Below are 55,692 nucleotides of genomic sequence, written 5' to 3' on the forward strand. Positions count from 1 at the left end.
TCGTGATCCCCGGCCCGACGGTGCTGTTCACGATCGGACGCGCGATGGCCCTCGGCCGGCTCGGCGGCTTCCTCAGCATTCTCGGCACCGCGCTCGGCTCGCTGGTGCTCGTGGTCGGCGTCGCTCTCGGCGTCGGCACGGTGATCGCCCAGTCCGTCGTGCTGTTCACGATCGTGAAGGTGCTCGGCGCCGGGTACCTCGTGTTCCTCGGCATCCAGGCGATACGTCATCGCAAGGATGCCGCGGCGGTCGCGACCGGGCCACAGCCGCGGCGCTCGGGGGCTCGCCTGCTCGGAGAGGGTGTCGTCGTCGGCGTGACGAACCCGAAGTCGATCGCGTTCTTCCTCGCGATCCTTCCGCAGTTCGTCGACCTGCACGCCGGGTCGGTGCCGATGCAGCTGCTCGTGCTGGGCGGGATCGTGGTGGCGATCGGCGTCTCGTGCGACGCGATCTGGGTGCTGCTCGCGAGTGCGGCACGCCAGTGGTTCGGCCGCTCACCGCGCCGGATCGAGGCCATGGGGGCGACCGGCGGCGGACTCATGATCGCCCTCGGCGCATTCCTGCTCGTGTGGAGCGAGAAGCCCGCGACGACCTGAACTCACATGCGGGCGTAGCGGGCGCGCACGATCGAGAAGACCCCGTAGAACGCGAGCCCCGCTCCGACGAGCCAGAGGATCACCCGGCCGAACGGCAGGTCGGCGAGGCTGCGCAGCGCAGCGTCCAGACCGCCGGATTTGTCAGGGTCGCCCGTCCACGCCGCGATCACGAACAGGATGCCGGTGACCGCCACCGCGATGCCCTTGGCGACGTACCCGACGACCCCGAGGACGACGATCGGCGGACGCCCTGCACCCGAAGGAAGGTCGAGCATCTTGCGGAACCCGGTCGTCACGCCGCTGACGAGGAAGCCGATGCCCACGCCGACGACCGTGAGACCGATCACGATCAGGAGAAACACCCCGCCCGGGGTGGAGAGCAGCGCCGCGCTCAGCGTCTTCGACGATGTCTCCGACTCGGCGTGGCCGCCGAACGCGTAGATCAGCGCGAGACCCGCGATCACGAGGTAGGCGATCGCGATGCCGAGCAGCTTGATGCGCTGCCCCCACTTCTTCACCTCGCCGCCGGACGCGACGAAGGCGCTGACGATGTTCCACACCGCGAGCGCGATGAGCGCGGCCGCGATGACCGCCAGTACGAGACCACCGACGGGCGTGGAGCGGATCTGCTCCATCGCGCCGTCCTGGTCGGCATCGCCACCCGCGCCCGAAGCGATCGAGACGGCGAGGGCGCCGATGATGATGTGCACCAGGCCGACCACCACGAATCCCGCGCGGGCGACCCGGCGGAAGGCATCGGACCCGCGAGCCTCGTGCGCGGCGGACTTCGCTGTCGTCATCCGAGAAGGATATCTCGGGCGGTCCGCATCCGATCAGTCGACCGTGTCCCGATCTGCTGACGAACCGTGGGTACCCGTCAGCGGATCGGGCCCGAATCAGCGGATCGGGTCAGACGCGCTCCACCGGCTGTCGCAGGATCGTGCGCAGCTTCTCGGGCGCTGAGCGACGCGGGTCGCCGAGGTAGATCTCGTGGTGCCGCCCGGTCATCCGCAGGCCGTTGTCGGGGATGAACTTCTCATGCATCTCCGCGAGCACCGGCGCCTCGTCGTCGTACGAGCCGATGTGCAGCGTCTGCACGCACAGCCCCTCATCGAGGGGCTCGAGCCGCACCGAGCGAAGAGCCGCGGGAGGCTGCTCCTTTCTCTTCGCCGACTTCGCCTCGACCGCATCCACGGCATCCGCGAACATCCGCGGCGTGATGTGATCCGGAACGTGGATCATCATGGTCCACAGCCACGCCGACTTGTCGCGCCGTGAGGTGAACGACGCCATGTCCGGCGCATGCCACAGCCCCTCAAGCGGCATCACGACCGTGTCGATGCCGAGCTGCGCGCGCGCCGCGAACTTCAGCGTGTACGCGAGCGGGAACAGCGCCGACACGGCCTCCGCGTACTCGGGCGCGGTGTTCGGATCGCCCGCGCCGTCGACCATGAGGTACTGCAGCGGCGGCACTTCGACGATACGGAACTCGCCGCGCTTCGCCCGGTACGCGTCAAGCGTCTTCTTCGGATCGATCGGCATGGCTGGACCTCACTGCTGGCTGGGATCGTTGCCTCATGGTGCCACGCGGCTCGGGTGCCGGGCGGACGGATGCGCGTCCGCGCCGTCCGGCGATCACGCGACGCAGACGTATTCAGAATCTTGCTGACACGCGGCTTACGGAGGTCGGCACTCCGGCATGCCGAAAACGGTACTTCAGTGTTTCGGCCGTATTCAGGTTTCGGCGGGGGGGGTTTCGGTGGAGTGTCGCGTGTCTGCAGATCAACGACGATCAGGCCGCCGGAAACGATCGTTTTCGGCGGACGCCCTTCTCATCACGGGCCATGCGGCTCTCTACGCGCAGGACAGAGTCGAGTACACCTCGATCACTCGTTCGGTGTCGGGATAGCCGGCGTCGTCGAGAGCCGATCGCACGTCCTCTCGGACGGCCTCGAGGTAGGCGGACCCGTGAAGTCGAATGACAGGCACGGAGTCGAGGTCGGGGTCGTCGTCCAACAAACGGAACCAGCTCGCCCGCTGCGCATCGCTGACCGTGGCCTCGTCGAGCGCCTCGGCTGCGATGCGGCCCGCCTCCGCCGGCGGGTCGTCGACGGCGGGGCTGAGCCACCAGCTGATCTCACACGCGCCACCGGGTACCGACACGATCTCCGAGCGATCTGGCTCGCTCAAAGGCGGCATCGATCGGCATCCCGCCATCAGGACCGATGCCGCCAGCAGTGACGCGATCAGTGCTGCCCGTCTTCTCATCCCGCGATCCTACGTGCCGCATGCTCGCTCCCGCCCGCCATCCGAGATCACGTCGGTTCGACCGCCAGCCACAGCTCACAGGAGGCGCTCGTACCGGTGAACTCGAGGTAGCGGACGATCGACGGCCCCGGCCGCAGCCGCCACGGGTTCGACGGAAACCACTCGGTCGCCGTCGACGCCCAGAGGTTCTGCAGCGTCTCGGGGAACGGGCCGCTCGCGGTGAAGACCGCCCACGCGCCAGCGTCGACGCGCATGACATCCAGGTCGGTCGGCACGTCGGCATCCGCCGGGATGGAGACTCCGTGCAGATAGGTGAGCATCGTTCCTTCCGGCGCGTCTGGCGGTGTGTCGCCCGTGACGGCGAGGATGCCGCCCGGCTCGGCGGCGCTGAGCGCCTTGAGCCGCGCATGCTCCTCGGCGGGGATGCCCGCGATGTGCTGCTGGATGTGCGGGTTGACGCCCTCGTGGATGAGCGGCACCTCGACGGCGTGACCGACAAGGACGAGCTCGGGTGCGGTGGTGATGGTGACGTCCATCGGACTTCTCCCTTCGACGCTCAGGCGGAACCGGAGCATCGCTTGTGTGCGGAGAGGACCCCCGTCTCGGCGTGCCTCCGCCGGTGCGATCCCGTGCACGGCACGGAAAGCGCGACCGAACGCCTCGACGGACCCGTAGCCGTGTCGGACGGCGACGTCGATCAGATTCGCCGCTCCGGCCGCGAGCTCGGCTCCCGCGAGCGTCATACGCCGCCGACGGATGTATTCCGACAGCGGCATGCCCGCGAGTGCCGAGAACATCCGGCGCAGGTGGTACTCGGTCGTACCGTGCGATCGAGCGAAGTCGGCGAGGTCTGATTCCTCGCCGCCCGCCGCCTCGACCTGGTCGACCAGGGCGTTGAGCGTTCCGATCATGAGGTCCTCCTTTCCTCACCATCGTGCGGCTCGAGCGTATCCCCGCGCCCGATCATCCGTGCCCGATTCGATCAGGTCGACGAAGACGACCGCGAGCCCGATGTCGGGATCGACGGTGACTCCGCATCGAGCCGGTCGGCTCCACCCGGTGAGGGCCAGGCGACCAGATCTGCCAGCCGACGGAGCGATGGGACGAGCATCGCCACTCGCAGGAGGAGATAACCCACCACCGTTCCGAGAACGTTCGTGATGAGGTCATCGATGTCCGCAACGCGGCCGGGGCTGATGGTGATGTCGCCGATGAACTGGACGACCTCGATCGTGCCGCTCACCACAAGCCCGACGAGTGCTGTCCGCAGCCAGGTCGATGTGCGCAGGAGAAGTGGCGCAAGGACGCCGAGTGGCACGAAGAGCGCCACGTTGAGAGTCAGTCCGATCGGGTCGTCGACGAGGTCCTGGAACGGCACGATGCTGATCCAGATCCACCACGGCTTCTCATACTCGGACGGACCGAGGCTGAGGGGAAGGAAGGTGAGGGAGACCAGCGCTGCGAAGTAGACGGTCGCGGTGACGCCGCTGAACAGCCGCAACGGGGTGAATCTCCCACCGATGCGGAGTCGCCATGCGGTGAGCGCGATGCCGCCGGATACGAGCGCGGCGATGATGACGAGGTCGACGGGGCTCACCACGCAATCCTTTCATCCGCTCACCACCGGCATGACGATAGGCGACCGCCCCCGCACCGGACGTCGCTGTCGTGATCGGATCAGGATGTCGTCCCGGAAGGCTCGACGATCACCTCGCCGTGGTCGAGGGCGTACGCGCGCGTGCGGTGCAGCTGCACGATCCCGAGCGGCACGCCGACGACCAGGAAGAGGCCGAAGAGCACCACGGCCACGAGGGAGAGGACGGACTGCACCACATCGGACGGACGGGAGAGAAGCACCCCGATCTGGGGTATGCCGACCGCCATGACCACGCAGACGAGCTGCCCCAGGGTGTACGTCTGCAGGACCGACGAGACGGCGGCGAAGTGCGGAGCGACCGCCTCATTCTCCGCCGAGAGCGAGATCTTCTTCCCCCTCGAGATCACTTTGCCGAGCTCCTTCAACCGGTCCGCATCACCATCGACGAGGTCGCGGAGCTGCCTCGACAGTCGCAGCACCACGACAACGCACACGATTCCCACGGACAGCCCCCCGAACATCAGCCCGAAGACCAGCGGTTCCCACGTCGGCTGCTCGCCGTCGTCGAGGAGCACGAACAGCGCGAGAACCGCCGCGGCGCCGACCGCCGATCCGATGACCGCTGCGATGACGATGTGTCGCACGTCTCGCCGCAGGTCGGCCCGGGGATACGCGGCCGCCTCGGAGGCGGTCGCGGAGCGGTCTGACTGCTTCTCCGTGCGTCGCAGAATCGGCCCGAGCCAGACCGCTCCGGCAGTGAGGGCGATCCCGCCGACCACCAAGACCGGAACGACCCACCACGCAGTGCCGGTGAGGGCGACGTAGACGCTCAGTGCGACCGTGGCGAGCACCTGAAAGGTGACTGTCACGATCAGGGTTCGCCGGTACGCCCGTCGCGAGCTGGCCGTCCGCGCCGGATCCCAGAAGGCCAACGAGCTGCCGAGGATGAGCGGGGCGATCGTGTACATGGTCGTCGGAATGGCCGACAGAGCGGACCATTCGCTCGGCCCCCCGGATTGCGTTCCCAACAGGACACCACCGCCGACCGCGAACACCAAGATCACGATGAAGGCGCCGACCACCACGAGCACACGCATACTGTCTCCCCAGATTCAGCCCCTCCGCCGTCAGGCTCCCACACGGCGCTTCGCTGCGCACGTGATTCGTCGGGGGTTGACACCGGGCGGACTTCTGCGCCCGCCGTGAACAGGAGCCCGTCAGCCGCGCGCGCCTGGATCGGCGAGCAGATCGGCGAAAGCGAGCTCGGCGGCGCCGATCAGCAGGCGATCCTGGCCGAGGGCCGCGGGACGGATCTCGAGCCCTTCCGCGCTCTCCGTCATCGCCAGCGCGGCGACGTCATCCACGAGCCTCTCGCCCTGCAGGGCGGAGAGCGTCGCGAGGAATCCTCCCAGCACGACCACCGACGGATTCAGCACGTTCACCGCGTTGGCCAGCGCGCTCGCGAGGACGCGAGCCTGGCGGGCCACCTCGGCTTCCACCGCGACGGACTCGGATGCCGTGAGCGCGGCGTCGAGTGTGTCGTCGTCGGCCTGATCGAGATCGGCGACGTCCAGCAGCATCCGACGGCTCACCTCGGCCTCCAGCGTGCCGTCGCCCGTGCGACGGTCGGCGTCGTCGGAGATGCGCGGACGATTCTGACCGAACTCCCCCGCGTAGCCGCCCGCCCCGGTGACGGGGATGCTGTGGATGATGAGCCCGCCGCCGATACCGGAGGCACCGCCGTTGAGGTACACGACGTCGTCGAAGCCGTGCCCTGCGCCGTAGCGGTGCTCGGCGATGGCACCCAGCGTCGCGTCGTTGTCGACGGAGACAGGGAGTCCGGTCGCCTCGCGCACGAGGTCGGCGAACGGCACATCGCTCCAGTGCAGATGCGGAGCGTTGCGGATGACGCCGTCGCCGGAGCGGACCAGACCCGGCACGGCGATCCCCACGGACTCGATGCGGGCCCCCGCGAGCACGTCGTCCTTCCAGGTGGAGATGCGATCGGCGACGACGGCCGCCACCTCCTCGGGCGTCGGCACCGTCGCGTGCTCGATGCGATCCCGCACGAGGATGCTGCGATCCAAGCCGACCGCAGCGATCTCGGTCGCGTCGATCTCGGGGTTGACCGCGATCGCGACGACCCCGGCCGAGGGCCTCACGACGGGCGAGGGACGGCCGACGCGACCGGCGACGTCGGGGACGCTCTCCTCCACGAGCCCGCGACGCACGAGTTCGGCGACGAGGTCCGCGATGGTGGAGCGGTTCAGCCCGGTCGTCTCGGTGAGCTCCGCCCGTGACTGCGCTCCGAGTTCGTGGACGAGTCTCAGGAGGCGCGCGAGGTTGTGCGGGCGGGTGCCCGTGGCGGGACTCGTCGGGGGCGGCATCCCTTCACTGTAAAGGGTGGACGACGCCGTTGTCATGAGATATGTTGTCACACGCAACTTATTCGATGACCTGCGCAGGAGCGGCCATGACCACCCCCACCCGTGACGACAAGTTCTCCTTCGGTCTCTGGACCATCGGCTACAACGGCGCCGACCCGTTCGGCGGGCCGACCCGACCCGCGCTCGACGTCGTGCACGCGGTGGAGAAGCTCGCCGAGCTCGGCGCCTACGGCCTGACCTTCCACGACGACGACCTGTTCGCGTTCGGCTCTACCGAGACCGAGCGTCAGACGCAGATCGACCGGCTCAAGGGGGCCCTCGCCGACACCGGCATCGTCGTGCCCATGGTCACCACGAACCTCTTCAGCGCCCCGGTCTTCAAGGACGGCGGCTTCACCTCCAACGACCGCGCCGTGCGGCGCTACGCGCTGCGCAAGGTCTTCCGTCAGCTCGACCTCGGCGCCGAGCTGGGAGCGAAGACCTTCGTGATGTGGGGCGGCCGCGAGGGCGCGGAGTACGACTCCGCGAAGGACGTCCGCGCCGCACTCGAGCGCTACCGTGAGGGCGTCAACCTGCTCGGCGACTACGTGACCGACAAGGGCTACGACATCCGCTTCGCGATCGAGCCCAAGCCCAACGAGCCGCGCGGCGACATCCTGCTCCCGACCCTCGGTCACGCGATCGCGTTCATCGACTCGCTCGAGCGGCCCGAGCTGGTGGGCGTCAACCCCGAGGTCGGGCACGAACAGATGGCCGGGCTCAACTTCACCGCCGGCATCGCGCAGGCGCTGTTCCACGGCAAGCTCTTCCATATCGACCTCAACGGCCAGCGCGGCATCAAGTACGACCAGGACCTCGTGTTCGGTCACGGCGACCTGCACAACGCGTTCTCGCTCGTCGACCTGCTCGAGAACGGCGGCCCCGGCGGTGTCCCCGCCTACGACGGCCCCCGCCACTTCGACTACAAGCCCAGCCGCACCGAGGACGAGACCGGCGTGTGGGAGTCGGCCGCGGCCAACATGCGCACCTACCTGCTGCTCAAGGAGCGGGCGGCGGCGTTCCGCGCCGACCCCGAGGTGCAGGAGGCGCTGGCCGCCGCGCGCGTCGACGAGCTCTCCACGCCGACGTTCGGGCCGGGCGAGACCTACGACGACTTCCTCGCCGACCGCTCCGCCTTCGAGGACTTCGACCCGAGCGCCTACTTCGGCGGCAAGGGCTCGGGCTTCGTCCGTCTGCAGCAGCTTGCGACCGAGCACCTCCTCGGGGCACGCTGAGCGTCATGCCCCTGGTTCTCGGGGTCGACTCGTCGACCCAGTCCTGCAAGGCGGTCGTCGTCGACACCGCGACCGGCGCGGTCGTGCGCTCCGGTCGTGGCATGCACCCTGACGGCACCTCGGTCGACCCCGAGGCCTGGTGGCGTGCGCTGGAGACCGCGATCGCCGAGGCAGGATCGCTCGACGACATCGCCGCCTGGGCGATCGGCGGTCAGCAGCACGGCATGGTCGCGCTCGACTCCGCCGGCCGGGTGATCCGCGACGCGCTCCTGTGGAACGACACGCGCTCGGCGGGTGCGGCCTCCGACCTGATCGCGGAGTTCGGCGCGGAGGAGCTGTCGACGCGCACCGGCGTCGTCCCCGTGGCCTCGTTCACGATCACGAAGCTGCGCTGGCTGCGCGACCACGAGCCCGAGCACGCCGCCCGCGTCGCCGCCGTCGCCCTGCCGCACGATTGGCTGACCTGGCGTCTGCGAGGCTTCGGCCCCGAGAACCCCGTCCTCGACGAGCTCGTGACCGACCGGTCGGATGCCTCGGGCACCGGCTACTGGGATCCTGCGACCGGCGAATACGACCGGGAGCTCCTCGTCGCGGCGCTCGGCCATGACGCGGTCCTGCCGCGCGTGCTCGGGCCCGACGAATGGGTGATGGATGCCGCGGGTCGTCGTGTCGGTGCGGGCGCCGGCGACAACGCGGGCGCGGCGCTCGGTCTGGGTGCCGAACCGGGCGACGTCGTCGTGTCGATCGGCACCTCCGGCACGGTGTTCGCCGTGAGCCGGGATGCCGTGCACGACGCCTCCGGCACGGTCGCGGGCTTCGCCGACGCCTCCGGGCACTTCCTGCCGCTCATCGCGACGCTCAACGCCGCGCGCGTCGTCGACATCACGGCAGCACTGCTCGGCGTCACGCACGAGGAGTTCAGCGCACTCGCGCTCACCGCAGAGCCGGGAGCCGCGGGGCTCACGCTGCTGCCCTACTTCGAGGGCGAGCGCACCCCGAACCTCCCTGACGCGACCGCGACGCTCTCCGGCATGACCCTGGCGTCCACGACTCGCGAGAACCTGGCGAGGGCGGCCGTCGAGGGGATGCTGCGCGGACTCGGCGCCGGACTCGACGCCTTCCGCGAGCTGGGGATCCCGCTGGATCGCGCCCTGCTCATCGGCGGCGGTGCGCAGTCAGAGGCGGTGCGGCGCATCGCCCCCGAGGTGCTGGGCCTCCCCGTCGAGGTGCCCGAGCCCGGTGAGTACGTCGCGCTCGGCGCTGCGCGCCAGGCATCCGCGATCCTCGACTGACGTTCTGCGAAGAGTCGGCGCGTTTCGACTCGCTCCGCTCGCTCAACGACCGGGATCCATCCCTCACGGTCGTTGAGCGAGGAGCGCAGCGACGAGACGAAACGCGCCGATCCGCCCGGGGCGTCAAGTTCCGGCATCCGCTCGCTCGACGACCGCGACGCGGACGCCGTCAGCCGGCGAGCACCCGCGCGTCGCGCTGCGCGACGATGCTGAGCTCCGCCGCCATGAAGGCGTGCTCCTGGGTCATGGCGTTCTCGGTGCGGTCGAGGCAGTCGCGGATCAGCTGACCGAAGAACGGGAACCCCGTCTTGCCCCTGGCGTCGAACCGGTACTGGCCCTCCTGATTGACGAGCAGCACCTGTCCGCCGCCGTTGTCGGTGGTGATGTCGATGTACTTGCGCAGCTCGATGTAGCCGTCGGTGCCGAGCAGCACGGTGCGCCCGTCGCCGAAGACGTCGATGCCGGCCGGCGTGAACCAGTCGACGCGCACATAGCCGGTCTTCCCGTTGTCGAGCACGACGTGGGCGTCGCCGAAGTCCTGCAGCCCGGGCGTCTCGGGATGGGCGTAGTTCGCCACGGTCGCGCTCACGATCTCGCCGGAGCGCGCGCCGGCGTAGAACAGCATCTGCTCGAAGTTGTGGCTGCCGATGTCGCACAGGATGCCGCCGTACTGCGCGGGATCCCAGAACCAGTCCGGACGGTTCTCCCCGATGCGGTGCGGGCCGAACGACACGACCTGCAGCACCTCGCCGATCGCGCCCTGTGCCACGAGTTGCCCCGCGAGGATCGCGGCCTCGGAGTGCACGCGCTCGCCGTAGTAGACCGCGAACTTCCGCCCGGTGCGCGCCACTGCATCGCGTGCCGCGGCGAGGTCGTCGAGGGATGTGATGGCGGGTTTGTCGGCGAAGAAGTCCTTGCCGGCCTCCAGCACCCGTACCCCGAGAGGCGCACGGAGGCTGGCGATCGACGCGCTCGCGACCAGACGCACCTCAGAGTCCTCGAGCACCTCGCGCTCGCTCGATGCCGCCCGCGCGCCGGGATGTGTCGCCACGAAGTCCGCGAGCCGCTGCGGATCCTCGTCCCACACGAGGGACAGCGTCGCGCCGGCGGCGATGAGCTGATCGACCATGCCGTGGATGTGGCCGTGGTCGAGCCCGACGGCGGCGAACACGAACTCGCCGGGGCCGACCACGGGCTCGGGCAGCGGGTCGAAGGCGAATCCGGCGCTCATCGGCCGCTCCTCTCGGTCGCGTCGCGATCCGCGACGTCGTAGGCGCGCAGCCGTCCGCACATCCCGAAAGCCCGCTCCCCCGACGACGGCAGGGCTTCGTGCACCCGCGCCTCCGCGAGATGCGCGACCGATCCCCGCGCCACGTCTTCGGTGAGAGCGAGAGACTGTTCCGCCTGGGCCAGCGGGCGCTCGCGCACGAGGTCGCCCCAGGCCCGCGCACGATCGCGCACGAGCACACCCGCTGCCGCGTGGAACGCATCGAGCGGGGCGCGGTCGCCGCGCTGCACGGCATCCCGCAGTGTCTCGAACCCTGCGACCGCGAGGTCGCGACGCCGGGTCGCGCGCGCCGCATGCCCCTCCTCGGCACCGAGCGACGCCGCCTCGGCGTACGCCGCGGGATCGGCGACCACGTCGGCGGGGAAGGTCATCACGGCATCCCCCGCCTCCGGTAGCCCAGCGTTGCTCATGAGCACGACGACCTTGAGGTCGCCGTGGTTCACGGCACGGTGGATCGTGCCGGGGGTGAACCACACGACCGATCCCGCCGACAGAGCAGTCTCGCGGAAGCCTTCGGCGTCGATCGTCTGCAGAGCACCCTCACCGGACACCACGACGTAGGCCTCGGTCGACACCAGATGCATGTGGGGGCTTCCTCCGCAGATGCCGTCGGACGCGGCATCCGCATAGATGTCGAGATGCGAGAGCGAGGTGCCGCCCGGGAACGACGATGCGCTCACGACGCCGCCTCCATCACGGTCGCCGTCTTCTCGAAGAAGTGCGGGGCGTTCGCTACGAGCTGGCCCGCCCGATAGTAAGGATCGGACGCCGGGATCGGCAACGCGACGAACTCGCGTTCGAACCCGGCCTTGTAGATCGCCGTGACGACCTCGACCGCGTTGCGTCCGTCCTGTCCCGTGGACGACGGCTCGCGGCCGTCGCGGACCGCGGCGAGCAAGTCGCCGATCTGGCCCTCATGACCCAGATGCGCGAGCGGAACGCGGTCCTCGACGAGCGCCGTGATGCGCTCGACGAGCTCGGGGTCACCGCCTTCCGCGGGGAAGCCGCTGGGCGCGGATCGCTCGGCGGAGACGCTGAACGGCTGCGACACCCGTGCGTTCGCCCCCTGGATCACGATCGCCTGTTCCTCGCCGTGGTGCACGACCGAGCTGGTCAGCTGCGCGAGACCGCGCTCGTAGCGGAGGATCGCGACCGAGAGATCCTCGACCTCGGCGTTGTCGTGCTGCGCGTTCGCGAGCATCGCGGTGATCTCGCTCGGGCTGCCGAGCAGCCACAGCAGCAGGTCGATGTGATGGATGGCGTGGTTGAGCGTGCAGCCGCCGCCCTCCTTCTCCCACGTCCCGCGCCACCACAGGTCGTAGTAGGGCAGCCCGCGCCACCAGGCGGAGTCGACGCGCACGTGCGAGATCGAGCCGAGGAGCCCGGAGTCGACGATGTCCTTCAGGGTCGCGAGGTCGTCGCGGAAGCGGTTCTGCGCCACGACCGAGAGCATCCGGCCGGACCGCTCCTGCGCCGCGAGCATCGCGTCGCACTCCTCGAGCGAGGGCGCCATGGGCTTCTCGACGAGCACGTGGATGCCGGCATCCAGTGCCGCGATCGCCAGCGGGGCGTGCGTCGAGGGCGGGGTCGCGATGCTGACGATGTCCAGGCCGCCGGCGGCGATCATGGTGAGCGGGTCGTCGAACGCCTGCACCGCGTCGAGCGCGAACGCCTCGGCCTTCTGCGCTGCTTTGGCGGGGATCACGTCCGCGAGGGCGACGATCTCGCAATCCTCGGGGAACGCGAGGTACCCCCGGATGTGCGCGTCGGCGATGCCGCCCGTGCCGATGATTCCGATCCTGAGCATCCCGCTGCCTCCTCGATGAGGGAATTACTACGTATTACTAAGACGTAGTAGCTACTATCGGGGAGAACGCCTCGTGCGTCAACCCCGACCACCGGCCATCGAGAGGATGCCATGGACAAGCGCCCCACGAGCCACGACGTCGCGCACCTCGCCGGGGTGTCGCAGTCGACCGTGTCCTTCGTGCTCACCGGGCGCCCCGGCATCTCGGAGGCCACCCGGGACAGGGTGCTGCAGGCCGCGGCCGAGCTGAACTACCGCCCCAACCTCGCGGCCCGCTCCATGCGCACGCAGCGCAGTGGACGTCTCGCCGTGGTCGTGCCGATCGCGACCATGCATCCGCTCACCCTGCTGTCGGGCGCGATCGCCGCCGCCCGCGACGAGGGGTACGCGGTCGAGGTCGTCAGCCTCCCCGAGGACCCCGCCGAACGCGACGGGCGATTGGCCGAACTCGTCGATGCCGGGGCATTCGAGGGCATCCTATCGTTCAGCCCCCTGCCGCTGGTGTCCGACGACAGGGCGACCGTCGTGCTCGCCGCGGGCGAGATGGACGACGAGATGCACATGAGCGGCGAGTTCGCCGACGCCAGGCCCCTCGTCGACCTGATCGAGCATCTCGCCTCTCGTGGGCGTCGGCGCTTCCTGCACGTCGCAGGGCCGCAGGACTTCCCCTCGGCGCGCGCCCGTCACGCGGCCTATCAGCAGACCGTGGATCGTCTGAAACTCGAGTCCTTGGGCGTCGTCGGCGGCGAATGGAGCGGTGAGGCGGGAGAGGATGCCGTCGCGGCCCTGCCCGACGATGCGCTGCCGCTCGCCGTGATCGCTGCGAACGACGTGATCGCCGCCGGGGTCATCCGCGCCGCGACGCTGCGCGGCTGGCGGATGCCGGAAGACCTCGTCGTGACCGGTTGGGACGACCTGCACCAGAGCGCCTTCCTGGTGCCATCGCTCACGACCGTCTCGCAGGATCGCGAGCGCCTCGGCGCGTACGCGATGCATCGTCTCATCGCAGCGGTGCGCGGCACCGATGCTCCCCCGCGGCCGACCGACCTGTTCACGATCCGCTGGCGCGAGTCGACGGGCTGATCGGAGATCGGCGCGTTTCGTCTCGTCGCTCCGCTCCTCGCTCAACGACCGGTCACAGTGACGAACGCCGCGCTGCCGCGCACTCCCTCGGTCGTTGAGCGAGCGCAGCGAGACGAAACGCCCGCGCCGCATACTCGATACGGTGGGGATCGGAGGCGAAATGAAGATCCTGATCCCCGACACCATCGACCTGTCGCTCTCGAGCGATGCGGACGTGGTCGTCTACGACGTCCGCGCCGAGATCCCCGTGGAGCACCGAGACGCCGAGGTGCTCGTCGTCTGGCACAACTCGGGCGCCCAGCTCGAACAGGCGGCACGCGACCTGCCCGACCTCCGTCTCGTGCAGGCGCTCGCCTCCGGCGCCGACGTCGTGCTGCGCTCGGGCTTCCCCGACGACGTCCGGATCTGCTCGGGACGCTCGCTGCACGACGGCCCGGTCGCCGAGCACGCGCTCGCGCTGATCCTCGCGGCCGTTCGCCGCCTCGACGCGCTGCGCGACGCCCAGGGCGAGCACAGCTGGGACGAGGAGTTCAACGTCGCGCAGAGCGCCTCGGCGACGCGCTCCGACTACACGCTCGCCGGCGCCCGAGTCACGATCTGGGGGTTCGGGTCGATTGCGGCGACGCTCGCACCCGTACTGCAGCTGCTCGGCGCCGAGGTGCAGGGCATCGCCCGGAGCGCCGGCACTCGAGCGGGCTTCCCCGTGCACGCGGATGCCGACGCGACGGCCGTGCTCGCCGAGACCGACGTGCTCGTGTCGCTGCTTCCCGCGACTCCTGAGACGACCGACCTCTTCGACTCCGGCGTGTTCGAGTCCCTGAAGCCCGGTGCCGCGTTCGTCAACGTGGGTCGCGGGGCTACCGTCGACGAGTCGGCGCTGATCGCCGCTCTCCGATCGGGGCGCCTGCGCTCTGCGGCGATCGACGTCGCGAAGGCCGAGCCGCTCCCCTCGGATGATCCGCTGTGGGATGCTCCGAATCTCCTCATCACGCCGCATGTCGCGGGCAACCGTCCGGTCGGCGCGAGCGCGCTGATCGACGACAACGTCGCACGGTTCCTCGCGGGCGATGAGCTCGTCAACCAGGTGCGCCCCTGAGCCCAGGTCGCGGTCGCATCACAGAACCTCCGAACGGAGGTTTTCGACGCGGATCCTCGCTATCATCGGAGCATGACCACTCCCTCCGCCGACGAGCCCCGCAGTCCGGGGCGCTACGCGAAGGGCATCGCCCGCCGTCAGGAGATCCTCGACAAGGCGATCGAGGTCTTCGCGACGCGCGGGTCGAAGCGCACCAGTCTGCGGTCCATCGCGCAGGAGGTCGGAGTCACCCACGCGGCCCTCACGCACTACTTCGGCTCTCTCGAAGAGCTGCTCGTCGCGGTGTACCGCGAGTCCGAGCGTCGCAACGACACCGAGCACCCGGAGCCCTCGGGACTGAGCCCGGCTCGGATGATGCGGGTGTCCGCCGAGGAGAACCGGAACATCCCCGGGCTCGTGCAGCTCTATTCGACGCTCGTCGCCTCAGCGCTCGAGGAAGGGCATTCGGCAGCCCACGAGTTCGCGACGCAGCGCTTCTCGCGCCTCCGTGTGCAGATGGCCGACCGGGTGCGCGAACTCCAGGCCACGGGCGATCTGCGCGCCGACCTCGACGCCGACCTCGTGTCGGCACTCGTCATCGCGGCCTCCGACGGCCTCCAGACCCAGTGGCTCCTCGACCCCTCCGTCGACCACGGCGCCGCGCTCGAGCTCCTCGACGATCTGCTCGCGGGCGGTCGCGACTCCGCCTGAGCGCCCCACCGACGGCATCCGGGGCGTGCGCCCGCCCAGACGGGGCGCACGCAGACCGCGGGCCCGCCGACTCGACGTCGACGGGCCCGCGGACCTGAGAGATGCGCTCGTCAGAGCGTCGCGGCGAAGGGGTCGAACCCCTCGGGCAGCAGCGGCACCGGAGCGACCGTGCTCTCCACGGTCACCGCGGCGCCGGTCGCGGCCGACTCCTGCGCCGAGAGCAGGATGTCGAGCACGTGGAAGCCGAGCTCGCCGGAGGCCACGTGCGGGCGTCCTTCGGCGATCGAGCGCACCATGTCGAGGGCGCCGAGACCACGGCCCACCTCGAGATCGGCGTGCTCGATCTCGATCCACTCCTGCTCGAACGACATGCCGTCGCGGATGACCCCGAGCGGCTTGACGTACGCGATCCGGCCGGCGAACGCGTTCGGGTCGGGCAGGACGATCGTGCCTTCGGTGCCGTGGATCTCGACGATGCCATGGCGCTCGAGCGCGGAGTCGAAGCTCAGCAGGCTCTGCGCCTGCGCGCCGGCCTCGAACGCCGTGACGATCTGGATCGTCGAGGGGACCTCGACCGGGAACGTCGTCCCCGCGTTCGGACCCGTGTGGATCTCCCGTTCCTCACGCGCCTTCGAGCCGACGGCCGCGACGTGGTCGACGGGTCCGAGCAGGCTCACGAGAGCCGAGAAGTAGTACGGGCCCATGTCGAGCAGCGGACCCGCGCCCTCGGCGAAGAGGAACGCCGGGCTCGGGTGCCACAGGTCGGGGCCCTGCGTCTGGAACATGGTCTGCGCGAACAGCGGGCGGCCGATGACGCCGCTCTCGATCGCGCGACGTGCAGCCTGGAAGCCCGGGCCGAGCAGCGTGTCCGGAGCGGATCCGACGCGCAGACCAGCGGCCTCCGCCTCGCGGAGGAGTTCCGCCGCGCCGGCGCGGTCGAGTCCGAGGGGCTTCTCGGTCCACACGTGCTTGCCTGCGGCGATCGCGGCACGGGAGACCTCGATGTGCACGGCCGGGATCGTGAGGTTCACGATCAGGTCGACGCCCGGGTGGGCGAGGACGTCCTCTGCCGAGCCGAACGCGGGAACACCGTACTTCTCGGCCTGAGCCTGGGCGCGGTCGAGCAGCAGGTCGCCCACGATGAGGACCTCGGTGTCGGGGAACGACGAGAGGTTCTGCAGATAGGTGTCACTGATGACGCCGACGCCGATGATTCCGATGCCGACCGCGCTCATCGGGCGAAACCGCCCTCGACGAGGAACGAGTAGCTCGCGGCGATGTCCGCGAAGACGTCGCCGGGAGCGTTGTCGTACTCGATGATGGCGTACTTCAGGGCGGATGCCGCGCGCAGGGCGTCCGCAAGGGGCACGTCGCCCGTGCCGGCGTGACGCTGGTCGAGGCTGTCCGAGCCGAATTCCGGCGCGCCGGGCGCGAACGGGTTGCTCGCGGGGGCGACGCCGTCCTTGACGTGCGCGGCCACGAGGCGGTTGCCGAGGCGCGAGACGAGCGCCGTCACGTCCTGGCCGCCGACCAGAGCCCAGTACAGGTCGAGCTCGACGACGACGCGCTCGTCGGTCAGCGCCACGAAGCGCTCGAACGCGGTCTCGCCGTCGAAGCTCTCGACGAACTCCTGCGCGTGGTTGTGGTAGCCGACCTCGAGGCCGAAGCCCGCTGCGGTCTCGACGAGCGCGTTGAGGCGGTCGGCGATGTCGGTGACGCCCTCGAGCGTGAACCAGCGCTCCGGGGCGACGAACGGGTCGATGACCGTCTTCAGGCCGACCTTCGCGGCGGCCTCGAACACGACCTCGGGGGCGGGGGTGGGGATGGAGCCGTCCGGGGTCCACAGCTCGTCCGACAGCAGGGGCGCGTGGCCCGTGGGCGAGGCGAGACCCGAGGCGTCGAGCGCCGCGCGGATCTCGTCGGGACGGCGGACGAAGTCGAACGCCTCCACGTTGCGCAGGCCGATGGCGGCGAGCTTGTCGAGCGAGCCTCCCATGTCGGCGGAGAACTCCGCCGCGAGCGTGTACAGCTGGACCGATGCTTCTGGCAGGGCCACGGTGACCTTCCTTCGTCTTCCTTCGAGGGGACGGGCAGTGCATTCTGCCCGCGGTCAGACTAGCAGAAACCTCCACGCGGAAGTAATGACTTCCCTGGACTTTCCCGGTGCATTCCCCCGCGCCCTGAGAACGGGTGGACAGCCGAAGGCCACAGGCGCATGCTGAACCCATGACGGCATTCCAGAGCACACACGCATTCAGTGGATTCAGCGTCGACGACATCGATGCGGCCCGGGCCTTCTACGGCGACGTCCTCGGCATGGACGTCACCACCAACGCCATGGGCTTCCTCGACATCCGACTGAACGACGGCGGGTCCATCCTCGTCTACGCCAAGCCGAATCACACGCCCGCGAGCTTCACGATCCTCAACTTCCCCGTCGACGACGTCGAGGCCGCGGTCGACGAGCTCAACGCACGCGGCGTCGTCACGAAGATCTACGACGACCCTCAGCTCGGCACCGACGCCAAAGGCATCTCACACGGCGAGCCGGGTCGGGGGCCGGACATCGCCTGGTTCAGGGACCCTGCGGGCAACGTCCTCGCGGTGCTCGCCGCCGTATAGGCGGCGAGCCCCGCTACGCGGTCAGCCCGTCGAACAGCGCGTTCATCGCGGGATCGACGCGCTGCAGTTCGGGGTGCGTGTCGTGCCAGTCGATGATCTCGCGCGCGGCGGTGTGCAGCCCGACCGTCGGCGCGAAGTCGGGGACGAGTCGGCGGATCTTGGAGTTGTCGAAGACCACCGAGTGCGCCATGTCGCCCGTCAGCTGCCCCGCACGCTCGGGCGCCGCCGCCTCGATCGCCGCGCTCGTGGCGTAGCGGATCCGCGGCTCGGCGCCGGCGGCGCGCCCCAGCATCCCGTAGATCTCGTTCCAGGTGTAGACGAAGTCGCTCGTGATCTGGAACGTGTCGCCGAAGGCCAGCGGATTGCCGAGGAGCCCGACGAACCCGACGGCGAAGTCGCTCGAGTGCGTCAGCGTCCACAGCGAGGTGCCGTCGCCGTGGACGACGATCTCCTCGCCGCGGCGGATGCGGTCGATCGCCGTCCACCCGCCGAAAGCGGGGATGGTCCACTTGTCGTAGGTGTGCGACGGCCTCAGCACGGTCACCGGGAATCCGCGGTCACGGTATGCGGCGGTGAGGAGGTCCTCGCATGCGATCTTGTCGCGCGAGTACTGCCAGAACGGGTTGCGCAGCGGCGTGGACTCCGTGATCGGCAGGTGCGCGACGGGCTTCTGATAGGCCGAGGCCGAACTGATGAACACGTACTGCCCCGTGCGCCCCTCGAACCGGTGCATGTCGCGCTGCACCTGCTCGGGGGTGAAGGCGATCATGTCGACCACGACGTCGAACTCGCGGCCGGCCAGCGCAGCGTCGACCGCGTCCGCATCCGACGCATCCGCCGTGAGCACCTCGATGCCGTCCACGGGCTCACGACGTGAGCGCCCGCGGTTGAGCATCGTCACCTCCATGCCGCGTCGCGCGGCGAGCTCGCTCGCCGCCGAGGAGATGATCCCCGTCCCTCCGATGAACAGAACACTGGTCGCAGACATACTGCGACCCTATCGACGGGCCGCACGTCGGCCGAGTCAGGGGCGGATGTCGAAGTCGTCGATCCCCTCGACATCCCAGTCGATGTCCGACGGTGTGATCCCCGTGGACTCGTCGCGAGGGAACCGCGGGTGCGACCGCATCTTCGCAGCCTGTTCGCTGAAGTCCGGGTCCAGGCTCTCCGAGGCGCTCGGTCCGACCAGCACGTCGTTGCCGAGGCCCACCACCAGCTCGGCCGTGTCTGCCCGGCCGTCGACGACGATGGGGATCTGCAGCGCCTCCGACTCCCCCTCGTTGGCGATCGCCGCAGCGAGCACCACGAGGGCGTCGGCGACATCGTCGGTGGTGACCAGCTGCTGACCTGCGTACGACACGAGCTTCATGAGGCCAGCATCGCATCGCCTCACATGGTGACGGGACGGCCTTGCGCCGACACGGGTCGGTGTGTGAGCGACCTCAGAGCCGCACGTCCGAGGCGCCCACGTGTCAGCGCGGATCGAGCAGCGCGGCCCCCACGGCACCGCCGAGCTCTCCGGCGTCGGAGTAGGCGATCTCGGGCTGCGAGCGGTACGACTCGAGACGACGGAACTCACGGCGCGCGGGCTCCCCGATGAGGTCGGCGAACTGGGATGCACTCCCGCCCACCACGATCGCGTCGACGCGGAACACGGTCTGGAGATCGGCGAGCCCTGCGCCGAGCAGCCGCCCGAACTCCTCGAAGACCGACAGTGCTCGCCCCTCTCCCCCTCGTGCTCTCGCCGCGAGATCGGCGAGCGCCGTCGACGGATCGGAGGCCCCGGGCTGCATCGCCTGGGCCGCGCTCTGCAGCGCCGTGCGCGACACCGCCTGCTCCCAGCACGACGACCGTCCGCAGTAGCACGGTGCGGTCGACGCATCGACGAGCCTATGACCGGCCTCGGGATGCTCCCCGTCGGCGCCCCGGATAGGCCGTCCTCCCGAGAGCGCGGCCACACCCACGCCGGTGCCGAGCGTGACCATCAGCAGCGACTCCTCTCCGGTCCCCGCCCCCACGATCGACTCGTACACCGCGGCCGCGACCGCATCGTTGTCGATCGCCACCGGCACGTCGAACTCCGCCCGCAGCACCGCCCGCAGGTCGACCCCGGTGAAGGCCGGGAGCGTCGCCGGATTGCGGATGATGCCGGCGCGGTCGACCGGCCCGCTCGCGCCGATCCCGATCGACACCGCCCGCCTGGTGCCGATCACGCCGCGGACGGCGTCGATCAGACCGCGCACGGCGAACGCCCGCCCCGTAGCCGTCGCGTAGGACACCCTGTCGACGACGGTCCCGTCCGGTGCCACGAGCGCCACCCTGGTGCCGGTACCGCCGAGATCGATCCCGATCCGGAGATCGTCGGTCATGATCGCCTCACAGTGTCGCCGTGACCTTGCTGCCGTAGGCGAACGCTCCCGGGACGACTCCGTTCTCGCGCGCGATCGCCACCGCGATCCTCTGAGCGACCACGGACTGCTCCAGGAGAGCGGCCAGGGATCCGTCTGCGCGCACGTCGACCGTCGTCGCCCCGTCGAGGCGCAGGTCGCCGACCAGCACGACGGAGGCACCCGAAGCAAGGAGGTCGCTGGCGATGCGGCCGAGCGGGCCGTCGGCGTCGTCGCGGGACGCTCCGAAGAACACGCCGGTGAAGCCGGGGCCGGCCAATTCGTAGGGTCCGTGCCGAAACTCGCCGCCGACGAAGCCCTCGATCGCGACCTTCGACGACTCCTTGCCGATCAGCGCGGCGAAGAGCGCTGTCGCCGCGGCGTCCCCCCACCCGATCGTCGCGAGACGCGGACGATCGACGGCCAGCGCATTCTGCGCGATCCGCATCAGGTCGAGATCGATCAGTGTCTCGATCCGGTCGGCGGAGGTCGGAATCTGCTCTTCGACGGCGGCACTGTCGATCGCGCCGAACGCGGCGGCGATCCGGTGGTGCACGACCAACGAATTGAGGTAGCTCTTGGTGCTCACCGTGGCCTCGTCACCGCTGCGCAGCGGCAGGTAGAGGTCGGCGGACCGGGCGAGCGGACTCTCGTCGTTCGCGGCGACGCCGATGAGCGCACCGGCACGGATTCCGCGATCGAGCAGCTCGACGATCTCCGCGCTCGCCCCGGACTGCGATGTCGCGATCACGAGCGTGTCCGGGGTGACGAGCTCCGGTGTGTCGAGGAGCTGTCCGGCGTCGACGTTCCAGGTGGCCCGCCCGTGTCGCGCGAGCGCCCGCCACGCGGGAAGCCCGACCGTGTGCGAGCTGCCCATGCCGGTGAAGACGATCCGCTCCCACGAGCGTACGCCGAGCTCGGCGAGACGCTCGTCGGACCTGTCGTCCGCGAGGCGGCGCAGAGCGTCGGGCTGCTCGCTGATGTTCCTCTCGAACGGTGAGGTGCTGGTCATCGGTTCGTGTCCTCTCGAAGCAGGAGTCGGGCGACGTTCGCGCCGATCATCGCGGTCGGCAGATTGATGTTCCCGCGCGTGATCGACGGCATGATCGAGGCGTCGGCGACGTAGAGTCCGTCGATGTCGCGCACCTTCCCGGTGCTGTCGACGACGGCGAGCGGGTCGGAGTGCGGGCCCATCTTGCAGGTGCCCGCCGGGTGGCAGTAGTTCACGATGTCGTCGAGCGGATCGGAATCGCCGACGCGCGGGCCGAGCACCTCGGCGAGCACGGGCTGCTGGACCATGCGCTCGAGCAGAGCGAGCGCCTCACCGAGAACCGTGCGATCGTGTCCGTCGGGATCGCTGCCGTAGCGGTGATCGATCACGGGGTTCACGACATCGAGATCCGGCGCCAGAGTGACCGTGCCTTCCGACCGGGCGCGCATGGCGCCTCCGTAAAGGGAGATCGGCGGCAGGCCCGGGTGTCCGCTGTTCGCTCCGGCGACCATGAACACGTGGATGTCGTAGGGTCCGCCGTCGCACACACTGGATCGGGCACGGCCGATGGTCTGCTCGTCGGGGCTCCACCCGCGAGCGGCGAGTTCATCGACGAGACCAGGGCGGCCCGCGAAGTCCAGCTGCACGCATTCGTGGTCGAGGAGGTGTTTGCCGACGCCCGGCACGTCGGCGACCACGTCGATGCCGAGGGCGGTGAGCTCGTCGGCAGGTCCGATGCCCGACCGCAGCAGGATCGCCGGCGAGTGATACGCCCCGGCGGCGACGACGACGCGTGCCGCGCGGACGGTCACGACCTGTCCGTCGACCTCGATCTCGGCGCCCTGCACCCGACGCCCCTCGAACAGGAGCCGGCGAGCGCGCGCGCCTCCGCGGACGGTCAGGTTCCCGCGACCGCGTACCTCGTCGAGGAAGGCGAACGCACTGTTCCATCTCACCCCGTCGACGACGTTCACCGGCATCGGGCCGATGCCCTCAGCCGCCTCGATGTCATCGAGGTCGTCGGCGAACGGCAACCCTGCGGCGAGTCCCGCCTCGACGAAGGCGCGCTGCGGCGGAGTCAGCTCCTCCATCGTGTAGCGACGCACCCGGAAAGCATCCCGGACCTCATCGAGCAGCGGTTCGACCTCGCGGGCCGCCCACCCCGGGTTACCCTCAGCCGCCCACTCGTCGTAGTCGTAACGGGCGCTCACGGATGCCGTGCACCCGTTGTGCGCGGAGCAGCCGCCGACGATCGCCGCGCGGGGGAGGTCGAGAGTGCCGGCGCCGGAGGTTCGGGTGGTGCGCAGGTCGTAATCGTGCGACAGAGGGATGGTGCGCGCATCGAGCATGTCGGCCGGCCACCTGCCCTCGTCGAACGGACCGTAATCCGGCCCTGCGTCGATGAGGAGGATCGTTTCGTCCGTGGCGGCGGCGAGCGCAGCGGTGAAGGCTGACCCGCCGGGTCCGGCCCCGATCACGAGGGTGCCGACGGATGTGGGAAGAACGGAAGAAGCGTGAGAAGTGTCCATGTCGTTCCTGCGGGGCTAGGCGATGAGCAGCTCGGCCCCCGCGGCCGAGAGCTCGTTCTTGTGAGTGGTGGCGATGGAAGAGTCCGTGACGACGAGGTCGATCTCGTCGAGACCGCAGATCAGGGCGAACGCCTCGCGGCCGAACTTGGAGGAGTCCACTGCCACGAGGGTGCGGCGCGAGACCTCCTTCGCTGCGCGTTTGACTGCGGCATCCTCGACGTTCCATTCGGTCAGTCCCGCACCGACATCGACCGCGGACGCCGTCATGACGTACGTGTCGAAGCGATAGCGCCGCAGCGACGCCTCCGCGTCCGAGCCGATCACACTCGACTCGCCGGTGCGCACCATGCCGCCGGGGATCATCAGCCGCGTGGCGTGGTCGACCGACAGGATGTCCGCCACGCGGATGTTCAGCGCGCAGACCGTGAGGTTTCGTCCGACGAGGGCCTCCGCGATGGCGACTCCCGTCGACCCGCCGTCGAGCACGATGGTCTGGCCGTCGATGACCTCGCGGGCGACGGCCTGCCCGATCAGCCGCTTCGCATCCGCATTGGTCCGGCTGCGCAGTGCGAACAGCGGCTCGAAGCTGCGGCTCGCCGCCGAGACCGCTCCGCCGTGCGTTCGGACCAGCAGACCCGCGGCGGCGAGCTGGATGATGTCGCGGCGCGCCGTCATCTCCGAGACGCCGAAGCGCGCACTGAGGTCTGCGACGTTCACTTCGCCCTGGTCCGCGAGCTGGGCCAGGATCTCCTGTTGTCTCTGCTCGGCGTTCATGTCGATGGTCCTCTCGATGGTCGGTGACACTTCTCGAGATCAGTCAACATCAGGCAGCTCGCCCGCCTGCGCCATCCACGCCCGCTTCCCAGGTCGGAGATTGCGTCCGAAGAGCACGGCGAGCCCGATCACGACGTACAGGAGCGCGATGAATGGGGCGAGCACGATCGGGAAGGCGGGCAGCGGCACCAGGCTGTAGAAGGCGATCAGCCCGAGCGCTGCCGTGGACACGATGGGGGCGACGATATAGGCCCAGGGGCTGAACTCCTCGGGCCGCGTGCGACGGAAGTAGCGGTACGCCGCGATGTTCATGAGGACGAAGATCGGGATGTACACGAACGTCCCCGTGGTGCCGAACACGTTGAAGAGGTTGTACGGACCGATCGGGATGCCGATCGCGAGGCAGACGAGGAGGGCGAGCGCCGACTGCACATAGACCGCGACGACCGGTGTGCGGTGCCTCGGCTGCACCGTGGCGAGCACGGTCGGGAGCGCGCCGGTCCTGGCCATCCCGTACACGGTGCGGGTCGCGCTGGTGGTGCACGCGATGCACACCCCCAGGCCGGAGTTCACGAGCGCGATGAGCACGATCAGGGACCCGCCGTCGATGACGCGGTCGGCGAGCACGAAGGCCGGGGCCGTCGGCGACCCGGCGAGGGCCTCGAGGTCGTCCACTCCCCAGCCGATCTGCAGCCCCCACGCCGTCACGACGTAGAAGACGCCGATGAGGATGAGCGAGCCGATGATCGCCTTGGGGATGATCCTCTTGGGGTCGCGGGACTCCTCTCCGACCGCGGCAGCGCTCTCGAATCCCGTGAAGGCGAAGATGGACAGCACGACGGCGAGGAAGAAGCCGGAGCCGTTCTCGATGCCTGCCGGGTTGAATCCCTCGAAGCTCACCCCGCCCGGCCCCGGGTTCACGACGCCCCACGCGGCGAGCGCGAGTCCTACGAGCATCTCGAAGATCGTCATGACGACGAGGAACTTGATGGAGATCACGATGCCGCGGTAGGCGCAGGCGAAGCAGACAGCCAGGATGACGACCGCATAGACCCACCAGGGGACGCCGATGCCGTACTTCGCGCTGAGAGCATCCTGCAGGATGGCCCCGGTGAACGAGGCGAGAGCTGCCGGGACGATCGTGACCATGACCGCGTAGAGCCATCCCGTCATGAAGCCGGCCCGCGGCCCGATGCCGTTGGAGACGTAGGTGTAGAACCCACCGGCAGAGGGCAGATGACGCGCGAGACCGCGGAGAGGGATCGCGAGCATCAGGCACAGCGCGAATGCGGCGAGGTAGGTGAGCGGAGCGCTGCCGCCGGCTTGCGAGGTCGTGAAGGCGATCGTGTAGAAGATGCCGAGGGTGGGCGAGATCTGCGCGATCGACTGCATCAAAGTTCCGCCGAGACCGATCGATCCGGTCCGCAGCGTGGACGTCATCGGCGATGCGGCTCGTGCGGTCGCGTCGGCGTGGAGGTCGGACATCGGGTTCTCCTTCGAACTGCCTGGATGGGTGCGAACAGGTGACGTTCGTTAACGTACACACAATATGTTCGTACGCACAAGCAAAATGTTCACTACGAACACGGGATGGACGGCACACCCGCGCGCCTGCATGACGGATTGAACGAAGGTGCAGTCAGCGCATAGACCTTTGGTTAGTAGACTTGGACACAAGTCATCACGTTGACGCGCTCGGAACTTGGCGACCGGATACAAAGTCTCGGCAACCACATGCGAACGCATGCGAAGGTGAGACGTCTCCAACGACGGAGCGAATGCTTCCGGCCGCTCTGGGGATCGGCGATGCGGGATGGGGATCCGGCATCAGGACAGCGTCCGCTCGCCCCCCATACAGTGAAGCGAGATATCGCATCCCCCTCACGGCCCGAACCGTGAGGGGGATCGCTGCGTCCAGAGCCGAAGACGCAGAAAGCCCCCGCCTAGGCGGGGGCTTTCGCTGCGGAGACGAGGGGATTTGAACCCCTGGTCCCCGTGAGGGGACTCCACCTTAGCAGGGTGGTGCACTCGGCCGGACTATGCGACGTCTCCAGGCATCTGACCTCGAGGATCGGATGCACCTAGCCATCGTAACGGATTCCACGCGGACGCACGAACCGGGGTCATGCCCCCTGCGTCGAGGTGCGTGGGCTCGTCGCGGAGTCTCACGCGCCGGTGCGCTTCGACCCGCGCTGCCTCTCTCGACCACTCGGGCTGGTAAGCGCTTACCCGATATGCTGGATCCATGATCCATGACGCGCTGCTCGTCGGAGCCCGCGGGTACGGCGCGGTGCATCTGCGAAACCTCGAGCGGCTCCGCGCTCGCGTCCGCCTCGTCGGCCTGGTCGACCCCTCCGGCGGCCCGCTCGACGGTTACGGTGCGAACGTCCCCGTGTTCCAGGATCTCGTCGGCGCGCTCTCCTCCGGCCTCCGCCCCGACGTCGTGGTGATCGCCACTCCCACAGGGACGCATCTGGATCTCGCGCTGCGCGCGCTGGAAGTCGGAGCCGACGTCTACCTCGAGAAGCCGCCGGTCGCGTCCATGGCGCAGTTCACGACACTGCTCGACGCGCAGGCGAGCACCGGCCGTGCGATCCAGGTCGGCTTCCAGAGCCTCGGCTCGCACGCACTCGCCGAGATCTCCGCGCTGGGCGCGGTGGAGTCCGTCGCCGCCTGGGGCGCCTGGCGCAGGGATGCCGCCTACTGGCACCGATCTCCCTGGGCCGGCCGTCGCACGCTCGACGGCGTCCCGGTGGTGGACGGCGTGCTCACCAACGCCCTGTCGCACGCGGTCGCGACGGCGCTGCGCATCGCGGGGGCACGGCGCGCGGACGATGTGGCACGCATCGAGCTCGAGCTGCACCGGGCGAACGACATCGAGGCCGATGACACCTCAGTCGCGCGGATCACGCTCTGGGACGGACGCCGTGTCACCGCGGCCCTCACGCTCGCCGCGGACCGCGACCACGATCCGCTGATCGAGGTGCGCACGGATGCCGGTGCCGTCGTGCTCTCGTACACCCGTGACGAGCTGGAGCATCCGGACGGCACGACCGTCACGACGGGGCGCATCGACCTGTTCGAGGAACTGCTCGATCACCGCGAAGGCGGAATCCCGCTCTCGTCCCCGCTGGTCGACTCCGGCGCGTTCATGACGGTGCTCGAGGCGGTGCGCACCGCTCAGGCGCCGACGCCGATCCCGGCATCCCGCCTTCTGCGCGTCGACGGCGAGCACGCCGTGGTGTCCGTCACGGACATCGCGGACACGGTCGAGCGCACCGCGCGCGCGGGAGCACTCTTCAGCGAACTCGACGCCGCTCCGGCGGCAGGACACGTCTGAACTCCGGCGACGGCGACGACGGCGACGGACCCTCAGGCCCCCGCGTTCGCGCCGGCGAGCAGCTGCTCGATCTGCTCATGAGTCACGTCGACCCCGGGGAAGCCGATCAGGCGTCCGATGGGGAACGACGCCATCATCTTCTGCATCGCCTCGTCGTTCGGCATCATCGATGCGGCCGAGGAATCGGCCTCGGTGAGCCCGCCCATCAGATCGCCGAGCGCCTGCATGACGATCGGACCGGCGATCGGGTGCGCGACGACATCGCCGATCGACGACGCGAGTGTGAGCGGGAGCGCGACCGTGTCGCCCTCGACCTCGGCCACGACCGAGGAGCGGATGTCGCGGCTCGACGCGGCGACATCGATCGTGTACTCGCCGCCCTCGACGATCCAGCGGTCGACCCGCACGTCCCAGTACGCGAGATCCTCGCGTCGGACCACGAGCTTGACCGTGCGGGTCTCCCCCGCGTCGAGCGCGACGGACGCGAAGGCCTTGAGCTCCCGCGGCGCTCGCTGCACCGCGGACCGCACCGGCGCCGCATACACCTGCACGATCTCGCGTCCGTCACGGTCGCCGATGTTGGTCACGTCCACGCGCACGCCCAGGTCGCCGTCCTCACGGACGGTCACCTCCGCGTCGCCGTACGAGAACGACGTGTACGACAGACCGTGCCCGAACGGGAAGGTCACGTCGAGGCCTTTCGCGTCGTACCAGCGGTATCCGACGAGGATGCCCTCGCCGTAGCGCACGTGCCCGAACTCCCCGGGGAAGTTGCCGAACGAGGGGTTGTCCTCGAGGCGCACCGGGACGGTCTCCGTGAGCTTGCCCGAGGGATTCACGGCGCCGAAGAGCACGTCGGCCACGGCCCCGCCGCCGGCCTGACCGAGCAGCCACGTCTCGACGATCGCGGGCACGCGGTCGGCGAACGGCAGCGCCACCACGCCCCCGTTCGAGAGCACGACGACGGTCCTCGGGTTCGCGGCGACGACGGCGTCCAGGAGCTCGAGCTGCACAGCGGGGAGGTCGATGTGATCGCGGTCGAAGCCTTCGGACTCCTCCGCGGCGGGCAGGCCCAGGAAGACGACGGCGATCTCGGCCGCGGACGCGGCGTCGACGGCCTCGGCACGGAGGTCGTCGGCGGAACGCCCGGATGCCGCGACGGCGCCGCCTTCCACGGCGAAGCCCGCGGCATACGTCACGTTGTCGCCGCCGATCTCCGTGAGGGCGTCGAGTGCGGCGTCGACGCGGGTGGGGTTGATGAGCGACGACCCCGCACCCTGGAAGCGCGGCTCGGTCGCGAAGGCGCCGATCACTGCGATCCTCTGCTCCCGGGCGAGAGGGAGGATGGCGTCCTCGTTCTTCAGCAGCACGATCGACCGACTGGCGGCTTCGCGGGCGAGGGCGTGGTGCGCGTCGACGTCGAGAGGACCCTCGACCGCGGGACGTTCTCCCGCCTTGCGCGCCAGATCGATCACCCGTGCGGCGGCCGTATCGAGGACGCTCTCGGCGAGGTCGCCGGCCTGCACCGCTGCGACGAGCTGAGCATCCGTTCGCCCACCCGACGACGGCATCTCGAGATCGAGGCCCGCGGCGACGCCCGCCACGCGGTCGTTCACGGCGCCCCAGTCCGAGACGACGAGTCCTTCGAAGCCCCAGTCGTCGCGGAGCACCTGCGTGAGCAGCCACGGGTCCTCCGAGGCGTACACGCCATTGATGCGGTTGTACGAGCACATGACCGTCCACGGCTGCGCGTCGGTCACGACCCGTTCGAATCCGCGGAGGTAGATCTCGTGCAGCGGGCGCGGATCGACGTCGGAGCTCGCGCGCATGCGATCGAACTCCTGGTTGTTCGCGGCGAAGTGCTTGAGAGAGGTGCCGACGCCCTGTGACTGCACTCCGCGGACCGCGGCAGCGCCGAGCACCCCGGAGACGAGCGGGTCCTCGGAGAAGTACTCGAAGTTGCGGCCGCACAAGGGTGAGCGCTTGATGTTGATGCCGGGGCCGAGCACGACCGCGACGTCCTCGATCGCGGCCTCGACGCCGATCGCCGCTCCGACACGTTCGAGCAGATCAGGGTCGAAGGACGAGCCGATGCCAACCGCGGGCGGGAAGCAGGTGGCCGGCACACTGCTGGCGAGGCCGAGGTGGTCGGTGCCTCCGGCCTGCTTGCGGAGCCCGTGCGGGCCGTCGGTCATCATGATCGACGGGAGGCCCACCCGATCGATGGCCTTGGTGGTCCAGAAGTCCGCGCCGCTCGTCAGAGAGGCCTTCTCCTCGAGGGTGAGGTCGGATGCCGAGATCTCGGTCATGGTGGTCCTTTCGCAGTCGACGGCGGCGTCGTTGCGAAAACTATATGTCAGTCAGTATTGGAATTCAAACAGTGTTCAGGTTTAGGGTCGAGGGCATGGCACGACGAGGTTCATACGCGAAAGGGGTCGCCCGACGCGAGGAGATCCTCCAGAGCGCGCTCGACGTCATCGGCCGATCCGGCTACCGGAACGCCTCCCTCAAGCAGATCGCCGAGGGCGTGGGCGTCACGCCGGCCGCCCTCCTCCACTACTTCGGCTCGAAGGAGGAGCTGTTCACGGCCGTGCTCCGCGCGCGCGACGAGCGCGATCAGCTGAGCCCCCGACTCGTCGATCCGCTCCAGGCCAAAGCGGCCTTCCTCGACGTCGTCCGCCACAATGCCGAGGTGCCGGGCGTCGTGGAGCTCTTCTCACGCCTGTCCGTCGATGCCGGCGATCCCGACCACCCCGCGCACGAGTACTTCCTGGAGCGCAGCGAGCGCCTGCGCGGCACGATCGCGGAGGCATTCGACGCCGACGTGGAGCGTCGCGCCACCCTCGACCCCGACACAATGGGCCGTGTGATCCAGGCCGTCGCCGACGGGCTCCAGCTGCAGTGGATGATCGACCCGAGCGTCGACATGCCGGGTGTCCTCGCGGCACTCCTCGACGTGCTCTACCCGAGCGCGTCCGACTCCTGACGTTCAGCGCCGACCCAGGGTCCTGAGGCTCTCGCCCGCGCCCCGGGCCACGGCGTCAGCGGACGTTGCCGTTGGAGCAGGTCTGCTGAGCCGCGGAGTTGCCCTTGATCGAGTCGGGAAGGGCCACGACGTTGGTCGGCTCCTCGGTGGCCGGCGGTGTCGCCCCGGCATCCGGAACCGTGCCGTCGGCGGGAGTCTCGGGCACCGGGTCGGTGACGACCACACCGTCGTTCGAGGTGTTCTCGTGCGTGACCTGCAGCTGGGCGTTCTGATTGATCGCGTCCCACATCGCCTGAGCCGCGGCCTTGTTCGGCACCACCTTGTTGGGGTTGTCCGAATCCGTGCCCGTCGGGTATTGCAGGAAGACGATGTCCTCGAAGGGGACCGACTTGACCGCCAGAGCGATCTGCACGATCTTCATCGGGTCCGCGAGCGAGGTGCTGGCCTCGAGGTTGCTCAGCCCCGTGTTGGCGAGCTTGAGCATCACCGGCACGTTGCCGAGAGTGTCGCTGCTGATGAGCTTGCGCACCAGGCTAGACATGTACTGCTGCTGGTTGCCGATGCGTCCGAGGTCGCTGCCGTCGCCGACGCCATGGCGGGTCCGGAGGAACTGCAGCGCTTCCAGGCCCTGGACGGTGTGCGTGCCCGCGGTCATGTCCAAACCTGTGTACCGGTCCTTAATCGGGTTCGCCAGGCAGACGTCGACGCCGCCGATCGCGTTCGTGATCTCGATCACGCCGCCGAACGTCACCGACGCGGCGAACTGGATCTCCTGGCCGGTGAGCTTCGTGACCGTCTTCGCCACGCAGTTGAGCCCGCCATCCGTGTACGCGGTGTTGAGCGGCTGCTTGCTCATGGCCGAGTGGACGTTGCCTTCGGCATCCTCGCACTCCGGGATCGGGATCATCAGGTCGCGGGGGAAGCTGACGACCGTGATGCGACGCGGCTCCTCGGACACGTGGACGAGCAGGTTGACGTCGTTGAGCGTCCCTTCCGCATCCGCGCCGGAGCACCGCTCACCGAAGTAATGCGCGTATGCCTCTTCGCACGTGTCGACGCCGGTGAGGAGGAGGTTGAACCCGCCCTTGTACTCGCCGATGTCCGGCGGCAGCTCCTCGGTACCCTCGAGCTCGACCGCGTTCGCCGTGACCGTGCTGGACAGGTCGTACACGACATACGCGGCGACCCCGATACCGCTCACCAGCACGACCGCGAGGCCGATGGCGATGAACTTGAGGAGCTGGCTGACGGCACCCGGGGTGCGCTGCTGACCGTGGCGTGCGATGGTACGACGGCGTCGGGTGCTGGGACTCACTCGGGGCCTTTCGGTTCAGCGTCTCGGTGCGGGGGCACCGTGCTCGGAAGCGGAGGGTGTGGGATTCGAACCCACGAGACATCTCTGCCCACTGGTTTTCAAGACCAGCTCCATCGGCCGCTCGGACAACCCTCCCGACGGATGCATCCGCCGACAAGCCGTGAGTCTAGCCGAGTTCTATTCTCCCGCGCTGACCTGGGCGGCTGCTGGAAGCGTGTTCAGCGCGTCGGCGAGCCCGCCGTCCTCCACGTCTCCTGTGATCTCGCCGGCGACAGCCCTGACCTCGACCGGCGCCTGCCCCATTGCGACCGCACGTCCGCCCAGCTTTCCGGCCCACTCGAACATCCCGATGTCATTGCGCCCATCACCCGCCACCAGGATCTGCGGTCCCTCGAAGCCGAGTTCGGTGCGCACCCGCTCGAGAGCCGTGCCCTTGTCGACGCCCTGCGGGGCGATGTCGAGCCACGCGGTCCAGCCGATCGCGTACGAGACCTCGTTGAGACCTGCGTCGGCGACGAGACGGTGGAAGTCCTCTTCGTCGTGACCGGGCGACACGACGACCACGCGCGAGACGGGCTCGGCGACGAGCTCCTCGAAGCCGACCTGACGTCCGCCATCGAGCGTCCAGTCGTCGAGATGCTCGGTGTAGAGGCGCTGGCCGGATGCGAGCTCGACCATGTACCGCGCCTCGGGCAGGCGAGCGTGCAGCAGCGCCAGCACGGGAGCCGCGTCGAAGGTCTCGATGTGCCAGCGCTCCCATCCGTCGTCCGTGCGGCGCATCGTGACAGCGCCGTTGGAGCACACCACATACCGCGGAGTCAGTTCAAGCAGTTCCACGTACCGCTGCGTAGCCGACCAGCTGCGACCCGTCGCGATGGTCACCTCATGACCCGCATCCCGCAGCCGCGCGACAGCCTCGGGCACGCCAGGGCTCATCGTCTCGTCCTGCAGGAGGATCGTGCCGTCGACGTCGAGGCCGATGAGCCACGCGGTCACGCTGTGGGCTCCAGCACCTCGAGGCCACCCAGATAGGGACGAAGCACCTCCGGCACGCGCACCGAGCCGTCGGCCTGCTGGTGGGTCTCGAGCAGCGCCACGATCCATCGGGTCGTCGCGAGGGTGCCGTTGAGCGTGGCGACGGGCTGCGTCTTGGCTGACTGGCCCTCCAGAGCCTCGGGCCGGTGCCGGACGTCGAGGCGCCGAGCCTGGTAGGTCGTGCAGTTGGAGGTCGAGGTGAGCTCGCGGAACGCGCCCTGCGTCGGCACCCAGGCCTCGATGTCGTACTTGCGGGCCGCGCTCGAGCCGAGGTCTCCGGCCGCCACATCGATCACGCGATACGACAGTCCGAGCGAGGTCAGCATCTCCTCCTGCAGCGCCACGAGGCGCAGGTGCTCAGCCTCCGCGTCCTCCGGCGTCGTGTACACGAACATCTCGAGCTTGTTGAACTGGTGCACGCGGATGATGCCGCGGGTGTCCTTGCCGTGCGAACCGGCCTCACGGCGGTAGCACGTCGACCACCCGGCGTAGCGCAGAGCGCCCTTTCCAAGGTCGACGATCTCGTCCTTGTGATACCCGGCGAGCGCGACCTCGCTCGTGCCGACGAGGTAGAGGTCGTCCTCCTTATCGAGGTGATAGACCTCGTCGGCATGCTCGCCGAGGAAGCCCGTACCCTGCATGATCTCGGGCCGCACCAGCGTGGGGGTGATGAGCGGCACGAAGCCGTTCTGCAGCGCCTTGTCGAGAGCGAGGTTCATGAGTGCGATCTCGAGCCGCGCACCGATGCCGCGGAGGAAGTAGAACCGGGCGCCCGACACCTTCGCACCGCGCTCCATGTCGATCGCGCCGAGGATCTCGCCGATCTCCAGGTGGTCGCGCGGCTCGAAGTCGAATGCGGGCACCTCGCCCACGCGGCGAAGCTCGACGAAGTCGGCCTCGCCGCCGGCAGGGACCCCGTCGATCACGACGTTCTCGATCCGGGCCAGCGCATCCGCCGCCCTCTCAGACGCCTCGTTCGAGACCTGCTGCGCCTGCTTGACCCGGTCGGCGAGATCCTTGGCCTGCGCCACGAGCGCGGCCTTCTCGTCCTTGGGCGCCTTCGCGACCAGCTTGCCGAACGCATTCTGCTCGGCCCGCAGCTCCTCGAACGCGGCGAGGGCCGCTCGGCGCGATCGGTCCGCCTCGATCGCGGCGTCGACGGTGCCCTGGTCGTTACCACGGGCAGCCTGCGAACGGCGGACGATCTCCGGATTGTCGCGGAGGAGTGCGAGGTCGATCATCCACCAAGTCTATGCGTCGCCCCCTCCCGTCCTGCGCGCTGATCGGCCGGGTGCCGCACGACGGATCGCCCCCGCGGTCGGGGCTAGAGTAGCGCCATGACGAAGAGCGCCCCCGCCCGACGCCAGGCGGCGCTCGTCTACAACCCCATCAAGGTCGACGAGAAGGATCTGCGCGCGCGAGTGCGATCGCTCTCAAAGGAGGCCGGCTGGGAGCATCCGGCCTTCTACACGACCACCCTGGAGGATGCCGGACAGCGGGCGACCGCGCAGGCGCTCGAGCGAGGTGTCGACGTCGTGCTCGTCGCGGGCGGCGACGGAACGGTGCGCGCGGTCTCTGAGGCGATAGCGAACACGGGCGTGCCGCTCGCGATCCTGCCCAGCGGCACGGGCAACCTCCTCGCCCGCAACCTCGGTCTGCCCCTCGCCGGACCCGACGCCATGATCCGCGCGGCTCTGGGGGACTTCCGCCATGCGATCGACATCGGCTGGGCACATCTCACCCGGGAGGACGGCGACGACGAGGAGGAGCATGCCTTCGTGGTGCTCGCGGGCATCGGACTCGACGCGGACATGATCGCGAACACCCGCCCCGATCTCAAGCGCTCGGTGGGCTGGATCGCCTACGTCGACGGTGCGGCCCGGTCGCTCGTGACGGCCGAGCCGTTCCGTGCGGTGTTCCAGATCGACGACGGCCGCCTGCACACGACCAAGGTGCACAGCATCCTGTTCGCGAACTGCGGGACGCTGCCCGCGGGCATCGCCCTGATCCCCGACGCGTCGATCACGGATGCCACGCTCGACGTCGCGGTGATCCAGCCGACAGGTGTGCTCGGCTGGCTCGGCGTGTGGCGCAAGATCTGGTGGGACAACTCCGTGCTCCGGCGTTTCCGCGCCGGCCGACGCGTGCTCGACAGGCGAGGCAAGGACGCCTCGGTCCACTACTTCCGCGGGACGGCCGCCGAGGCCGCGGCGACCAAGCCGATCCCGATCGAGCTCGACGGAGACGAGTTCGGCACGGCCGTGCGCATCACCTGCCGTGTCGACCCCTCGGCCCTGGTGCTGGCTCTGCCTGCGGGGCACCCCGTGTCGTCGCTCTGATCAGCCCCGGATCGCGACCGTGCCGTCGAGGCCACCCCCGACGAGCGTGAGCGTGGCGTCGTCGCCCGGCGCATCGTCTCCGAAGGCCAGGAGCGTCGCCCGCGGAGCCATGTCCATGGTGCACATCCGGGTGTCGTCCGTCGTGAACGTGGCCGTGAGGGTTGCGGCGTCCACGCTCTCCACGATCGGCGGGCAGCTCGAGGAGCCCCAGGTGAGGAGGACCAGCGAACCGTCGCCGACCCAGCCCGCCGACGGCAGGAACTCGCTCATCGATCCGGGCATGCCCGTCGCCGCGGCGTCGCCGTCGAGATCCACGTCGTCCGAGACGTCGCCGTAGGTGACCTGGAGCGTGATGTCCTGCGTCGGATCGACGCCTTCGGGCAGCGCGCCGACGCTCGCGCGCTGCTGCATGTCCATCGTGCAGGCGGCATCCGGGTCCGCGTCGACGAGCGTCACCGTGACCGTCTGGCCGTCCGCCGTCACCTCGTCGACCTGCGGGATGCACGTCGACGAACCCCACGTCACGACCGCGAACATGCGACCTTCGTCGAGCAGCGCTCCCTCCATGTCGTCGAAGTCGTCGGAGCCGTCCGTGGTGCCGGCCGACGACCCGGGCGCGCTCGTCGCCGCTGTGCTGCCCGGACCCGCAGCGCATCCGGCGAACAGGAGGGCGGCGGCGAGGACCGAGAGGGCGCCGACGGCGCGAGACGTGGAGGTCATGACCTCAGGGTACCGGTGGCGATATCACGGCGGGAGGGCGTTCGCGGGGAGTCGCCTACTGCAGCGCGGACGTCAATCGGGCGAGATTGTCGAGCACGGTCGAGCGCAGCGGCTGCTGCATCCACTCCTCGAGCGTGAGCTCGCGGCTGAGGGAACGGTACTGGTCCTCCACGACGCGCATCTCGCCCACGAACTCCTCGCCGCGCACGAGCATCGACACCTCGAGGTTGAGACCGAAGGAGCGCATGTCCATGTTGCTCGATCCGATCACCGCGACCTGGTCGTCGATCGTGAGGCTCTTGGTGTGCAGGATGTACGGCTTGCGGTACATCCAGATGCGCACCCCCGCCTTGAGCAGCACCTCGTAGTAGCTGCGCTGGGCGTGGTAGACCATGGCCTGGTCGCCCTCCTCCGAGACGAACAGCTCGACCTGGACGCCGCGGTCCACGGCCGCCGTGACGGCGAGCAGCAGGGCCTCGTCCGGCACGAAGTACGGACTCACGATCATGATCTTGTGCTTGGCCGCATAGAGCAGGCCGAGGAACAGCCGGAGGTTGTTCTCGACCTCGAAACCCGGCCCGGACGGCACCACTTGGCAGTCGAGGTCTCCGGATCCGGCCTCGGCGTGCGAGATGTCGATCTCCTGCAGGACCTCGTCGGTCTCGCTGTACCAGTCGCTCAGGAAGATCGCGTTGACGCTGAGCACGACCGGTCCGTCGACGCGGACCATGAGGTCGACCCAGTGCAGGCCGCGCTTGATGTTCTTCGGGAGGTTGTACGTCGAGTCCGTGACGTTCTGCGAGCCGACGAACGCGACGACGCCGTCGACCACGAGCAGCTTGCGGTGGTTGCGAAGATCCGGACGCTGCATGCGTCCCTTGAGCGGCTGCACCGGGAGCATGAGGTGCCAGTCGGCGTCCATGCGATTGAGTCGTGAGACGGTCGCGCGATATCGCGGCTTCCACCGGTTGGCCCAGTGGTCGAGGAGCACCCGGACGTGAACGCCTCGGGCGGCCACCTCTTCCAGCGCACGGAAGAAGTTGTCGGTCGACGAGTCCGACTGCAGGATGTAGAACTCCACGTGCACGTAGTCCTGCGCGGTGCGGATGGCCTCGGCCATCTCGTCGAGCGATTCCTGGTACCCGCTGATCAGGTGCGCCCCGTTGTCGCCCGAGATCGGCAGCGCACCGAGACGGTGGTTCATCTCGACCAGGGGCGGGAACCAGCTCGGCGCGTCCGGCCGCAGGGTGCCGAAGTGCAGGTGCTCGCTCGTCTCCGCGATGTACTCGTTGATCTGGTCCTGCTTGCGTCGCCGGGCGCGCGGCAGGCGCGGGTTCCCGATCAGCAGGAACAGGAACACCCCCACGAAGGGGATGAAGAACACCGCGAGCAGCCATGCCATCGCAGCGGTGGGCTTGCGATTCCGTGGGATCACGATGATGGCCGTGATGCGGATCGAGAGGTCGAGCACCACGAGGAACCCGGTGATCCACCAGCCCCAGGTCTCCGTCGTCATCGCGTCCCTCTCCGCCGGCAACGGCGATCGCCGGGAGTCGGCGTCCGCCCCGGCAGCTTGGCTACACAGTAGCCGATGGCACCGACGTCGCTCAGGAACGGGGCGGCAGGCCGCGCGCTGCGCGCTCTTCGGCCTCGATACGGGCGTGGACCTTGCGCTCCGTGCGGTCGAATCGCAGGATGCTGCGGATCACGAAGAAGAACACCACGCTCACGCCGATGGTCGGCAGGATCGACCAGGCGACGGCGAGCCAGAAGTTCTCCATGCTTCCATGGTACGCGAGCGACTCCCCCTCCACATTCGCCCGTTCCCAGGGATTCCGGCGTCTGCCTGTGGAAACGCGACGACGGGGCGACCGACACGACGACACTCGCGGGATGACTACCGTTCTCCGTGCCTCCGGCTCCGCCGAGTTCCTCGGCATCGTCCCGTCCCTCGTGGGCTTCACGCCCGTCGAGAGCCTCGTGCTGCTGCCCTTCCACGCCTCGCGCACCACCGGCGCCATGCGCCTCGACCTCCCGCGCGACGAAGTCGAACTGGACGAGTACGCCGACACCGCGATCGCGCTCGTCGCCAGAGTGGATCGGACGGATGCCGTCGCCGTGGTCGTCTACACCGACGACGAGCCGGTCCGTACGCCCGACGGCATCGTGCTCCCGTTCGCCGTCGAGGTGGAGGCGGTGCTCGGGTGCGCGATCGACGCCGGACTCCGCATCGTCGACGCCCTGTGCGTGACACCGTCCGGCTGGGCGGGCTACCTCGACGAGGAGCCGGAGCTCGGCGATCTCGACGACCTCGACGGCGTCGCGATGCCGGACATGGGCGACTTCTCCGGCGATCAGGTCTCGGGCGTCGGGTTGCCGACGGTCGATCTCGCCCGCAGCGAGAGGGTGGGCAGGACCCTGCGCGACATCACCGCCATGATCGACGGGGCAGGCGGCCCGGAGCTCCGCGACGCCGACCCGCAGACGATCGGGGCAGTCCTGCTGTTGAAGGACGTCCCGGCCCTCTTCGAGTCCGTCCTCGCGGCCCCCGAGGATCTCCCTGCCCATGCCGTCGCGGCGCTGCTGTGGTGCCTCGACAGGCCGCTTTTCCGCGACGTCGCCCTGACCCAGTGGGGTTCCGACCTGGCCGGCGGGCTCCGCACGCTGGACGCCCAGCTCGCGTTCGCGGCCTCTGGTGCCCGCATCCCCGACGACATCGGCGACGTGTTCCTGGGGCGGGGCCCGCAGCCCGACACCGAGCGGCTGCGGCGAGCGCTCCTGGTCGCACGCTCGGCGGCGGCCGCGGCCCCGCGGGCATCCCGTCCGGCACCGCTCACGGCCGCCGCGTGGCTGTCGTGGGCGCTGGGCCGCTCCAGTCACGCCGCGTGCTACCTCGAACTCGTCCGGGACATCGATCCGCGTTACGGACTCGCCGAGCTCCTCGACTCCATGATGAGCGTCGCCGTGCTCCCCGAATGGGCGTTCCGCCGTGCGACTACTTGACCAGCGGGAAGAGGATCGTCTCGCGGATGCCGAGTCCCGTGATCGCCATGAGCAGGCGGTCGATCCCCATCCCCATGCCTCCGGACGGCGGCATGCCGTGCTCGAGAGCACGCAGGAACTCCTCGTCGACGGGCATCGCCTCGACGTCTCCGCGCGCAGCGAGCTTCGCCTGCTCGACGAAGCGCTCGCGCTGGATGACGGGGTCGACGAGCTCGGAGTATCCGGTCGCGAGCTCGAAACCGCGGATGTACAGGTCCCACTTCTCCACGACGCCCGCGATCGAGCGGTGCTCGCGTACGAGCGGCGAGGTGTCGACGGGGAAGTCCATCACGAACGTCGGGCGCACGAGGCCGGGCTTGACGAAGTGCTCCCACAGCTCCTCGACGAGTTTGCCGTGCGTGGCCTGCGCCGGCAGGTCGACGTCGTTCTCCTCCGCGAACGCGATGAGGTCCTCGACCGAGTCCTCCGGCGTGACCGCGCGACCGGAGGCCGCGGACAGGGAGTCGTACATCGAGATGCGATCCCACTCGCCGCCCAGGTCGTACTCCGTGCCGTCGGCCCACGTGACCGTCGTCGACCCGGCGACCGCGATCGCGGCCTGCTGCACGAGCTCCTGGGTCAGCTGCGCCATCTGTTGGTAGTCGCCGTAGGCCTGGTACGCCTCGAGCATCGCGAACTCGGGGCTGTGCGTCGAGTCGGCTCCCTCGTTGCGGAAGTTGCGGTTGATCTCGAACACGCGCTCGATCCCGCCCACGACCGCGCGCTTGAGGTAGAGCTCCGGTGCGATCCGCAGGTAGAGCTCCGTGTCGAAGGCGTTGGAGTGCGTCACGAACGGCCGCGCCGATGCGCCACCGTGCTGCACCTGCAGCATCGGGGTCTCGACCTCGAGGTAGTCGTGGGCGCCGAACGTCGCGCGGAGGCTCGCGTTCACCGCGGCGCGGGCGCGCACGGTCGTGCGGGCCTGCTCACGCACGATGAGGTCGAGGTAGCGGCTGCGCACTCGTCCCTCCTCGCTGAGCTCCGAGTAGGCGTTCGGGAGCGGCAGGATGGCCTTCGCCGCGATGGCCCAGTCATCGGCCATGATCGACAGCTCGCCGCGGCGACTCGAGATGACCTCGCCGTGCACGAAGACGTGGTCTCCGAGGTCGACGTACTCCTTCCAGTCGGCCAGCGAGCCCTCGCCGACGTTCGCGAGGGAGATCATCGCCTGGATGCGGGAGCCGTCGCCCGCCTGCAGCGTCGCGAAGCACAGCTTGCCGGTGTTGCGGCTGAACACCACGCGGCCGGCCACGCCGACGACGACACCCGTCTCGGCCCCCGCCTCAAGTTCTCCGTACTCCGCGCGCACGGCAGGGATGCCGTGGGTCACCGGCACAGCGACGGGGAACGCCCCGCCGCCGGCATCCGTCCGCTTGGCGATCAGCCGCTCGCGCTTGGCGAGGCGCACGGCCTTCTGCTCGTGGACGTCCTCTTCGGCGGCGTCGGTGGGCTGCTCGGGCGCGGCGGACGCGTCAGTCATTCGGGGCTCCTTGGAAAGTCGCCTCCAGTCTACCGAGCGCGCGGGAGCCGCCCTGCGGGTCCCGATCGAGACTCCCCGCCCTGGACTCTCGCCGCGGGAAGGCGACTCTGTAGCCTCGAAGCATGGCAGCCCTCCGACTCGCCCCTGCACTCGCATCGATCGGCATCGCGCTCGCCGCCGTCACTCCGGCGATCGGCGGCGTTCCGGAATCGGCGAGCGCCGTCGCGGCGGACGCCGATTCCGACGCGAACGACTTCTCCTATGCATCCTGGGACGCGCGCTATGACATCGGCCTCGACGACGAGGGTCGCGCGCTCATGCGGGTGACCGAGACGCTGACCGCGCGCTTCCCGGAGACAGATCAGAATCGCGGGATCGTGCGCGGGGTTCCGACGAGTTACGAGAACGCCTGGGTCGACGCTCGGATCCTGTCGGTCACCGATCAGGAGGGCGCCTCCGTACCCTTCGAGACCGATGAGGACGACGGAGTCCTCTACGTGCTCACCGGCGACGACGACTATGTGCACGGGCTCACCACGTACGTGATCGAGTATGAGATGCGCGACGTCATGCTCGCCGCCGACACCGGTGTGGACGAGTTCTACTGGGACCTCCTACCGCTCGACAGCACCCAGCCGATCGAGCAGTTCCGCGCCGACGTCGTGTTCGACGAGCAGTTGACGAAGCGCCTGACCGGAGACTCCCGCTGCTACATCGGCGTCTCGGGATCGACGGACGAGTGCACACTGTCGAACTCGGCCGACGGCACCACCTTCACGGTCGAAGAGAGCGACCTCTCCCCCGGCGAAGGCGTCACGGTCGCGGTCGGCTTCGCCGGCGGCACCGCGACGCAGCCCACCTCGCGTCAGCCAGACCCCGTGACCGATACGGTGCCGGCCATCGCCGCGGTCGGGGCTGCGGCACTGTCGGTCAGCAGCTGGTTCGGCGTCGGCGCGTTCCGCAGGTCGCGGCGTCGATCGAGCGGGATCGTCGTCGCGCAGTACGACGTGCCCGACTCGATGCCTCCCCTCCTCGCCGCAGCGATCATCCCAGGCGCGCGCACCCCGGTCCCCTCCGAGATCGTGCACCTCGCCGTGCGCGGAACCCTGCGCATCGAAGAGGTCGCAGATGACGAGCAGCCGCGGCTGCGACGGCTTCCGGGCGCGAGGGTGCCCGATCAGCTCGACGCCGAGGCGCTCGATGCCCTGTTCGCGGATGCGGATGCCGAGGGCGTGGTCGAGCTGCCCGCGGACAGCGAGACGTTCGCCGCGCGCATGTCCGCGCTGAGCGCGAGCGGAGTCGCCGCGGCCACGACGCGCGGTCTCACGACCAAGGCGCGGAGCGGAGTGGCTATCGCCCTGCAGTGGTGCGCCATCGCGGTCGCGCTCGCCGGATTCGGCATCGGACTGTTCGGTATCATCTCCGGGCGGGTCACGGCGATCCCCGCGTTCGTCGCGATCGCCTTCGGCCTCTTCCTCGTGCTGCTGTCGAGCTTCTACGGTTTCTCGAAGCACACGGTGCTCACGGCCGACGGTGCGCGGGAGCTCGAATACCTCCTCGGCGTGAAGGAGTTCATCCGCGTCGCCGAGGCCGACCGACTGCGCATGCTGCAGTCGTACACGGGCGCGGAGCGCCGCCAGGACGGCAGCGCGAACGTGATCGTCGTCTACGAGCGGCTGCTCCCCTACGCGATGCTCTTCGGCATGGAGAACGAGTGGGGCGCCGTGCTCGAACGCGCCTACGCGACCGAGCAGCGCGGTGCCACCTGGATCGGCGACCCCGCTTCGCCGTTCGTCTACGGCCACCTCGCCGCGTTGGCGGCCACCTCGAACCAGTCCGCCACGTACACGGCGCCGAGCGCGAGCACCTCCTCGAGCACCGGAGGGTCGTTCGGTGGAGGTTTCTCGGGCGGCGGAGGCGGCGGCGGGTTCTCCGGCGGTCGCTGACCCATGGCATCCCCTCCACCCGCCGGCGGATGAGGTCGTCAGAGCAGCGGCGGCGGGGCCGAGGCCTCGCGCAGCGCGCGCTCCACCGTGGACTGCACGAGGGCGGAGAGGAACCCGCCGGCATTCTCGACGCCGATCTCCGACAGCCGAGCCGTGGACTGCGCGATGATCGAGCGTGAGAACTCGGTCGCGGTCTGGATCGCGTCCGCGTAGGCTGCGCGATCCGCCTCCGCGATGACCACCGGCTCGCAGCCCATCTCGACGGCGAGCGCCTGCGCGATCGGCAGCACGGCTGCCGGGGCGGTCACGGCGGCGTAGCCCGCCTGAAGCTGTCGCAGATCGATCGACGTCCCCGTGAACGTGATCGCGGGATGCACCGCCAACGGGATCGCCCCGCGCTCCGCGGCCGAGCGCAGCACCTCGATCCCGTACGCCGGGTCGGTGTGCAGCACCAGCTGACCGATCTGCCAGCCGCCGACCTCGGCGATGCCCGCTACGAGTCCGGGCAGCTGGTCGTGCGGCACGGCCAGCACGACCAGCTCGCTGCGGCGCACGACGTCGAGAGGTTCGAGGACCGGGACGTCCGGGAGCACCGCCGACGCACGGTCGTCATCCGAGCCGGTCGTGATGCCGGTCACGGCATGCCCGGCGCCCGCCAGCGCGGCCCCGATCACGGGCCCGACACGTCCGGCGCCGATGATGCCGACGCCGAGACGCCCATCACGCGTGGTCGGGTCAGTCACGAGGCGGAGCAGGAGGAACGGACGGAGGAGCCGCAGTCGGCGCGGACGGCGGAGCCGCAGGCGGTGATGGCGGAGCTGGCGGCGCAGACGGCATGGAGGAGGGAGGCGGCGGCGCAGAGTCCTCCGACCACGCAGGCGGCGCGAGCGGCGCGGGCGGAGCGGGCAGCCCCGCATCCGCTTCCCCGGCATCCGGTGTCACACTCGCCGCGTACTGCCCCCAACGATGCGAGTGATCGACCTCAGCCGCAGCGGCAGCCGCAGCCGTCACACCGTCGATCAGGAAGCGCGCGTCCGGCAACTCGAGTCCGGCCAGGTAACCGGTGATGGCCCCCTGCACGGAGTGGATCTGCGCCCCCGAGACGCGCTGCGCGCGGTCGATGGGCCCCTGCGAGAGCGAGACGCCCTGCAGGCGGGCGAGCGGGAAGATCGCGAGCTTGCGCCATACGATCCCGCGCCGCAGCAGCAGGCCGAAATCGGTCAGGTAATACCCCTGCCGCTTCCACGACAACGGGCGCCGCCACCACGCGCGGCGCGGCATCCGCACATAGGGATCGCCGTCGATCGGGCCGAGGATCCCGTGGTCCCAGACGACGGGGAGATCGGCGGCCGGGGCGTCGGGCAGGATCAGCCCCAGCACGCGCTCGACATCGGCGCGCTTGCCCACCGGAAGCACGACGTTGAACTGCTGAGCGGAACCGGACTGCTGCTGCGCCGCGCTCTTGCCGCTCATGCGGTTGATGCGGACCGTCCACCATCCGAACGGACGCCACAGCAGCGACTGCGTCACCTCGACCGCGAAGATGCGCCCGGGAGGCAGGGTCTCGGTCACGGTGGTGAGCAGGCCGTATGTGATGCGCACACCGTCCGGAGTCGGCGCGATCGAATAGCGCAGCGACTTCGAGATCTGCGCCCAGGTGATACCGATCACGGCGATCACGAGCGGGATGCCCATGCCGAGCCCGAGGCCGAGGCCGATCACGCTGCCCAGCGGCTCGCCATCGAGCAGCGACCCGATGAGGATCCCGCCGATCGCGACGAGGAAGATCAGCCCGAAGAACACGATCCACAGGACGCTCGAGATGAGCTGCGACCCCACCAGGCGACCGGTGGGGATCTTGACGACGCTCTCGGGTTCGACGTCGGCGAGGTCGACTCCGGAGATCAGGTCGTTGACCCCGTCGTTCATGGTGCCGACGAGCTGTGCACGAGCCGAACCGGGGGCGGCGGGACCCGCGGCCCCGGGGGCCACCGCCCCGGCATCGACGGACGATGCACCCCCGCGCGCCCCCCCGGTCGCGGACTGCCGTGCTGCACGAGCGCCCGAGGCGAGGCGCAGGATGTCGGCACGCACCGACTCGGCTCGCGGCGTCGCCAGATACTCGAGCTCGACGTTCGAGTCGTTCCCGGCGCCGACGACCTCGAGCTTCGCGAGACCGATGATGCGCGCGGGGAACGGGCGTGTGAGGTTCACACCCTGCACGCGATCGAGCGGCGCGCGACGATGCGAGCGGAAGATGATGCCCTTGCGCACCTCGACATGGTCGCCCGTGATGCGGAACTGCTGGAAGCGCCAGACGAACCAGAAGATCCCGACGAGCACCACGGCGAGCGCGAGCACGCCCAGCAGCACCACGAGGATCAGGTTGTTCGCGAGCACCCACTCGACGGGGTCACCGCCGTACTGGTCGTAGTGTGCCTCCTCGGGAGTGAAGAGGTCGACGAACCAGGCGATGAGACGATCCCGCAGGTTCGCGATCGCGATACCGGCGACGATGATGAGCGCCAGCCCGCCCTTGAAGAGCGGGGTGAGCGGATGCATCCGATGCCAGTCGCCGTCGGCGAGAGTCGACGACTCCCCCGAAGGACGCGGCGACGTGGCCACAGTGGGCGGCGGCAGCTGCGGCTCGCTCACAGGCCGGTCCGGCGGGTCTCGGCGACCTCGATCAGGGTGTCCCGGAGCGTCTCGGCCGCGCCCTGCGTGAGACCGGGGATCTGCACACCGGTCGTGGCTGCGGCCGTGACCATCTTGAGCTGGGTGACGCCGAACGCGCGGTCGAGCGGTCCCTGCGTGATGTCGACGAGCTGCATGCGACCGTAGGGCACGGCAATCATGCGCTGCCACAGGATGCCCTTGCGGAACACGATGTCGTCGTCGCGCAGCATGTATCCGATCGCACGCGCCTGCCGCGGGAGGATCACGAGCGTGATGAGCACCACCACGGCGATCGCGCCCGCCGGGATCCACGCCCAGGTCTGATGCAGCACCATCGCGAGGACCACGGCGACCGCGGCGACGAACACGAGGAAGAGAAGGTTCTGGACGATCTGCGACACCACGTAGCGCGGCGAGATCTGGTGCCAGGTGCCGTCGAGTTCCAGACGCGCATCGCTGCGCACGGTGCGGAGCTGCGCGTACGTGCCCTGGTCGAGGGCGCCGAGGTCAGTGACCTCCGCCGAGTTCAGCGGGGCCGGGGTCGTCGGCTCGGTCTCTGGGTTCTGAGTCATCAGGATCCTTCGGCAGGGTGCAGAACTGTTCGGCGATGAGCGCGGCGACCACGAGCACGATCGCGCTCCCGATCAGCGCCAGCATCGCCACAGTCGACCCTACCGGGGGATCGATGGGGCGGGACAGGAGGAACACCAGGAGACCCGCGCCGACGCCCGCCATGATCGCGCCCAGGAGGCTGGAGGCGCGGGCGAGCGTCACCGCGCGCGTGGCGCGGAAGGGATCGATGCGGATGCCGGAGCGCACGCTCGCACGCACCGGCCACGCCACCGCGAACGACGCGGCGCCGATCAACAGCAGCAGGAGCGGCAGCAGCAGCGAGGGCGTGAAAGTGACGCGGCCGGTCGCCGTCAGCACATGGTCGAGCAGATAGCCCGCTCCGCCCCCGAGCAGCGCCAGCACGACCAGGAGGCCGATCGAGGTGCGGCGCATCAGTCGCCCCGACCGTCCCGGTCGTTCGTGTCGCGCAGGGCCGCCGCGAGGTCGGCGACGCGGCCATGTCCCGGGAGCACGGCGTCGCGATCGAGGTCGAGCCACGGGTCGAGCACGAACAGTCTCTCTGCCGCGCGGGGATGCGGGAGCAGCATCCGCTCGTCGTCGGAGGTCTCGTCGCCGTAGGCGATCAGGTCGAGATCGAGTGTTCGATCGCCCCAGCGCACGCGGCGCTCGCGGCCGTGCTCCTGCTCGATCGCGTGCAGCATGCCCAGAAGCACCGACGGCGCGAGGCGGGTCGTCACGATCGCGACGGCGTTGACGTACCCGGGCGCATCCGGCTCGGGGCCGTCGAGCGTGAGGGCCACGGTCTCGTGCAGCGGAGACAGGCGCACCTCCGACACGAGGGGCAGCCGGGCGATGCGGGCGGCAGCCTCGCGGATCGTCTCCTCGCGGTCCCCGAGGTTCGCTCCGAAGGCGACGACCGCCTGGGTGTCCTCTCGGCCGGGATGAGGTCCGGGCAGCTGCGGAGGCTGGGCGAGGTTGCGGCTCATGAGGAGAACTCCACGGCGGTGTAGGGCTGCGCGCGGTGCACGGTGACTGCGACGTCCGAGAACGTGAGGGCGATCGGAGCGTGCGGCTTGTGCACCGTCACGGTGACGGAGTGCACGCGCTGGTCGTCGAGGGCGACATCGGCGATGCGCTGCGCCAGGGTCTCGATGAGGTTCACCGGCTCCCCCGCCACCACGGCCGCCACCTTCTCGGCGAGCTCCCCGTAGTGCACGGTGTCGACCACGTCGTCGGATGCCGCGGCATCGCGCAACGGCATCCGCAGGGTCAGATCGATCGTGAACTCCTGCCCGTTCGCGCGCTCGTGATCGTAGACGCCGTGGCGACCGAACACCGTGAGTCCGGTGAGCACGATCTCGTCGAGGAAGTCCATTGTCTAACCCTCCCAGGCATGGGCGATCACGATGGCGTCGCGCGTCGCCGCGACGTCGTGCACGCGCACGGCCCACACCCCGGCCCGCACGGCCAGGGCGCTGGTGACCGCGGTCGCGAGGTCGCGGCGCTTCTCGGTGACGGTGGCGGGATCGGCGTCGAGCGTCTCGGCGAGGAACCGCTTGCGAGAGGTTCCGATCAGCACGCGGGGCCCGAGCGCGACGATCTCGTCGAGGCCCGAGAGCACTCCCCAGTTCTGGCCGCCCCGCTTGGAGAATCCGATGCCGGGATCGACGATCAGCCGCGACGGCGCGATGCCGGCTGCCGCGGCCTCGCCCATCCGTGCCTTCAGCTCGCCCGCGACCTCGCGCGCGGCGCGCCGGTACTGGGCGTGCGCGTACATGTCGTCGGAGAAATCGCGCCAGTGGCCGATCGCGTAGTCCGCGCCCGACGCCGCGACGGCAGCGCGCATCTCGGGGTCGGCGAGGCCGCCGGAGACGTCGTTGACGATGCGCGCGCCCGCGCGCACTGCGGCGTCGGCCGTCGCGGCGTTGAGGGTGTCGATGCTGACGGGAGCACCGGCCGCGACGAGCTGTTCGATCACGGGGAGCACGCGCTGCTGCTCGATCTTGGGTCCCACCCGCTCCGCCCCCGGTCGGGTGGACTCTCCGCCGACGTCGAGCACCGTGGCGCCCTCCTCGCGCAGGCGCAGCCCGTGGGCGACCGCCCGATCGACGTCCAGATAGCGTCCGCCGTCGCTGAACGAGTCCGGCGTCACGTTGACGATGCCCCAGATCGCGGTCATGCGTGCAGGCCTCCCGGCGATGCACCGATCAGCGCGATGAGCTCGGCCCTCGCAGCGGTGTCGGTGTACTCCCCGCGCGCGGCGATCGTGAGCGTCGACGCCTCGGGCTGGCGCCCGCCGCGCATCGTGACGCATCCGTGGCTCGCGTCGAGCACGACGAGCACCCCGCGGGTGTCGAGGCTCTCGGCGATCGTGTCGGCGATCTGCTCGCCCAAGCGCTCCTGCACCTGCGGTCTGGTCGCGAGGGTCTCCACGACGCGGACGAGCGCACCGAGGCCGACGACCTGCTCTCCCGGGAGGTAGGCGATGTGTGCGCGTCCGGCGAAGGGCAGCAGGTGGTGTTCGCACACCGATCGGAAGCGGATGTCGCGCAGCAGCACCGCGCCGGAGGGAAGGGTGTCCGGGGCAGGGCCGCGAGAGACGCTGATCGTGTGCGCGAGGGGTGCCGCGGCATCCTCGCCCACTCCGGCGAAGAACTCGGAGTACAGCTCCGCCATGCGCGACGGCGTCTGGCGCAGACCCGGCCGGTCCGGGTCCTCCCCGATCGCCTCGAGGAGCTCACGGGTGAGCCGCTCGACGCGCGCGCGGTCGACCGCCACGATCAGGCCGTCGCGGGTCGGGCCTGACCGGCTCCCGCCGCTCCGGGCTGCGTGCGCGGGGCGACCTGCGGCTCCTCGACGGAGGCCGCGACCGGGATGACCTTCTTGGGGACCTCGATCGGCGGCTGCTCTGAGACGGGGCGCTCGTCGCTGGAGAGCCAGAGGGGGCGCTCGGGCAGCTTCTTGACCTCGGAGAAGATCTCGGCGATCTGGTTGTGGTCGAGGGTCTCCTCCTCGAGCAGGGCGAGAGCGAGCCGATCGAGGATCTCGCGGTTGTCGCTGATGACCTCGTACGCCTCGTTGTGAGCCTGCTCGATCAGCGCGCGCACCTCCGTGTCGACACGCTCGGCGATCGTCTCGGAGTACTCGCGGCCACGACCCATGTCCCGACCGGCGAACGGCTCGCCGCCCTCGGAGCCCAGCTTGACGGGGCCGAGCTCGGTCGTCATGCCGTACTCGAGCACCATCTTGCGGGCGATCGAGGTCGCCTTCTCGATGTCGTTCGACGCACCGGTCGTCGGGTCGTGGAACACGATCTCCTCGGCCACGCGGCCGCCCATGGCGTAGGCGAGCTGGTCCTGCAGCTCGTTGCGGGTGACGGAGTACTTGTCGTCGAGCGGCAGCACCATCGTGTAGCCGAGCGCCTTGCCTCGCGGCAGGATCGTGATCTTGGTCACGGGATCGGTGTAGTTCATGGCCGCCGCGGCGAGCGCGTGCCCGCCCTCGTGGTAGGCGGTGATGAGCTTCTCGCGGTCCTTCATGACGCGCGTGCGCCGCTGGGGACCTGCGATGACCCGGTCGATCGCCTCGTCGAGCGCACGGTTGTCGACGAGCTGGGCGTTCGAGCGTGCCGTGAGCAGGGCGGCCTCGTTGAGCACGTTCGCGAGGTCGGCGCCGGTGAAGCCGGGGGTCTTGCGCGCGACGACCTCGAGGTCGACGCTCTTCGACAGGGGCTTGCCCTTGCTGTGCACCTCGAGGATCTTCTGACGGCCCTTGAGGTCGGGCGCGTCGACGCCGATCTGCCGATCGAAGCGACCGGGGCGCAGGAGGGCGGGGTCCAGGATGTCGGGACGGTTCGTCGCCGCGATCACGATGACGTTCGCGTTGGGGTCGAAGCCGTCCATCTCGACGAGCATCTGGTTGAGGGTCTGCTCGCGCTCGTCGTTGCCGCCGCCCATGCCGGCGCCGCGGTGACGTCCGACGGCGTCGATCTCGTCGATGAAGATGATCGCCGGGGCGTTCTCCTTGGCCTGCGTGAACAGGTCGCGCACGCGGGAGGCGCCGACACCGACGAACATCTCGACGAAGTCCGAGCCGGAGATCGAGTAGAAGGGTGCTCCGGCCTCGCCGGCGACGGCGCGGGCGAGCAGCGTCTTGCCGGTTCCGGGAGGGCCGTACAGCAGCACGCCCTTCGGGATGCGCGCGCCGATGGCCTGGAACTTCGCCGGATCCTGCAGGAACTCCTTGATCTCGTGGAGCTCCTCGATCGCCTCGTCGGCACCCGCGACGTCCGCGAAGGTGACGGTCGGCGTCTCCTTGCTGACGAGCTTGGCCTTGGACTTGCCGAACTGCATGACCTTGCCGCCGCCGCCCTGCATCGACGAGAGCAGCCACCAGAACAGCAGTCCGAGCAGCACGAGCGGGAGGAGGAGCGAGAGGATGCCGTCGAACCAGGATGCACGCGGCACGCTGTCGTTGAAGCCGTCCTTGGGATCGGCGGCATTGATCGCCGTCACGACCTCGTCGGCGCGGGCCTCGACGTAGTAGAACTGGACGTTCTCGGAGCCCTCGAACGGCTTGGAGAGCGTCATGTCCACGCGCTGGTCGCCGTCGGTGGTCACGACCTCGGTCACGGTCTCGCCCTTGAGGAGCTCGAGCCCCTCCTGGGTCGTGATCTGCTTCGGCGCGCCGAGGTTCGAGATCAGCAGGAATCCGCCGAACAGCAGCAGACCGATCAGGGCGACGTAGATCAGCGGGTTCCGCGTGAGCTTCTTGACATCCATGGTCGGATCAGCGTATCGCGCACGGGCTAGGGGACCGCTGTGCGTTCACCCACGGCGTACCCGTCCCCGGCCCGCTCCCCACCCCGTCTATTTCTGCCGTTTGACGCAAAGCGGCGTCCGGTTTGCGCCAAACGGCAGAAATAGACGGGTTTGAGGGTCAGGATCAGGAGTACACGTGCGGGGCGAGCACCGCCACGTCGCGCAGGTTGCGGTAGCGCTCGGCGTAGTCGAGCCCGTAGCCGACGACGAACTCGACGGGGATGTCGAACCCGACGTACTTGCAGTCGATCTCGACCTTCGCCGCCTCGGGCTTGCGCAGCAGCGCGAGCACCTCGATCGACTCGGCGCCTCGCGACTCGAAGTTCTCGAGCAGCCAGCTGAGGGTCAGACCCGAGTCGATGATGTCCTCGACGATCAGCACGTGCTTGCCGTGCAGGTCGGTGTCGAGGTCCTTGCGGATCTGCACGACGCCGCTGGACTTCGTGCTGGCTCCGTAGCTCGACACCGCCATCCAGTCCATCGGCGCGTGGAACGGCAGGGCTCGGGCGAAGTCGGCCATCACCATGACCGCGCCCTTGAGCACGCCGACGAGGACGAGGTCCTTGCCCGCGTAGTCCTCCGCCACCCGGGCGGCGAGCTCGTCGAGCTTCGCGACGATCTCCTCCTCGGTGACGAGGATCTGTGCAAGGTCGTCCTGGATCTCCGCGGCGCGCATGGATCGATTTTAGGCGACGCGATCGGATGCTCTCGCCTCCGGAACCCAGGATCGCTCCCCGCCGCGCGGGACCGCGCACTACTGTGAGCGGTGAGAGGGGCGGTCGCGCCCACCGACGGAAGGAATCCCATGGCTCTCGACGACATCCTGAAGCAGGTCCCGATCGACGACATCGCCGCAAAGCTGGGTGTCTCGACCGACGAGGCGAAGGCCGCGGTCGAGCAGGGCGGCGCGGTGCTTCTCGGCGGGCTCGCGAAGAACGCCTCGACCTCCGAGGGGTCGTCGGCGATCGAGAACGCGCTGAAACGACACGAGGGCACGGGCGGCGCGGCGAAGGTCGACGACATCGACCAGGCCGACGGCGGCAAGATCGTCTCGCACATCCTCGGCTCCGATGAGAAGGAGGTCACCCAGAAGCTCACGGAGTCGAAGGCGACCGCGGGCATCGACTTCGGCAAGCTGCTCCCGATCCTCGCCCCGATCGTCATGGGGCTCATCGCGAACGCGAACAAGGGCAAGCAGTCGGATGCCGGTCAGGCGCAGTCCGGCGGCGGCATCGGCGACGTGATCGGCGGCCTTCTGGGCGGTGGGGACTCGAAGTCGGGCGGCGGCATCGGCGACCTGCTCGGCGGAGTCCTCGGCGGCGGTTCGAACTCCGGCGGCGGCATCGGCGACCTGCTCGGCGGCCTGTTCGGCGGAAAGAAGTAGCACGGACGGAGCGCGTTTCGTCTCGCTCGCTGCGCTCCCTCGCTCAACGACCGAGAAACACCCGTTCGTCGAGCTAGCGAAGCGAGACGAAACGCGCCACGACCGAGAAGAACCCGTTCGTTGAGCGAGCGAAGCGAGACGAAACGCGCCACGACCCGCGGGGTCCCGAGAGTCGGCACGTGCCGACGCCCGCAGGGCCTCAGCGCGCCGTGAAGACGATGCGTCCGCCGAGTCGGGCGGCGGAGCATCCGGGCAGGTCGATCGGGCCCTGACCCGCCCACTCGGTCGCCAGCCGCGCGACCTCGAGCGTCTGCACCCGTGTCAGACTCGCACCGAACTCGCTGTCGACCACGAGGCGGATGATGCGGTTGCGCAGAGCGGCCGGATTCGCGGCGAGGGCCGCCGCGCTGACCGAGATGCCCGCCTCGGCGTGCTCGACGATGTCCTCGATCGTCTCGTGGATCATCTCGTCGAACGCCTCGGCATCCTCGCGCAGCTGCTCGGCCGTCCGCGCGAGCGCCTCGGCGACGCCGGGCCCCATCTCGGCCTCGAGCACCGGCAGCACCCGCTCTCGGACGCGCACCCGGGCGAAGCGGTCGTCGAGGTTGTGCGGGTCGTCCCACACCGCGAGATCGGATGCCGCGCAGAAGGCCCGCGTGGTCGCGCGACGCACTCCCAGCAGCGGCCGGACCCACCGCAGACCGTCGTCGTCCTCGCGCGAGGGTGCCATCCCCTGCAGGCTCGTCGCTCCGGCGCCGCGCGCGAGTCCGAGCAGCACGGTCTCGGCCTGGTCGTCGAGCGTGTGCCCGAGGAGCACGGCAGCCGCGCCGTCCGCGGCTCGTCGCAGGGCGTCATAGCGTGCCGCACGCGCCGCAGCCTCGGGGCCGTCGGCGCCGCGTCCGACCTCCACCGTGGCGACACGTGCGTTCAGGCCGAGGCCTGCGGCGATCTGCGCGGCGCGCTGCGCCACGGCATCCGATCCCTCCTGCAGTCCGTGGTCGACGGTCAGGGTCTCGACCCGCAGGCCGATCTTCGGCGCCTCGAAGGCGGTCGCCGCGGCGACCGCAAGCGAGTCGGCGCCCCCGGAGAGCGCGACGACGACGGTCGACTCGGCGGGCAGGTCGGCGAGCGCGGTGCGCACGGCCAGACGGATCTCGGCGATGGCGGGAGGGAGCGAGGGCACGCCTCCACGCTAGATCACGGCACCCGCCTCTCGCGCAGTGGCGTCGATGCGTCCTAGTCTGGCGCCGTGGCAGAAGACTCCTCCCGGTTCCGACCCGAGCGATTCAAGGCATTCGTCGACGCAGTCGTCGCGATCGCGATGACGCTCCTGATCCTGCCCCTCATGGAGGCCGTCACGGAGGCGGCGAAAGGCACACTGACGACGGCAGAGTTCTTCTCCGAGCATTCGGGACAGCTGCTGAGCTTCGTGCTCAGCTTCGTGCTGATCGCGACCTTCTGGATCGGCCACCACAACCAGTACCGCGACGTCGAGTGGATGACCGGGCCGCTGCTGTGGATCAACATCGCCTGGATGCTGACGATCGTGTGGCTGCCCGTGCCCACGGCGATGATCGGCCAGATGGACACGGATGCGCTGCAGACCGTCGTGTACATCGGCACCCTGATCCTCACGCAGGTCACGACCCTGGCCGCGTGGCTGTATCTGCAGCGCAACCCGGAGCTCACCGCAGCGACGCCGTCGACCCTGCGGGCGGGGGTGATCGGCGACCTGTCGGCCATCGTCCTGTTCGCGCTCGCCCTCGCGATCGCGTTGCTGCTCCCCGACCACAGCTACGCCGGCCTGTTCCTGCTGCTCGCCACGGGGCTGGTCACCCGGGTGCTGAACCGGGTCGCGGCACGGCGCGAAGCGCACGGGTAGGCTGGTCGGCGGCATCCACCCGTCATTTCTGAGGAGCACACGCATGGGCGCACACGACGCCGTCATCGAGATCCCGCGCGGCAGCCGCGTGAAGTACGAGGTCGACCACGAGACCGGGCGAGTGCACCTCGACCGCGTGCTCTACACGACCTTCGGCTACCCCGCCGACTACGGCTACTTCGACAACACGCTCGGCGAGGACGGCGACCCGCTCGACGTGCTCGTGCTGCTCGACCACGCCATCTACCCGGGCGTCGTCGTCGAGGTGCGCCCCGTCGCCGTGCTCAAGATGAGCGACGAGGCCGGCGGCGACGACAAGCTCGTGGCCGTGCTGTCGAAGGATCCGCGCTGGGCGCACATCCAGGACATCGACGACATCGCCGAGTACACGAAGAAGGAGATCGCGCACTTCTTCGAGCACTACAAGGACCTCGAGCCCAACAAGTGGGTCAAGGTCGACGAGTGGGGGAACGCCGCCGAGGCGCAGCGCATCCTCGACGAGGCGATCGTCCGTTTCGGCGAGCAGGGTCACTGACCTCACGCCGTCGGCATCGACGCAGAAGACCCCCGGATCCGCTCAGCGGCCGGGGGTCTTGTGCGTGTTCGTCGGGCGATCAGACCGAGATGCCTCGTGCGGCAAGGAACTCGATCGGGTTCGTGTACGCCCCGTTGAGGTAGACCTCGAAGTGCAGGTGACATCCGACGGATGCTCCGGTGTTGCCGGCGTAGGCGATGACCTGTCCCGAGCTCACGGACTGCCCGCGGCGCACCGCGAAGCCGCCGTCGCGAATGTGCGCGTACCCGCTGGCGACACCGCCGCCGTGCTGGATGCGGATGTAGTTGCCGTAGTTGCCGTTGGGGCCCGCGTAGTCGACGGTGCCCGACTGAGCCGCGTAGATCGCCGCGCCGCACCCGTTGGCGAGGTCGACTCCGTAGTGCCACCCCGAGCATGCGGCGCAGGGCTTGGGCCGGGGGCCGTAGCCCGCGCTCCGATGCCCGCCGTGCGGACGCACCCAGCCGCCCGTACCGGCGCTCCCGCCGGTGCCTCCGCCACCGCCACCGCCGCCGTTGTTGGCTGCGGCGGCTGCGGCTGCCGCCTCCGCGGCTTCGCGCTGCCGGCGCTGCTCCTCGGCGACGCGCACGCCCTCCTGGTACCCGGCGACCGTGGTGGCGGTCTGGTCCTTGAGCGCGGCGAGCTGAGCCTGCATGGTCGCGAGGTTGGTCGTCTGCTCGTCCAACGCAGCCTGCGCCGCGTCGGCGGCCTGTTGCGCGGCGACCATCTTCTGTTCGGCGACCTGCTGCAGACGGTCGCGCTCGGTCCTCGCGACGACGGCCTGGTCGCTCAGCGACTGGGCGGAGTTGCGCGCGGCCACCGCCTTGTCGTACATCGTCTGGTTGTACTGGTAGACCTTGTCCATCGAGCCGAGGCGCGAGAGCAGGTCGTCTGCGTTGTCGGCCGACCCCGAGAAGAAGAGTTCGAGGGCGGTGTCGTCGCCACCATTGCGGTACAGCTGCGCGGCGAGCTGCGCCGCCTTCTTCGTGGCCTCGTCGGCCACGACCGCCTGCGCGTCGGCCTGCGCCTGCAGGGCGTCCGCTGTCGCGATCGCGTCGAAGTAGGCCTGCTGCGCCTCGAAGTACTCCTGGCCCGCGGCCTCCGCCGCGGCCTGCGTCTCAGCGACCTTCTGCGTGAGGGAGTTGATGAGACCCTCGATGCGCGTGATCTCGGCGGCCTTCGCGGCCTCATTGCCCTTGGCGCGCTGCACGTCGTCCCAGCTTGGGTACGTGGCGGCGTACGCGGCGGAGGTCGAGGCGCCGATGCCGAAGGCACTGAGCGCGACGACGCCGAGGGCGCCCATGCCGAGCCCGAGCGCACCGCGGCGACTGAGCGGACCACGGGGCCACAGAGCGCGACTCTCGGCCGGCGTCGGAGCGCAGCCGCAGTCGTCGGATGCCGCGAGGGCAGCATCCTTCGTGGGGAGATTGTCGTTCACTCGGCCCCTTCCGCCGGTTTCACACTTGTCACAGTAACAACAACTTTCACATCCGCAACAGGGGTGAAGGCAGCGTTCTCGCGCTCGACCCTCCCCATCCTGACCCTGAACACGCCCGGGAGTCGGGCAGGCGCGCCCTCGATTCGCAATTTCGCCGACGCATCCCTTATGCTTGAGCGTCGGCAAGGAAGTCCCCCGGGACGAACCTTCGGCCCCATCGTTTAGCGGCCTAGGACGCCGCCCTTTCACGGCGGTAGCACGGGTTCGAATCCCGTTGGGGTCACTCCATCCGATACAATTGAAAACAAGTATGGCCCTGTAGCGCAGTTGGTTAGCGTGCCGCCCTGTCACGGCGGAGGTCGCGGGTTCAAGTCCCGTCAGGGTCGCTCTGAGCGATGGGTCCTTTTTTCGGAGAGGGCCTTTCGTCTAGATGCGACAGGTTCGCCGGTCGCACGGCTCTGTAGCTCAGTTGGTAGAGCGCA

Annotated in this window: 54 protein-coding genes and 5 tRNA genes (2 of these 59 only partly in view); 18 read left to right on the plus strand and 41 right to left on the minus strand. The window is 69.4% G+C overall.

Annotation, left to right across the window (positions count from 1 at the left end):
* Positions 1-596: the 3' portion of a LysE family translocator gene (locus AKH00_RS06880; protein WP_050721881.1), read on the plus strand. Its footprint begins 52 nt before the window's first position; 596 of the gene's 648 nt are visible here — the last part of the coding sequence; its start codon lies off the left edge, out of view; it ends in the stop codon at positions 594-596.
* Positions 597-598: 2 nt separating this feature from the next.
* On the opposite strand, the gene AKH00_RS06885 is transcribed toward AKH00_RS06880, so the two are convergent.
* The 7 genes from AKH00_RS06885 to AKH00_RS06915 all read right to left on the minus strand — a co-directional run bounded on the left by AKH00_RS06885 (position 599) and on the right by AKH00_RS06915 (position 6,848).
* Positions 599-1,396, minus strand: coding sequence for a DUF1206 domain-containing protein (locus AKH00_RS06885; protein WP_050721882.1), 798 nt, complete (start codon positions 1,394-1,396; stop codon positions 599-601).
* Between the two features lie 109 nt (positions 1,397-1,505).
* Positions 1,506-2,138: a GyrI-like domain-containing protein gene (locus AKH00_RS06890; protein WP_050721883.1), complete on the minus strand. Its 633-nt coding sequence runs from the start codon at positions 2,136-2,138 to the stop codon at positions 1,506-1,508.
* 312 nt (positions 2,139-2,450) lie between these two features.
* Positions 2,451-2,864, minus strand: a complete 414-nt coding sequence (locus AKH00_RS06895; RefSeq protein WP_152926111.1) for a hypothetical protein — start codon at positions 2,862-2,864, stop codon at positions 2,451-2,453.
* 47 nt (positions 2,865-2,911) lie between these two features.
* The gene (locus AKH00_RS06900) at positions 2,912-3,775 is read right to left on the minus strand and encodes an AraC family transcriptional regulator (RefSeq protein ID WP_050721885.1); all 864 of its coding nucleotides are present in this window, start codon (positions 3,773-3,775) and stop codon (positions 2,912-2,914) included.
* Positions 3,776-3,846: 71 nt separating this feature from the next.
* Positions 3,847-4,461 carry a VanZ family protein gene (locus AKH00_RS06905; RefSeq protein WP_161804383.1) on the minus strand — a complete coding sequence of 205 codons (615 nt, stop codon included), beginning with the start codon at positions 4,459-4,461 and terminating at the stop codon, positions 3,847-3,849.
* 80 nt (positions 4,462-4,541) lie between these two features.
* Positions 4,542-5,558 (minus strand): hypothetical protein, encoded by a 1,017-nt coding sequence (locus AKH00_RS06910; protein ID WP_050721887.1) that lies wholly within the window; start codon positions 5,556-5,558, stop codon positions 4,542-4,544.
* Between the two features lie 120 nt (positions 5,559-5,678).
* Positions 5,679-6,848 carry an ROK family transcriptional regulator gene (locus AKH00_RS06915; RefSeq protein WP_050721888.1) on the minus strand — a complete coding sequence of 390 codons (1,170 nt, stop codon included), beginning with the start codon at positions 6,846-6,848 and terminating at the stop codon, positions 5,679-5,681.
* Positions 6,849-6,934: 86 nt separating this feature from the next.
* On the opposite strand from AKH00_RS06915, the gene xylA reads away from it, so the two are divergent.
* Together xylA and xylB are read left to right on the plus strand one after the other, a co-directional pair.
* On the plus strand, positions 6,935-8,122 hold the full coding sequence (xylA, locus tag AKH00_RS06920) for a xylose isomerase (protein ID WP_050721889.1): 1,188 nt from the start codon (positions 6,935-6,937) through the stop codon (positions 8,120-8,122).
* Positions 8,123-8,127: 5 nt separating this feature from the next.
* Complete coding sequence (gene xylB, locus AKH00_RS06925; protein ID WP_050721890.1) at positions 8,128-9,414, plus strand: xylulokinase; 1,287 nt, start codon at positions 8,128-8,130, stop codon at positions 9,412-9,414.
* Between the two features lie 169 nt (positions 9,415-9,583).
* Here the strand turns inward: xylB and AKH00_RS06930 are convergent, their stop codons facing one another.
* The 3 genes from AKH00_RS06930 to AKH00_RS06940 are packed head-to-tail and all read right to left on the minus strand — an operon-like array spanning position 9,584 to position 12,509.
* A complete protein-coding gene (locus AKH00_RS06930; protein WP_050721891.1) occupies positions 9,584-10,645 on the minus strand; it encodes a Gfo/Idh/MocA family protein in 1,062 nt (353 codons plus the stop codon).
* Entirely contained in the window at positions 10,642-11,382 is a 741-nt protein-coding gene (locus AKH00_RS06935; RefSeq protein WP_050721892.1) for a cupin domain-containing protein, read from the minus strand. Before AKH00_RS06935 ends, AKH00_RS06930 begins: the two co-directional genes overlap by 4 nt.
* On the minus strand, positions 11,379-12,509 hold the full coding sequence (locus tag AKH00_RS06940) for a Gfo/Idh/MocA family protein (protein WP_050721893.1): 1,131 nt from the start codon (positions 12,507-12,509) through the stop codon (positions 11,379-11,381). The genes AKH00_RS06935 and AKH00_RS06940 overlap by 4 nt, the downstream gene beginning before the upstream one ends.
* A 111-nt stretch (positions 12,510-12,620) precedes the next feature.
* On the opposite strand from AKH00_RS06940, the gene AKH00_RS06945 reads away from it, so the two are divergent.
* The 3 genes from AKH00_RS06945 (at position 12,621) to AKH00_RS06955 (ending at position 15,378) form a co-directional block, all read left to right on the plus strand.
* Positions 12,621-13,592 carry a LacI family DNA-binding transcriptional regulator gene (locus AKH00_RS06945; protein WP_050721894.1) on the plus strand — a complete coding sequence of 324 codons (972 nt, stop codon included), beginning with the start codon at positions 12,621-12,623 and terminating at the stop codon, positions 13,590-13,592.
* A gap of 160 nt (positions 13,593-13,752) precedes the next feature.
* Positions 13,753-14,688 carry an NAD(P)-dependent oxidoreductase gene (locus tag AKH00_RS06950; RefSeq protein ID WP_050721895.1) on the plus strand — a complete coding sequence of 312 codons (936 nt, stop codon included), beginning with the start codon at positions 13,753-13,755 and terminating at the stop codon, positions 14,686-14,688.
* A gap of 72 nt (positions 14,689-14,760) precedes the next feature.
* Complete coding sequence (locus tag AKH00_RS06955) at positions 14,761-15,378, plus strand: TetR/AcrR family transcriptional regulator (protein ID WP_050721896.1); 618 nt, start codon at positions 14,761-14,763, stop codon at positions 15,376-15,378.
* A gap of 110 nt (positions 15,379-15,488) precedes the next feature.
* Here AKH00_RS06955 and AKH00_RS06960 read toward each other — a convergent pair whose 3' ends face one another.
* Positions 15,489-16,613 (minus strand): Gfo/Idh/MocA family protein, encoded by a 1,125-nt coding sequence (locus AKH00_RS06960; RefSeq protein ID WP_050721897.1) that lies wholly within the window; start codon positions 16,611-16,613, stop codon positions 15,489-15,491.
* Positions 16,610-17,434, minus strand: a complete 825-nt coding sequence (locus AKH00_RS06965; protein WP_050721898.1) for a sugar phosphate isomerase/epimerase family protein — start codon at positions 17,432-17,434, stop codon at positions 16,610-16,612. The genes AKH00_RS06960 and AKH00_RS06965 overlap by 4 nt, the downstream gene beginning before the upstream one ends.
* Positions 17,435-17,604: 170 nt before the next feature.
* On the opposite strand from AKH00_RS06965, the gene AKH00_RS06970 reads away from it, so the two are divergent.
* The gene (locus tag AKH00_RS06970) at positions 17,605-18,000 is read left to right on the plus strand and encodes a VOC family protein (RefSeq protein WP_050721899.1); all 396 of its coding nucleotides are present in this window, start codon (positions 17,605-17,607) and stop codon (positions 17,998-18,000) included.
* Positions 18,001-18,013: 13 nt separating this feature from the next.
* On the opposite strand, the gene AKH00_RS06975 is transcribed toward AKH00_RS06970, so the two are convergent.
* The 8 genes from AKH00_RS06975 to AKH00_RS07010 all read right to left on the minus strand — a co-directional run bounded on the left by AKH00_RS06975 (position 18,014) and on the right by AKH00_RS07010 (position 25,733).
* Positions 18,014-18,988, minus strand: a complete 975-nt coding sequence (locus tag AKH00_RS06975) for an NAD-dependent epimerase/dehydratase family protein (RefSeq protein ID WP_050721900.1) — start codon at positions 18,986-18,988, stop codon at positions 18,014-18,016.
* Between the two features lie 36 nt (positions 18,989-19,024).
* Positions 19,025-19,369 carry a hypothetical protein gene (locus tag AKH00_RS06980; RefSeq protein WP_050721901.1) on the minus strand — a complete coding sequence of 115 codons (345 nt, stop codon included), beginning with the start codon at positions 19,367-19,369 and terminating at the stop codon, positions 19,025-19,027.
* 103 nt (positions 19,370-19,472) lie between these two features.
* On the minus strand, positions 19,473-20,369 hold the full coding sequence (locus AKH00_RS06985; RefSeq protein ID WP_050721902.1) for an ROK family protein: 897 nt from the start codon (positions 20,367-20,369) through the stop codon (positions 19,473-19,475).
* Between the two features lie 7 nt (positions 20,370-20,376).
* Positions 20,377-21,399, minus strand: coding sequence for an SIS domain-containing protein (locus tag AKH00_RS06990; RefSeq protein WP_050721903.1), 1,023 nt, complete (start codon positions 21,397-21,399; stop codon positions 20,377-20,379).
* A complete protein-coding gene (locus tag AKH00_RS06995) occupies positions 21,396-22,907 on the minus strand; it encodes a GMC family oxidoreductase (RefSeq protein ID WP_050721904.1) in 1,512 nt (503 codons plus the stop codon). Before AKH00_RS06995 ends, AKH00_RS06990 begins: the two co-directional genes overlap by 4 nt.
* A gap of 15 nt (positions 22,908-22,922) precedes the next feature.
* Complete coding sequence (locus tag AKH00_RS07000) at positions 22,923-23,681, minus strand: DeoR/GlpR family DNA-binding transcription regulator (protein WP_152926112.1); 759 nt, start codon at positions 23,679-23,681, stop codon at positions 22,923-22,925.
* Between the two features lie 39 nt (positions 23,682-23,720).
* Positions 23,721-25,166, minus strand: a complete 1,446-nt coding sequence (locus tag AKH00_RS07005; RefSeq protein WP_050721906.1) for an APC family permease — start codon at positions 25,164-25,166, stop codon at positions 23,721-23,723.
* A gap of 478 nt (positions 25,167-25,644) precedes the next feature.
* Positions 25,645-25,733: transfer RNA gene (locus AKH00_RS07010), tRNA-Ser, on the minus strand.
* 193 nt (positions 25,734-25,926) lie between these two features.
* On the opposite strand from AKH00_RS07010, the gene AKH00_RS07015 reads away from it, so the two are divergent.
* A complete protein-coding gene (locus AKH00_RS07015) occupies positions 25,927-27,021 on the plus strand; it encodes a Gfo/Idh/MocA family protein (protein WP_050721907.1) in 1,095 nt (364 codons plus the stop codon).
* A gap of 32 nt (positions 27,022-27,053) precedes the next feature.
* Here the strand turns inward: AKH00_RS07015 and AKH00_RS07020 are convergent, their stop codons facing one another.
* Complete coding sequence (locus tag AKH00_RS07020; RefSeq protein WP_050721908.1) at positions 27,054-29,330, minus strand: glycoside hydrolase family 3 C-terminal domain-containing protein; 2,277 nt, start codon at positions 29,328-29,330, stop codon at positions 27,054-27,056.
* 95 nt (positions 29,331-29,425) lie between these two features.
* Between AKH00_RS07020 and AKH00_RS07025 the strand changes: the two genes are divergently transcribed.
* Positions 29,426-30,007 carry a TetR/AcrR family transcriptional regulator gene (locus AKH00_RS07025; RefSeq protein WP_050721909.1) on the plus strand — a complete coding sequence of 194 codons (582 nt, stop codon included), beginning with the start codon at positions 29,426-29,428 and terminating at the stop codon, positions 30,005-30,007.
* Positions 30,008-30,062: 55 nt separating this feature from the next.
* Here the strand turns inward: AKH00_RS07025 and AKH00_RS07030 are convergent, their stop codons facing one another.
* The 4 genes from AKH00_RS07030 to serS all read right to left on the minus strand — a co-directional run bounded on the left by AKH00_RS07030 (position 30,063) and on the right by serS (position 33,598).
* Positions 30,063-31,322 (minus strand): LCP family protein, encoded by a 1,260-nt coding sequence (locus AKH00_RS07030; RefSeq protein WP_050721910.1) that lies wholly within the window; start codon positions 31,320-31,322, stop codon positions 30,063-30,065.
* 50 nt (positions 31,323-31,372) lie between these two features.
* Positions 31,373-31,457: transfer RNA gene (locus tag AKH00_RS07035), tRNA-Ser, on the minus strand.
* 42 nt (positions 31,458-31,499) lie between these two features.
* A complete protein-coding gene (locus tag AKH00_RS07040; RefSeq protein WP_050721911.1) occupies positions 31,500-32,318 on the minus strand; it encodes an HAD family hydrolase in 819 nt (272 codons plus the stop codon).
* A complete protein-coding gene (serS, locus tag AKH00_RS07045; RefSeq protein ID WP_050721912.1) occupies positions 32,315-33,598 on the minus strand; it encodes a serine--tRNA ligase in 1,284 nt (427 codons plus the stop codon). Before serS ends, AKH00_RS07040 begins: the two co-directional genes overlap by 4 nt.
* Positions 33,599-33,694: 96 nt before the next feature.
* Between serS and AKH00_RS07050 the strand changes: the two genes are divergently transcribed.
* Positions 33,695-34,696 carry a diacylglycerol/lipid kinase family protein gene (locus AKH00_RS07050; protein WP_050721913.1) on the plus strand — a complete coding sequence of 334 codons (1,002 nt, stop codon included), beginning with the start codon at positions 33,695-33,697 and terminating at the stop codon, positions 34,694-34,696.
* Here the strand turns inward: AKH00_RS07050 and AKH00_RS07055 are convergent, their stop codons facing one another.
* From AKH00_RS07055 to AKH00_RS18125, 3 genes are all read right to left on the minus strand, one after another.
* A complete protein-coding gene (locus AKH00_RS07055) occupies positions 34,697-35,416 on the minus strand; it encodes a hypothetical protein (protein WP_050721914.1) in 720 nt (239 codons plus the stop codon).
* Positions 35,417-35,471: 55 nt separating this feature from the next.
* A complete protein-coding gene (gene cls / locus AKH00_RS07060; protein WP_050721915.1) occupies positions 35,472-36,932 on the minus strand; it encodes a cardiolipin synthase in 1,461 nt (486 codons plus the stop codon).
* A gap of 91 nt (positions 36,933-37,023) precedes the next feature.
* The gene (locus tag AKH00_RS18125) at positions 37,024-37,197 is read right to left on the minus strand and encodes a hypothetical protein (RefSeq protein ID WP_200903805.1); all 174 of its coding nucleotides are present in this window, start codon (positions 37,195-37,197) and stop codon (positions 37,024-37,026) included.
* A 112-nt stretch (positions 37,198-37,309) separates the two neighbouring features.
* Here AKH00_RS18125 and AKH00_RS07065 point away from each other — a divergent pair, with 112 nt between their 5' ends.
* Positions 37,310-38,419 carry a DUF4192 family protein gene (locus AKH00_RS07065; protein ID WP_050721916.1) on the plus strand — a complete coding sequence of 370 codons (1,110 nt, stop codon included), beginning with the start codon at positions 37,310-37,312 and terminating at the stop codon, positions 38,417-38,419.
* On the opposite strand, the gene lysS is transcribed toward AKH00_RS07065, so the two are convergent.
* Positions 38,412-39,938, minus strand: coding sequence for a lysine--tRNA ligase (lysS, locus tag AKH00_RS07070; protein WP_050721917.1), 1,527 nt, complete (start codon positions 39,936-39,938; stop codon positions 38,412-38,414). The genes AKH00_RS07065 and lysS overlap by 8 nt on opposite strands.
* A 122-nt stretch (positions 39,939-40,060) precedes the next feature.
* Here lysS and AKH00_RS07075 point away from each other — a divergent pair, with 122 nt between their 5' ends.
* Entirely contained in the window at positions 40,061-41,884 is a 1,824-nt protein-coding gene (locus tag AKH00_RS07075; RefSeq protein ID WP_050721918.1) for a DUF2207 domain-containing protein, read from the plus strand.
* A 38-nt stretch (positions 41,885-41,922) separates the two neighbouring features.
* On the opposite strand, the gene AKH00_RS07080 is transcribed toward AKH00_RS07075, so the two are convergent.
* From AKH00_RS07080 to hpt, 10 genes are all read right to left on the minus strand, one after another.
* Complete coding sequence (locus AKH00_RS07080) at positions 41,923-42,627, minus strand: DUF2520 domain-containing protein (RefSeq protein ID WP_050721919.1); 705 nt, start codon at positions 42,625-42,627, stop codon at positions 41,923-41,925.
* Complete coding sequence (locus AKH00_RS07085; protein WP_268768100.1) at positions 42,620-44,539, minus strand: PH domain-containing protein; 1,920 nt, start codon at positions 44,537-44,539, stop codon at positions 42,620-42,622. The genes AKH00_RS07080 and AKH00_RS07085 overlap by 8 nt, the downstream gene beginning before the upstream one ends.
* Complete coding sequence (locus tag AKH00_RS07090) at positions 44,536-45,132, minus strand: PH domain-containing protein (RefSeq protein ID WP_050721920.1); 597 nt, start codon at positions 45,130-45,132, stop codon at positions 44,536-44,538. Before AKH00_RS07090 ends, AKH00_RS07085 begins: the two co-directional genes overlap by 4 nt.
* A complete protein-coding gene (locus AKH00_RS07095) occupies positions 45,068-45,565 on the minus strand; it encodes a DUF3180 domain-containing protein (protein ID WP_050721921.1) in 498 nt (165 codons plus the stop codon). Before AKH00_RS07095 ends, AKH00_RS07090 begins: the two co-directional genes overlap by 65 nt.
* Positions 45,565-46,119 (minus strand): 2-amino-4-hydroxy-6-hydroxymethyldihydropteridine diphosphokinase, encoded by a 555-nt coding sequence (gene folK / locus AKH00_RS07100; RefSeq protein WP_050721922.1) that lies wholly within the window; start codon positions 46,117-46,119, stop codon positions 45,565-45,567. The genes AKH00_RS07095 and folK overlap by 1 nt, the downstream gene beginning before the upstream one ends.
* A complete protein-coding gene (gene folB / locus AKH00_RS07105; protein ID WP_050721923.1) occupies positions 46,116-46,508 on the minus strand; it encodes a dihydroneopterin aldolase in 393 nt (130 codons plus the stop codon). The genes folK and folB overlap by 4 nt, the downstream gene beginning before the upstream one ends.
* 3 nt (positions 46,509-46,511) lie before the next feature.
* The gene (gene folP / locus AKH00_RS07110) at positions 46,512-47,312 is read right to left on the minus strand and encodes a dihydropteroate synthase (RefSeq protein ID WP_050721924.1); all 801 of its coding nucleotides are present in this window, start codon (positions 47,310-47,312) and stop codon (positions 46,512-46,514) included.
* Complete coding sequence (folE, locus tag AKH00_RS07115) at positions 47,309-47,911, minus strand: GTP cyclohydrolase I (RefSeq protein ID WP_050721925.1); 603 nt, start codon at positions 47,909-47,911, stop codon at positions 47,309-47,311. Before folE ends, folP begins: the two co-directional genes overlap by 4 nt.
* A 2-nt stretch (positions 47,912-47,913) precedes the next feature.
* On the minus strand, positions 47,914-49,914 hold the full coding sequence (gene ftsH, locus AKH00_RS07120) for an ATP-dependent zinc metalloprotease FtsH (protein ID WP_050721926.1): 2,001 nt from the start codon (positions 49,912-49,914) through the stop codon (positions 47,914-47,916).
* Positions 49,915-50,077: 163 nt separating this feature from the next.
* Entirely contained in the window at positions 50,078-50,629 is a 552-nt protein-coding gene (gene hpt / locus AKH00_RS07125) for a hypoxanthine phosphoribosyltransferase (RefSeq protein WP_050721927.1), read from the minus strand.
* A gap of 129 nt (positions 50,630-50,758) precedes the next feature.
* On the opposite strand from hpt, the gene AKH00_RS18380 reads away from it, so the two are divergent.
* Positions 50,759-51,337 carry a DUF937 domain-containing protein gene (locus tag AKH00_RS18380; protein WP_050721928.1) on the plus strand — a complete coding sequence of 193 codons (579 nt, stop codon included), beginning with the start codon at positions 50,759-50,761 and terminating at the stop codon, positions 51,335-51,337.
* Between the two features lie 199 nt (positions 51,338-51,536).
* Here AKH00_RS18380 and tilS read toward each other — a convergent pair whose 3' ends face one another.
* Positions 51,537-52,520 (minus strand): tRNA lysidine(34) synthetase TilS, encoded by a 984-nt coding sequence (gene tilS / locus AKH00_RS07135; RefSeq protein ID WP_050721929.1) that lies wholly within the window; start codon positions 52,518-52,520, stop codon positions 51,537-51,539.
* Positions 52,521-52,586: 66 nt separating this feature from the next.
* Between tilS and AKH00_RS07140 the strand changes: the two genes are divergently transcribed.
* Both AKH00_RS07140 and AKH00_RS07145 read left to right on the plus strand, forming a co-directional pair.
* A complete protein-coding gene (locus AKH00_RS07140) occupies positions 52,587-53,219 on the plus strand; it encodes a TMEM175 family protein (RefSeq protein ID WP_050721930.1) in 633 nt (210 codons plus the stop codon).
* 43 nt (positions 53,220-53,262) lie between these two features.
* Positions 53,263-53,754, plus strand: coding sequence for an inorganic diphosphatase (locus AKH00_RS07145; RefSeq protein WP_017204665.1), 492 nt, complete (start codon positions 53,263-53,265; stop codon positions 53,752-53,754).
* Between the two features lie 79 nt (positions 53,755-53,833).
* Here AKH00_RS07145 and AKH00_RS07150 read toward each other — a convergent pair whose 3' ends face one another.
* Entirely contained in the window at positions 53,834-55,210 is a 1,377-nt protein-coding gene (locus AKH00_RS07150) for a M23 family metallopeptidase (RefSeq protein WP_050721931.1), read from the minus strand.
* A gap of 210 nt (positions 55,211-55,420) precedes the next feature.
* On the opposite strand from AKH00_RS07150, the gene AKH00_RS07155 reads away from it, so the two are divergent.
* From AKH00_RS07155 to AKH00_RS07165, 3 genes are all read left to right on the plus strand, one after another.
* Positions 55,421-55,493 (plus strand) — tRNA-Glu (locus AKH00_RS07155).
* Positions 55,494-55,522: 29 nt separating this feature from the next.
* Positions 55,523-55,596, plus strand: a tRNA-Asp gene (locus tag AKH00_RS07160).
* 68 nt (positions 55,597-55,664) lie between these two features.
* A tRNA-Phe gene (locus AKH00_RS07165) sits at positions 55,665-55,692 on the plus strand; it runs 45 nt beyond the window's last position.

The organism is Microbacterium sp. GCS4 (assembly GCF_001262495.1).
GTDB lineage: Bacteria > Actinomycetota > Actinomycetes > Actinomycetales > Microbacteriaceae > Microbacterium.

Bases quoted from the DNA above. Each gene is read 5' to 3' on its own strand.
- AKH00_RS06885 (WP_050721882.1), bottom strand. From the start codon at position 1,396: ATGACGACAGCGAAGTCCGCCGCGCACGAGGCTCGCGGGTCCGATGCC.
- AKH00_RS06890 (WP_050721883.1), bottom strand. From the start codon at position 2,138: ATGCCGATCGATCCGAAGAAGACGCTTGACGCGTACCGGGCGAAGCGC.
- AKH00_RS06895 (WP_152926111.1), bottom strand. From the start codon at position 2,864: ATGAGAAGACGGGCAGCACTGATCGCGTCACTGCTGGCGGCATCGGTC.
- AKH00_RS06900 (WP_050721885.1), bottom strand. From the start codon at position 3,775: ATGATCGGAACGCTCAACGCCCTGGTCGACCAGGTCGAGGCGGCGGGC.
- AKH00_RS06910 (WP_050721887.1), bottom strand. From the start codon at position 5,558: ATGCGTGTGCTCGTGGTGGTCGGCGCCTTCATCGTGATCTTGGTGTTC.
- AKH00_RS06915 (WP_050721888.1), bottom strand. From the start codon at position 6,848: ATGCCGCCCCCGACGAGTCCCGCCACGGGCACCCGCCCGCACAACCTC.
- xylA (WP_050721889.1), top strand. From the start codon at position 6,935: ATGACCACCCCCACCCGTGACGACAAGTTCTCCTTCGGTCTCTGGACC.
- xylB (WP_050721890.1), top strand. From the start codon at position 8,128: ATGCCCCTGGTTCTCGGGGTCGACTCGTCGACCCAGTCCTGCAAGGCG.
- AKH00_RS06930 (WP_050721891.1), bottom strand. From the start codon at position 10,645: ATGAGCGCCGGATTCGCCTTCGACCCGCTGCCCGAGCCCGTGGTCGGC.
- AKH00_RS06940 (WP_050721893.1), bottom strand. From the start codon at position 12,509: ATGCTCAGGATCGGAATCATCGGCACGGGCGGCATCGCCGACGCGCAC.
- AKH00_RS06945 (WP_050721894.1), top strand. From the start codon at position 12,621: ATGGACAAGCGCCCCACGAGCCACGACGTCGCGCACCTCGCCGGGGTG.
- AKH00_RS06950 (WP_050721895.1), top strand. From the start codon at position 13,753: ATGAAGATCCTGATCCCCGACACCATCGACCTGTCGCTCTCGAGCGAT.
- AKH00_RS06955 (WP_050721896.1), top strand. From the start codon at position 14,761: ATGACCACTCCCTCCGCCGACGAGCCCCGCAGTCCGGGGCGCTACGCG.
- AKH00_RS06960 (WP_050721897.1), bottom strand. From the start codon at position 16,613: ATGAGCGCGGTCGGCATCGGAATCATCGGCGTCGGCGTCATCAGTGAC.
- AKH00_RS06970 (WP_050721899.1), top strand. From the start codon at position 17,605: ATGACGGCATTCCAGAGCACACACGCATTCAGTGGATTCAGCGTCGAC.
- AKH00_RS06975 (WP_050721900.1), bottom strand. From the start codon at position 18,988: ATGTCTGCGACCAGTGTTCTGTTCATCGGAGGGACGGGGATCATCTCC.
- AKH00_RS06980 (WP_050721901.1), bottom strand. From the start codon at position 19,369: ATGAAGCTCGTGTCGTACGCAGGTCAGCAGCTGGTCACCACCGACGAT.
- AKH00_RS06985 (WP_050721902.1), bottom strand. From the start codon at position 20,369: ATGACCGACGATCTCCGGATCGGGATCGATCTCGGCGGTACCGGCACC.
- AKH00_RS06990 (WP_050721903.1), bottom strand. From the start codon at position 21,399: ATGACCAGCACCTCACCGTTCGAGAGGAACATCAGCGAGCAGCCCGAC.
- AKH00_RS06995 (WP_050721904.1), bottom strand. From the start codon at position 22,907: ATGGACACTTCTCACGCTTCTTCCGTTCTTCCCACATCCGTCGGCACC.
- AKH00_RS07000 (WP_152926112.1), bottom strand. From the start codon at position 23,681: ATGAACGCCGAGCAGAGACAACAGGAGATCCTGGCCCAGCTCGCGGAC.
- AKH00_RS07005 (WP_050721906.1), bottom strand. From the start codon at position 25,166: ATGTCCGACCTCCACGCCGACGCGACCGCACGAGCCGCATCGCCGATG.
- AKH00_RS07015 (WP_050721907.1), top strand. From the start codon at position 25,927: ATGATCCATGACGCGCTGCTCGTCGGAGCCCGCGGGTACGGCGCGGTG.
- AKH00_RS07020 (WP_050721908.1), bottom strand. From the start codon at position 29,330: ATGACCGAGATCTCGGCATCCGACCTCACCCTCGAGGAGAAGGCCTCT.
- AKH00_RS07025 (WP_050721909.1), top strand. From the start codon at position 29,426: ATGGCACGACGAGGTTCATACGCGAAAGGGGTCGCCCGACGCGAGGAG.
- serS (WP_050721912.1), bottom strand. From the start codon at position 33,598: ATGATCGACCTCGCACTCCTCCGCGACAATCCGGAGATCGTCCGCCGT.
- AKH00_RS07050 (WP_050721913.1), top strand. From the start codon at position 33,695: ATGACGAAGAGCGCCCCCGCCCGACGCCAGGCGGCGCTCGTCTACAAC.
- AKH00_RS07055 (WP_050721914.1), bottom strand. From the start codon at position 35,416: ATGACCTCCACGTCTCGCGCCGTCGGCGCCCTCTCGGTCCTCGCCGCC.
- cls (WP_050721915.1), bottom strand. From the start codon at position 36,932: ATGACGACGGAGACCTGGGGCTGGTGGATCACCGGGTTCCTCGTGGTG.
- AKH00_RS18125 (WP_200903805.1), bottom strand. From the start codon at position 37,197: ATGGAGAACTTCTGGCTCGCCGTCGCCTGGTCGATCCTGCCGACCATC.
- AKH00_RS07065 (WP_050721916.1), top strand. From the start codon at position 37,310: ATGACTACCGTTCTCCGTGCCTCCGGCTCCGCCGAGTTCCTCGGCATC.
- lysS (WP_050721917.1), bottom strand. From the start codon at position 39,938: ATGACTGACGCGTCCGCCGCGCCCGAGCAGCCCACCGACGCCGCCGAA.
- AKH00_RS07075 (WP_050721918.1), top strand. From the start codon at position 40,061: ATGGCAGCCCTCCGACTCGCCCCTGCACTCGCATCGATCGGCATCGCG.
- AKH00_RS07090 (WP_050721920.1), bottom strand. From the start codon at position 45,132: ATGACTCAGAACCCAGAGACCGAGCCGACGACCCCGGCCCCGCTGAAC.
- AKH00_RS07095 (WP_050721921.1), bottom strand. From the start codon at position 45,565: ATGCGCCGCACCTCGATCGGCCTCCTGGTCGTGCTGGCGCTGCTCGGG.
- folK (WP_050721922.1), bottom strand. From the start codon at position 46,119: ATGAGCCGCAACCTCGCCCAGCCTCCGCAGCTGCCCGGACCTCATCCC.
- folB (WP_050721923.1), bottom strand. From the start codon at position 46,508: ATGGACTTCCTCGACGAGATCGTGCTCACCGGACTCACGGTGTTCGGT.
- folP (WP_050721924.1), bottom strand. From the start codon at position 47,312: ATGACCGCGATCTGGGGCATCGTCAACGTGACGCCGGACTCGTTCAGC.
- ftsH (WP_050721926.1), bottom strand. From the start codon at position 49,914: ATGGATGTCAAGAAGCTCACGCGGAACCCGCTGATCTACGTCGCCCTG.
- hpt (WP_050721927.1), bottom strand. From the start codon at position 50,629: ATGCGCGCCGCGGAGATCCAGGACGACCTTGCACAGATCCTCGTCACC.
- AKH00_RS18380 (WP_050721928.1), top strand. From the start codon at position 50,759: ATGGCTCTCGACGACATCCTGAAGCAGGTCCCGATCGACGACATCGCC.
- AKH00_RS07145 (WP_017204665.1), top strand. From the start codon at position 53,263: ATGGGCGCACACGACGCCGTCATCGAGATCCCGCGCGGCAGCCGCGTG.